Origin of the sequence: Mesorhizobium sp. M0663, assembly GCF_040320585.1 — a bacterium.
Lineage (GTDB): Bacteria > Pseudomonadota > Alphaproteobacteria > Rhizobiales > Rhizobiaceae > Mesorhizobium.
In genome coordinates, this window is the sequence record NZ_JAMYPX010000010.1 from 1 (window position 1) to 57,325 (window position 57,325).

General features: G+C 63.4%; 53 protein-coding genes (1 of these 53 cut by a window edge). 17 read left to right on the forward strand and 36 right to left on the reverse strand.

Annotation, left to right across the window (positions count from 1 at the left end):
• From NKI54_RS18560 to NKI54_RS18600, 9 genes are all read right to left on the reverse strand, one after another.
• Positions 1-823 (reverse strand): TRAP transporter large permease subunit (locus NKI54_RS18560; protein ID WP_352692125.1); only part of this gene is annotated, 823 nt, incomplete at its 3' end.
• Between the two features lie 3 nt (positions 824-826).
• Positions 827-1,399 carry a TRAP transporter small permease gene (locus tag NKI54_RS18565; RefSeq protein WP_352692126.1) on the reverse strand — a complete coding sequence of 191 codons (573 nt, stop codon included), beginning with the start codon at positions 1,397-1,399 and terminating at the stop codon, positions 827-829.
• Positions 1,400-1,542: 143 nt separating this feature from the next.
• Complete coding sequence (locus NKI54_RS18570; RefSeq protein ID WP_473553546.1) at positions 1,543-2,517, reverse strand: sialic acid TRAP transporter substrate-binding protein SiaP; 975 nt, start codon at positions 2,515-2,517, stop codon at positions 1,543-1,545.
• 51 nt (positions 2,518-2,568) lie between these two features.
• The gene (locus NKI54_RS18575) at positions 2,569-3,288 is read right to left on the reverse strand and encodes a FadR/GntR family transcriptional regulator (RefSeq protein ID WP_352452148.1); all 720 of its coding nucleotides are present in this window, start codon (positions 3,286-3,288) and stop codon (positions 2,569-2,571) included.
• A 147-nt stretch (positions 3,289-3,435) separates the two neighbouring features.
• Positions 3,436-4,341 (reverse strand): DMT family transporter, encoded by a 906-nt coding sequence (locus NKI54_RS18580; protein ID WP_352692127.1) that lies wholly within the window; start codon positions 4,339-4,341, stop codon positions 3,436-3,438.
• Positions 4,342-4,429: 88 nt separating this feature from the next.
• Entirely contained in the window at positions 4,430-7,030 is a 2,601-nt protein-coding gene (locus NKI54_RS18585; RefSeq protein WP_352692128.1) for a TRAP transporter permease, read from the reverse strand.
• A gap of 56 nt (positions 7,031-7,086) precedes the next feature.
• A complete protein-coding gene (locus NKI54_RS18590; RefSeq protein WP_023674270.1) occupies positions 7,087-8,040 on the reverse strand; it encodes a TAXI family TRAP transporter solute-binding subunit in 954 nt (317 codons plus the stop codon).
• Between the two features lie 93 nt (positions 8,041-8,133).
• On the reverse strand, positions 8,134-9,465 hold the full coding sequence (locus NKI54_RS18595) for an aspartate aminotransferase family protein (RefSeq protein ID WP_352692129.1): 1,332 nt from the start codon (positions 9,463-9,465) through the stop codon (positions 8,134-8,136).
• Positions 9,462-10,367, reverse strand: coding sequence for a MurR/RpiR family transcriptional regulator (locus NKI54_RS18600; protein ID WP_023674268.1), 906 nt, complete (start codon positions 10,365-10,367; stop codon positions 9,462-9,464). Before NKI54_RS18600 ends, NKI54_RS18595 begins: the two co-directional genes overlap by 4 nt.
• Before the next feature lie 96 nt (positions 10,368-10,463).
• Here NKI54_RS18600 and NKI54_RS18605 point away from each other — a divergent pair, with 96 nt between their 5' ends.
• Both NKI54_RS18605 and NKI54_RS18610 read left to right on the forward strand, forming a co-directional pair.
• Positions 10,464-11,312, forward strand: coding sequence for a beta-keto acid cleavage family enzyme (locus tag NKI54_RS18605; RefSeq protein ID WP_023674267.1), 849 nt, complete (start codon positions 10,464-10,466; stop codon positions 11,310-11,312).
• Positions 11,313-11,479: 167 nt separating this feature from the next.
• Positions 11,480-11,872 carry a GFA family protein gene (locus NKI54_RS18610; protein ID WP_352692130.1) on the forward strand — a complete coding sequence of 131 codons (393 nt, stop codon included), beginning with the start codon at positions 11,480-11,482 and terminating at the stop codon, positions 11,870-11,872.
• A 384-nt stretch (positions 11,873-12,256) separates the two neighbouring features.
• On the opposite strand, the gene NKI54_RS18615 is transcribed toward NKI54_RS18610, so the two are convergent.
• Complete coding sequence (locus NKI54_RS18615) at positions 12,257-12,622, reverse strand: DoxX family protein (RefSeq protein WP_352576589.1); 366 nt, start codon at positions 12,620-12,622, stop codon at positions 12,257-12,259.
• Positions 12,619-12,981: a VOC family protein gene (locus NKI54_RS18620; protein ID WP_031211108.1), complete on the reverse strand. Its 363-nt coding sequence runs from the start codon at positions 12,979-12,981 to the stop codon at positions 12,619-12,621. Before NKI54_RS18620 ends, NKI54_RS18615 begins: the two co-directional genes overlap by 4 nt.
• Before the next feature lie 290 nt (positions 12,982-13,271).
• Here NKI54_RS18620 and NKI54_RS18625 point away from each other — a divergent pair, with 290 nt between their 5' ends.
• Both NKI54_RS18625 and NKI54_RS18630 read left to right on the forward strand, forming a co-directional pair.
• Positions 13,272-14,042, forward strand: coding sequence for a helix-turn-helix domain-containing protein (locus NKI54_RS18625; protein ID WP_352692196.1), 771 nt, complete (start codon positions 13,272-13,274; stop codon positions 14,040-14,042).
• A 108-nt stretch (positions 14,043-14,150) separates the two neighbouring features.
• Complete coding sequence (locus NKI54_RS18630; RefSeq protein ID WP_352692131.1) at positions 14,151-14,567, forward strand: VOC family protein; 417 nt, start codon at positions 14,151-14,153, stop codon at positions 14,565-14,567.
• 155 nt (positions 14,568-14,722) lie between these two features.
• Here NKI54_RS18630 and NKI54_RS18635 read toward each other — a convergent pair whose 3' ends face one another.
• The 5 genes from NKI54_RS18635 to ehuB are packed head-to-tail and all read right to left on the reverse strand — an operon-like array spanning position 14,723 to position 18,535.
• Positions 14,723-15,454 carry a GntR family transcriptional regulator gene (locus NKI54_RS18635; protein WP_023674261.1) on the reverse strand — a complete coding sequence of 244 codons (732 nt, stop codon included), beginning with the start codon at positions 15,452-15,454 and terminating at the stop codon, positions 14,723-14,725.
• Positions 15,451-16,230: an ectoine/hydroxyectoine ABC transporter ATP-binding protein EhuA gene (gene ehuA / locus NKI54_RS18640; protein ID WP_023717024.1), complete on the reverse strand. Its 780-nt coding sequence runs from the start codon at positions 16,228-16,230 to the stop codon at positions 15,451-15,453. Before ehuA ends, NKI54_RS18635 begins: the two co-directional genes overlap by 4 nt.
• A complete protein-coding gene (gene ehuD / locus NKI54_RS18645) occupies positions 16,227-16,886 on the reverse strand; it encodes an ectoine/hydroxyectoine ABC transporter permease subunit EhuD (protein WP_023674259.1) in 660 nt (219 codons plus the stop codon). The genes ehuA and ehuD overlap by 4 nt, the downstream gene beginning before the upstream one ends.
• Positions 16,883-17,611, reverse strand: coding sequence for an ectoine/hydroxyectoine ABC transporter permease subunit EhuC (gene ehuC, locus NKI54_RS18650; RefSeq protein ID WP_352455831.1), 729 nt, complete (start codon positions 17,609-17,611; stop codon positions 16,883-16,885). Before ehuC ends, ehuD begins: the two co-directional genes overlap by 4 nt.
• 54 nt (positions 17,612-17,665) lie before the next feature.
• A complete protein-coding gene (gene ehuB, locus NKI54_RS18655; RefSeq protein ID WP_023717021.1) occupies positions 17,666-18,535 on the reverse strand; it encodes an ectoine/hydroxyectoine ABC transporter substrate-binding protein EhuB in 870 nt (289 codons plus the stop codon).
• Positions 18,536-18,772: 237 nt separating this feature from the next.
• Between ehuB and NKI54_RS18660 the strand changes: the two genes are divergently transcribed.
• From NKI54_RS18660 to NKI54_RS18685, 6 genes are all read left to right on the forward strand, one after another.
• Positions 18,773-19,963, forward strand: a complete 1,191-nt coding sequence (locus tag NKI54_RS18660) for a M24 family metallopeptidase (protein WP_352692132.1) — start codon at positions 18,773-18,775, stop codon at positions 19,961-19,963.
• Between the two features lie 75 nt (positions 19,964-20,038).
• The gene (locus NKI54_RS18665) at positions 20,039-21,187 is read left to right on the forward strand and encodes a M24 family metallopeptidase (protein WP_352692133.1); all 1,149 of its coding nucleotides are present in this window, start codon (positions 20,039-20,041) and stop codon (positions 21,185-21,187) included.
• Between the two features lie 10 nt (positions 21,188-21,197).
• Positions 21,198-22,454: a sarcosine oxidase subunit beta family protein gene (locus tag NKI54_RS18670; protein ID WP_352692134.1), complete on the forward strand. Its 1,257-nt coding sequence runs from the start codon at positions 21,198-21,200 to the stop codon at positions 22,452-22,454.
• A 13-nt stretch (positions 22,455-22,467) separates the two neighbouring features.
• Positions 22,468-22,749, forward strand: a complete 282-nt coding sequence (locus NKI54_RS18675) for a sarcosine oxidase subunit delta (RefSeq protein WP_352692135.1) — start codon at positions 22,468-22,470, stop codon at positions 22,747-22,749.
• Positions 22,746-25,700, forward strand: coding sequence for a sarcosine oxidase subunit alpha family protein (locus NKI54_RS18680; RefSeq protein WP_352692136.1), 2,955 nt, complete (start codon positions 22,746-22,748; stop codon positions 25,698-25,700). The genes NKI54_RS18675 and NKI54_RS18680 overlap by 4 nt, the downstream gene beginning before the upstream one ends.
• Complete coding sequence (locus NKI54_RS18685; protein WP_352692137.1) at positions 25,693-26,196, forward strand: sarcosine oxidase subunit gamma family protein; 504 nt, start codon at positions 25,693-25,695, stop codon at positions 26,194-26,196. Before NKI54_RS18680 ends, NKI54_RS18685 begins: the two co-directional genes overlap by 8 nt.
• 65 nt (positions 26,197-26,261) lie before the next feature.
• Here NKI54_RS18685 and NKI54_RS18690 read toward each other — a convergent pair whose 3' ends face one another.
• From NKI54_RS18690 to NKI54_RS18785, 20 genes are all read right to left on the reverse strand, one after another.
• Entirely contained in the window at positions 26,262-26,726 is a 465-nt protein-coding gene (locus tag NKI54_RS18690; protein ID WP_352692138.1) for a cupin domain-containing protein, read from the reverse strand.
• A gap of 203 nt (positions 26,727-26,929) precedes the next feature.
• A complete protein-coding gene (locus NKI54_RS18695; protein ID WP_352692139.1) occupies positions 26,930-27,805 on the reverse strand; it encodes an aldose 1-epimerase in 876 nt (291 codons plus the stop codon).
• Positions 27,806-27,810: 5 nt separating this feature from the next.
• Positions 27,811-28,611 carry a FadR/GntR family transcriptional regulator gene (locus NKI54_RS18700; protein ID WP_352576564.1) on the reverse strand — a complete coding sequence of 267 codons (801 nt, stop codon included), beginning with the start codon at positions 28,609-28,611 and terminating at the stop codon, positions 27,811-27,813.
• 2 nt (positions 28,612-28,613) lie between these two features.
• Complete coding sequence (locus tag NKI54_RS18705) at positions 28,614-29,558, reverse strand: ABC transporter permease (RefSeq protein WP_352592539.1); 945 nt, start codon at positions 29,556-29,558, stop codon at positions 28,614-28,616.
• Positions 29,559-29,611: 53 nt separating this feature from the next.
• Entirely contained in the window at positions 29,612-31,132 is a 1,521-nt protein-coding gene (locus tag NKI54_RS18710) for a sugar ABC transporter ATP-binding protein (RefSeq protein WP_023674246.1), read from the reverse strand.
• A 97-nt stretch (positions 31,133-31,229) separates the two neighbouring features.
• Complete coding sequence (locus NKI54_RS18715) at positions 31,230-32,213, reverse strand: substrate-binding domain-containing protein (RefSeq protein WP_352571183.1); 984 nt, start codon at positions 32,211-32,213, stop codon at positions 31,230-31,232.
• Between the two features lie 32 nt (positions 32,214-32,245).
• Positions 32,246-33,022: an SDR family oxidoreductase gene (locus NKI54_RS18720; RefSeq protein WP_352692140.1), complete on the reverse strand. Its 777-nt coding sequence runs from the start codon at positions 33,020-33,022 to the stop codon at positions 32,246-32,248.
• A gap of 5 nt (positions 33,023-33,027) precedes the next feature.
• Positions 33,028-34,200, reverse strand: a complete 1,173-nt coding sequence (dgoD, locus tag NKI54_RS18725) for a galactonate dehydratase (protein ID WP_352692141.1) — start codon at positions 34,198-34,200, stop codon at positions 33,028-33,030.
• Between the two features lie 219 nt (positions 34,201-34,419).
• A complete protein-coding gene (locus tag NKI54_RS18730) occupies positions 34,420-35,925 on the reverse strand; it encodes an aldehyde dehydrogenase family protein (RefSeq protein ID WP_352692142.1) in 1,506 nt (501 codons plus the stop codon).
• Positions 35,922-36,410: a (2Fe-2S)-binding protein gene (locus NKI54_RS18735; RefSeq protein WP_352692143.1), complete on the reverse strand. Its 489-nt coding sequence runs from the start codon at positions 36,408-36,410 to the stop codon at positions 35,922-35,924. The genes NKI54_RS18730 and NKI54_RS18735 overlap by 4 nt, the downstream gene beginning before the upstream one ends.
• The gene (locus tag NKI54_RS18740; RefSeq protein ID WP_352692144.1) at positions 36,407-39,556 is read right to left on the reverse strand and encodes a molybdopterin cofactor-binding domain-containing protein; all 3,150 of its coding nucleotides are present in this window, start codon (positions 39,554-39,556) and stop codon (positions 36,407-36,409) included. The genes NKI54_RS18735 and NKI54_RS18740 overlap by 4 nt, the downstream gene beginning before the upstream one ends.
• Positions 39,553-40,419 carry an aromatic ring-hydroxylating dioxygenase subunit alpha gene (locus NKI54_RS18745; RefSeq protein WP_352692145.1) on the reverse strand — a complete coding sequence of 289 codons (867 nt, stop codon included), beginning with the start codon at positions 40,417-40,419 and terminating at the stop codon, positions 39,553-39,555. The genes NKI54_RS18740 and NKI54_RS18745 overlap by 4 nt, the downstream gene beginning before the upstream one ends.
• A gap of 14 nt (positions 40,420-40,433) precedes the next feature.
• Positions 40,434-41,807 carry an amidohydrolase family protein gene (locus tag NKI54_RS18750; protein WP_352692146.1) on the reverse strand — a complete coding sequence of 458 codons (1,374 nt, stop codon included), beginning with the start codon at positions 41,805-41,807 and terminating at the stop codon, positions 40,434-40,436.
• 39 nt (positions 41,808-41,846) lie between these two features.
• Entirely contained in the window at positions 41,847-43,412 is a 1,566-nt protein-coding gene (locus tag NKI54_RS18755; protein ID WP_352635258.1) for a GMC family oxidoreductase, read from the reverse strand.
• A 7-nt stretch (positions 43,413-43,419) separates the two neighbouring features.
• Complete coding sequence (locus NKI54_RS18760; RefSeq protein WP_352635260.1) at positions 43,420-44,028, reverse strand: thiamine pyrophosphate-dependent enzyme; 609 nt, start codon at positions 44,026-44,028, stop codon at positions 43,420-43,422.
• Entirely contained in the window at positions 44,025-44,525 is a 501-nt protein-coding gene (locus tag NKI54_RS18765) for a thiamine pyrophosphate-binding protein (protein ID WP_352692148.1), read from the reverse strand. Before NKI54_RS18765 ends, NKI54_RS18760 begins: the two co-directional genes overlap by 4 nt.
• 90 nt (positions 44,526-44,615) lie before the next feature.
• Positions 44,616-45,536 (reverse strand): LysR family transcriptional regulator, encoded by a 921-nt coding sequence (locus NKI54_RS18770; protein WP_352692149.1) that lies wholly within the window; start codon positions 45,534-45,536, stop codon positions 44,616-44,618.
• On the reverse strand, positions 45,537-47,339 hold the full coding sequence (locus NKI54_RS18775; protein ID WP_352692150.1) for an adenine deaminase: 1,803 nt from the start codon (positions 47,337-47,339) through the stop codon (positions 45,537-45,539).
• Positions 47,340-47,375: 36 nt separating this feature from the next.
• Positions 47,376-48,008: a glutathione S-transferase family protein gene (locus NKI54_RS18780; RefSeq protein WP_352692151.1), complete on the reverse strand. Its 633-nt coding sequence runs from the start codon at positions 48,006-48,008 to the stop codon at positions 47,376-47,378.
• Positions 48,008-48,733 carry a Rieske 2Fe-2S domain-containing protein gene (locus NKI54_RS18785; RefSeq protein WP_352692152.1) on the reverse strand — a complete coding sequence of 242 codons (726 nt, stop codon included), beginning with the start codon at positions 48,731-48,733 and terminating at the stop codon, positions 48,008-48,010. Before NKI54_RS18785 ends, NKI54_RS18780 begins: the two co-directional genes overlap by 1 nt.
• 524 nt (positions 48,734-49,257) lie before the next feature.
• Between NKI54_RS18785 and add the strand changes: the two genes are divergently transcribed.
• From add to NKI54_RS18820, 7 genes are all read left to right on the forward strand, one after another.
• Positions 49,258-50,298 (forward strand): adenosine deaminase, encoded by a 1,041-nt coding sequence (add, locus tag NKI54_RS18790; protein WP_352692153.1) that lies wholly within the window; start codon positions 49,258-49,260, stop codon positions 50,296-50,298.
• Between the two features lie 25 nt (positions 50,299-50,323).
• On the forward strand, positions 50,324-51,445 hold the full coding sequence (locus NKI54_RS18795) for a BMP family ABC transporter substrate-binding protein (RefSeq protein WP_352692154.1): 1,122 nt from the start codon (positions 50,324-50,326) through the stop codon (positions 51,443-51,445).
• 121 nt (positions 51,446-51,566) lie between these two features.
• Complete coding sequence (locus tag NKI54_RS18800) at positions 51,567-53,162, forward strand: ABC transporter ATP-binding protein (RefSeq protein ID WP_352692197.1); 1,596 nt, start codon at positions 51,567-51,569, stop codon at positions 53,160-53,162.
• A gap of 2 nt (positions 53,163-53,164) precedes the next feature.
• Entirely contained in the window at positions 53,165-54,217 is a 1,053-nt protein-coding gene (locus NKI54_RS18805) for an ABC transporter permease (protein WP_352692155.1), read from the forward strand.
• A 10-nt stretch (positions 54,218-54,227) separates the two neighbouring features.
• Positions 54,228-55,163, forward strand: coding sequence for an ABC transporter permease (locus NKI54_RS18810; RefSeq protein ID WP_352692156.1), 936 nt, complete (start codon positions 54,228-54,230; stop codon positions 55,161-55,163).
• 7 nt (positions 55,164-55,170) lie between these two features.
• Positions 55,171-56,571: an 8-oxoguanine deaminase gene (locus NKI54_RS18815; protein WP_352692157.1), complete on the forward strand. Its 1,401-nt coding sequence runs from the start codon at positions 55,171-55,173 to the stop codon at positions 56,569-56,571.
• Positions 56,572-56,594: 23 nt separating this feature from the next.
• On the forward strand, positions 56,595-57,325 hold the 5' portion of the coding sequence (locus NKI54_RS18820) for an aromatic ring-hydroxylating dioxygenase subunit alpha (protein ID WP_352692158.1). It continues 133 nt past the right edge of the window; only the first 731 of its 864 coding nucleotides appear in the window; its start codon is at positions 56,595-56,597; its stop codon lies beyond the right edge, outside the window.

A 57,325-nucleotide genomic window follows, 5' to 3' on the forward strand; every position in this document is an offset into this window, starting at 1 on the left:
CGGTCCTCGCGACCTTCATGCCGAAAACGACCGCCGTAATATGGATGCCAGCGGTAATGAAACTCCACCATCTGCCCGACATGGGCAGAATGACCCTGCGATGTATGCCGACCGCGATATTGATCGACAGGCCAAGCTGCACCAGCACATAGCAGCCAATCGGAAAGGCAGCCACCACCAGCACCTCGCCCGCCGCTTCGGCCAGCCGCCGAAGCTCGAAGGATGTGTCGGAGCCCCAGCCGCGCCTGTAGGCGAAGATGGCGACCGTGATCATCATCAGCACGGTCATGACCACGCCGGGCAGGATGCCGGCCATGAACAGCGCGCCAATAGAGACATTGGCCATCATGCCGTAGATGACGAAGGGCAGCGAAGGCGGGAAGATCGGTCCGAGCGTGGCTGAAGCGGCGGTAACCCCGACCGCGGCGTCGATAGGATAGCCGTGATCCTTCATCGCCTTGATCTCGATTGTGCCGATGCCAGCGGCGTCGGCGAGCGCGGTGCCCGACATGCCGGAAAAGATCACCGATCCGATGATGTTGACCTGCGCCAGGCCGCCTTTCATCCAGCCGACCAGGGCAAGGGCGAAGGAATAGATGCGCCCGGTGACGCCGGCGATGTTCATGAGGTTGCCGGCCAGGATGAAGAAGGGCACGGCGAGCAGCGGAAAGCTCTCCACCCCGGCGATCATGCGCTGGGCTGCGATGATATCGGGCGCGACGCCGTAGATGACGAGGTAAAGGATCGAGGCGGCCGCCATCGAAACAGCGACCGGCACGCCGATGAGCATCAGGACAAGAAAGCCCCCGACCAGAAGCAGCATCGCTCAGACCCCCGCTGTCTCGAACGCACCGGGACGCTCGAGTACCGAATAGCCGCGCCGGTAATTGCCGATGAAGACCTGGATCGAGCGCAGAAGCATCAGCACGAAGCCCGCCAGTACGGCGTAGAAGAACCAGCGCCGCGGCAGGTTGACGGTGACCATGCGCTCATGCGCCACGATCGTGACGTAGCGCCACATCAGCCAGGATCCGTAGGCGAAGAATGCGATGCGGATGATATCGACGGCGAGCGCCAGCCAGCGGCCGACACGCTCCGGCAGATAGTGGTAAAGCACGTCGACGTGGATATGGCGCGAAAGGCGCACGCACATGGCGGCGCCGAGAAAGACAACGACGACGAGCGCGTTGATGGCGATCTCCTCGGTCCACGCAAAGCTGTTGTTCAGCGCATAACGGGTGAAGAACTGCAGGAAGACACAGGCGACCATGCCCCAGAACACGGCAAGCGTAATCCAGTCCTCGATGCCGTGGTCCGACAGGTCGACGCGTATCGGCACCTCCTCGAAGGCGTGCGCAATCTCTTCGACGGTGATCTCGGTGTGGTGTTCCTCGGCCATCGGCGCGGGCTCCCGAAGCTGGTGGATCGTTAAGGATTGGCAAGGCCGTCCGGCGCAATTTGAAGCCGGACGGATAGGCAGGTTAAAGCGGCGAATCCGATTGCCGCCCTATCCTCTTGATTGAGCATCCGGTTTCCGATGCTCTACTTGATAGCGCGGATCGCTTCCCAATCGGCCTTGTTGTAGCCGAACTCCTCGAAGGTGACCTTCTCCAGCACATTCTTCTCGAAGTCGGCACGGTCGACATCCGTTACGGTGATGCCGCGGTCCTTGAATACCTGCACCAGTTCCTTTTCGCGGGCGACGATCTTTGCCGTGGCGCGGGCGGCAGCCTCCTGCATCACCTCGGTGAAGATCTTCTTGTCCTCGTCGGAAAGCGAGGCCCAGCGCGACGCCGATATGATGGTGTTGAGATGATCGACGATATGGCCAGTGAGCACGATGTTCTTCTGCACCTCATAGAATTTCTTCGCCTCGATGGTGGTCAGCGGGTTCTCCTGGGCCTCCACCGTGCCGTTCTGCAGGGCCAGGTAGACCTCAGCGAAGGCAATCGGCGCGGTGTTGGCGCCGCAGGCACGCGGCATGGCCAGATAGGCCGGCACGTCGGGAACGCGCATCTTCAAGCCCTGCATGTCGGAGCATTTGGCGATCGGACGGTTCGAGGTGGTCTGCCGCGTCCCGTAATAGGTGGTGGCGGCGATATGATTGCCGGTCTTGTCCTCATAGCCCTTGGTCAGGGCCTTGTAGACGTCGCTCTTGGTGTATTTCAGCAGATGGTCGGCATCACGGAAAGTATATGGGAAATAGGTGACGCCGATCGGCGGATATTCGCGCGCCGCGAAGCTCGATCCGGAAATGATGATATCGACGGTGCCGAGCATCAGGCCCTGGTTGATGTCTGCTTCCTTGCCGAGCTGCGAGGCCGGATAGACGTCGATGGCGTAGCGGCCCTGGGTGCGCTTCTTGATCTCGTCGGCCGCCCACACGGATTCGGTGTGGAAGGGCTCCGTCGTCTCGTAGACATGCGCCCATTTCAGGACCGTTTCCGCCGAGGCCGACGCCATGGGTATGGCAATTGCGGCGATCGCACCGAGCAGAACTGCGTATTTTCTCAGCATCTAATTCCTCCCTGGTTGAACTTGACGGCCGGATCTCCCCCCGGCCAACTGCTATTCCGCAACCTCCTTGGCTGCGGCTCTCTCATCGAAATTGCGTGAGAATCTGATTTGCGACTGGCGCAGATGCTGCTGCATGGCGGCCTTGGCCCGCTCGGGGTCGCGCGCGGCAATTGCATCGCGCACGGCACGATGTTCCTTTGCCGCGACCTGCCAGGAATCGCTGGTCTCGAAATAGATCGACAGGCGTTCGAAGTACGGGTTCATGCGCTGGTCGAAAAGCTCGCCGATGAAGCGCACCAGCACCGCGTTCTCGAGAATGCCGGCGACAGCGGTGTGGAATTCCCGGTCGAGCGCAATGGTCATCTTGTTGGGGTGACGCATGGCCTCCATCCGGCGCAGCACGTCGTCGAGCCGTTCGATATCTGCAGGCCGGACATGGAGGGCCGCTTCGGCGGCGATCGCGCCTTCGACGAATTCGCGCGCGCGCAACAGCTCGAACGGGCCTTCCTCGACTTCGGGTTCGGAGGCGGCGGCGCTCGGCGGATCGGTGACGTAGATACCCGAGCCGACGCGGATACGTATGCGGCCTTCGACCTCCAGCGCTATCAGCGCTTCACGGACTGTCGGGCGGGAAATTCCGAGCTGGTCGGCCAGATCCCGCTCGGTCGGCAGGCGGTCGCCGACGGAAAACTCGCCGGCATCGATCAGCTGCCTGAGCTGATCGGCGACCTGTCGGTAAAGCCGGCGTGGTTCAACGGCCTGGATCGGCATGCGCGTTTAGTTCCCTCCCGGGCCAACCCTGGTACATTGGTCTGACCCATTGACCGCAGCTTAGACAGAGGATGCGGAGAGTCAAGCTCGATAGAACCGCGGCCCGCACAACCGGAACGCGGCGGCATTGCGCAAGCATTCCATGCGTCAGCGCCGTCCCCCGCGAATGACCAGGACGTTCCCGGCGGCGACGAGGACGAGCCCGGCGATCGCGTAAGCGGTCCAGGCATAGCCTTCCAGCGCCGTAGAGATCAAAAGCGCAAAGACGGGAAATATGACGGTCGCATAGCCGGCGCGGGCGCCGCCAATGCGTCCGAGCAGCGTCAGGTAGGCGGCGAAAGCCACGACGGTCGATATGACGGCGAGGAAGACCAGCGAGCCGATATAAGAGGCGGTCGTCGCGAACACGAACGGCTCACCAAGCAGGAAGGCCAGGAACGCCGACCACAAAGTGCCATAAAGCATGCCCCAGGCGCTCGTTGAAACGAGCGGCAGGCCGCGGCGCTGGTTTGCGACGGAGACGAGATTGCCGGCGCAGAAGCTCAGCGTGCCGCAGAGGCACAGAAGAAGGCCCACCAACGTGCCGCCGGAAAGCCCGTTGGCGGCGATTTCGGGAAAGAACATCAGCGCTATTCCGGCGAAGCCGATGGTGCCGCCGGCGAGAATGCGCGGCGCCGGGCGCTCGCCGACGACCAAGGCACTGAGCAGCATGTTGATGACCGAGGCGAGCGAGAAGACGACCGAGAGCAAGCCGCTGACGAGATAGCCGGCGCCGTAATAGAAAAACAGGAAGTTCGACGAGAAGATGAGGATGCCGAGCACAGCAAAGCGCAAATGATCGGTGATCGGAAAGCGGAGCCGCCGACCGGAAAAGCCCGCCCAGGCAAACATCAGCAGCGTGGCGATGGCGAAGCGCCAGACCAGATTGACCTCGTTCGACACACCGCTGCCGACCTGAAGTTCGATCGCGAACCACGATGCGCTCCAGGTAATGACCGTCAGCGCGTAAAGCCCGTAGTCGACGGGTTCGAAGGGGCGGTCGCGCGTCGTCATGCGCATTTCCACGTTAGCCGGCTCCGGGGCGCCGTTTGGTTCTCTTGTTACCGACATGCTGGCCAAGACCCTTCCGCTCACAAGACGCTTACAGACCGATTGTCCTCCTTCGCCGCTTCTGAACCCAGAAGACGAGACCGAGCAACAACAGGGCCGGGATGGCAAACCAATAGCGCGATGGCCGTTCCGCAGGGACTAGCACCTGGTTGATTTCGTCGCCGGGCTGCAGGCCGAATTTGGCCGCCTGGCTGCCCAGTCGCACGACGCCGACCGTCACGCTATCGCCAAGCGCACTGACGTCCAGGCCCGCCGCCTTCAGGCGTTCGGCCGATGAATTTGCAGGCCCGAGCTGCAGTCGAACCAGCTTCGATATCTCATCGCCGTTGAGGTTCAGTGTCGTCAGGCGCAAGCGAACCGCGCCTCCCTCGGCGGTCTCGTCGACGATACGGCTGAGTTCGGTGGCGGGTACTGCCCGATACGGTTCACTCACCTGATCGAGCAACAATCCCGGCCTGAACAAGATGAAACAGGCCGCAAGCAACGCAATCGTCTCGTACCAGCGGTTGCGCACGAGCATCCAATTCTGCGTCGCTGCTACAAACGAGACCATGGCCAGCGTCGATGTCACCACCATCGCGACGAAATCGAACGGACCTTCGAGATCGATCATCAGCAGTCCGGTGTTGAAGATGAAGATGAACGGCAGCAGGCCGGTACGGATCTCGTACTTGAAGCCCTGAATGCCGGTCTTCACCGGATCGGCGCCGGAAATTGCCGCAGCAGCATAAGCCGCCAGGCCCACTGGCGGCGTCACGTCCGCCATCAGCCCGAAATAGAAAACGAACATGTGGACGGCGACCAGCGGCACGGCAAGATCGTTCTGCGCCGCCAAATCGACGATGACCGGCGCCATCAAGGTGGCGACCACGACATAGCTTGCAGTGGTCGGCATGCCCATGCCGAGAATGATGCAGATCACCGCGGTGAACAAAAGCATGACGATGAAGCTGCCGCCCGAGATGAATTCGACCAGCTCGGTCATTACCAGCCCGATGCCCGTGAGCAGAACCGTGCCGACGATGATGCCGGCCGTCGCAGTGGCAATGCCGACCGTCGTCATGTTGCGTGCGGCGGCGGACAGCCCACCGACCAGATCGTCGAAACCGTGAAGCCAATGCTGCGCCAGCGCGCGGTCCTTGCGGAAAAAGGCGGTGAGCGGCCGCTGCGTGACGATCAGCGCCATAAGGGCGACAGCGCCCCAGAATGCCGACAGGCCGGGCGACAACTCCTCCACCATTAGGCACCAGATCAGCAGGATCACAGGCAGCAGAAAATGTAGGCCGGTGCGCGCCGTCTCGCCGAAGTGGGGAATCCTGACGATCTCGCCCTCCAGATCCTCCAGCGGCAGGTCGGGATAACGCGCCCGGTAGGCGACAAGGCCGATGTAAACGGCGATCAGCGCGGCAGTGATCATCCAGGTCGCGGCCGCGCCGAAAACGATCTTCGTCCAGCCAATGCCGTAATAGACAAGCCCTGCGAGGATGATGAAACCGCATATGCCCATCAGCCCGCGCAGCGCACCCTGAAATGCGGAGTGCGTGCTGCGTGACGGCAGGCCCTTCATCCCCGTCTTCATCGCTTCGATATCGACGATGTAGAACAACGAGCCGTAGGTCAGCAGCGCCGGATAGAAGGCGTGCTTGACCACCTCGGCATAGGAGATGCCGACATATTCCGCGATCAGGAACGCGGCCGCGCCCATCACCGGGGGCATCAACTGACCATTGACGCCGGCCGCGCATTCGATGGCGCCGGCTTTCACCGCAGAATATCCGACGCGACGCATCAGCGGGATGGTGAAGGTTCCGGTGGTCACGACATTGGCGATCGACGAGCCGGAAATCATGCCGGTCAGGCCGGAGGCGACGACACCGGCCTTGGCCGGACCGCCGCGGTATTTGCCGAGCAGCGAGAAGGCAAGCTGGATGAAAAAGCCGCCGGCACCGGCGCGCTCCAGCAATGTTCCGAACAGAACGAACATGAAGACGACATTGGTGGACACACCGAGGGCAACACCGAAGACCCCCTCCGACGTCAGCCACATCTGCGAGGCTGCGCGCGATAACGTCGCGCCCTTGTGGCCGAGCAGGCCAGGAAGGTGAGGCCCGGCGAAGATATAGATCAGCATGATCGCCGCGATGACGGTGATGGCAGGCCCGACGGCGCGACGGGCGGCCTCGAGCAGGATGAGGACGCCGGCGATCGAGACGACCAGGTCAGCCGTAGTAGGAAGGCCCGGCCGATGGGCGATATCGCTGTAAAAGACCAACAGATACAGGGCGGACGCCGCCCCGGCGATGCCTAGCACCCAGTCGGGCAGCGGCACCCGGCTGCGCGACGAGGTCTTGAAGGCCGGAAACGTCAGCATCGCCAGAAACAGGGCGAAGGCCAGATGGATGGAGCGGGCGATGCCGTCGCTGACGACACCAAAATTGAGCATGAACGGAAGGGGCGAGGCATACCAGAGCTGGAACAGCGACCATGCCAGCGATACGCCGAGGATCAGCTTCGCGGTGCGGCCGGTCGGCTTGCGCCCACCGGTGTCGGCCTCGGCGACGATCTCGCTAAGCTTGTCAATGTCGATAACGGGTTGGTCAGGCCCTGCCGCCCGCTGGCTTTGATCTGTCATCGTTCCCCACAATTATTTGCGATGCGAGGCGCCTGTGGCGCCTCGCATTGAAGGCCTCAGAGCCAGCCCTTCTCCTTGTAATAGCGCTCCGCGCCCGGATGCATTGGCGCCGACAGACCGGTCTTGATCATCTCCTTGGGATCGAGATTGGCGAAAGCCGGATGCAGTTTCTTGAAGTCATCGAAATTTTCGAAGACCGACTTCACCAGTTCGTAGACCACCTCATCGGGTGTGCTGGCATTCGTCACCACTGTCGCGCGGACGCCGAATGTCGTCACGTCGTCCGGATTGTTGGCGTACATGCCGCCCTTGATGGTGGCGACTGAATAGTACGGATGAGCTGCCAACAGCGCGTCCACTGCCGGACCGGTCAGCGGGATGAGTTTGGCGCCACAGGCCGTGGTCGGATCCTGGATCGCGGCGGAAGGATGACCGACGCCGTAGAAGAAACCGTCGATCTTGTTGTCGCACAGCGCGCTGCCCTGCTCGTCCGCCTTCAGCTCCGCGGCAAGCGAGAAATCGCCGAGCGTCCAGCCCATCTGCTTCAGCAACTCCTCCATGGACGAGCGGGTGCCTGACCCGGGATTGCCGACGTTGAAGCGTTTGCCTTTGAAATCCTCGAATTTGGTGACGCCGGCGTCCGGCCGCGCCAGCACGGTGAACGGCTCGGGATGGACGGAGAACACGGCCCGCAGATCCTTGAACGGCTTGCCGTCGAAATTTCCGGTCCCCTCATAGGCCTGGTATTGCACGTCCGATTGGGTCAGGCCGAAATCGAGGTCGCCGGTCTGGATGGAGTTGACGTTGAAGACCGAACCGCCGGTCGACTCCGTCGAGCATCGGATGCCGGTTTTCTGCCGGTCCTTGTTCATCAGCCGGCAAATGGCGCCGCCGACGGCGTAGTAGACGCCGGTGACCCCGCCGGTGCCGACCGTGACGAAGCGCTGCTCGGCTCCGACGGATGGCAGCGCCAGCAGCATGCAGGCCGCCGCGCCGATCAGGGTTTTCATTGAACTGTACATGGTCGCTACCTCTCTGGTGGGTGTCCCGGCCCGTCGCCGATGACGCGTTGGAACTAGTTGAGGCGGTCCGCGTCGTGCGGGTCAGGCCGCTGAAGCGATCGCAGCGTCGATCGCCTCACCGAGCCGTTCGACGATCCGATCGATATTCTGTTTGGAAATGATGAATGGCGGCGCCACAAGCACATGAACGCCCCGCACACCATCAATCGTCCCGGCCATCGGATAAATCATCAGGCCGCGGGCCATTGCTTCGCGCTTGATGCGGGCGTTGAGTTCAAGCCTCTGGTCGAATGGTTCCTTGCTGGCGCGATCAACCACCAGCTCGATTCCCCTAAATAGACCCCGCCCGCGAATGTCGCCGACGTGATCGTGGTTATCGAAGCGTTGGTGCAGGCGTTCGTCCAGCTGCGCGCCCATTGCGCTGACGTTGTCGAGCAGACCGTCACGCCGGATGACCTCCTGCACGGCAAGGCCGGCCGCCGCTGCCATTGGATGGCCCATATAGGTATGCCCATGCTGGAAGAAGCCCGAGCCTTGGGCAAAGGCATCGAAGATATGCCGGCCGAGCAGCACCGCGCCAATCGGCTGGTAGCCACCGCCGAGTCCCTTGGCGATGGTCAGCAGGTCGGGAGCGATGCCGTCCTGCTCGCACGCATGCAGCGTGCCGGTACGGCCCATGCCGCACATCACCTCGTCGAGAATGAGCAGCACGCCGTAGCGGTCGCAAATCGCGCGAATGTGCTTGAAGTAATCCGCGACCGGCGGCACCGCGCCGAGCGTGGCACCCACCACCGGCTCGGCGACAAAGGCGATGACCTCGTCCGGGCCGAGTTCAAGGATCTTGTCTTCGAGCTGCTGGGCGGCGCGCGCCGCATAGGCTTCGTCGCTTTCGCCATGCTTTTGATAGCGATAGGCGTAACAGGGGTCGATATGGTGGGTCTCGATCAGCAACGGCCTGAACTGGGCGCGCCGCCATTCGTTGCCGCCGGTGGCGAGAGCGCCGAGCGTATTGCCGTGATAGCTCTGCCGGCGTGCGATGAGATGGCGCCGTTGCGGCTCGCCTTTCTCGACAAAATATTGCCTGGCCATCTTGAGCGCGGCCTCGACCGCCTCCGAGCCGCCGCTGACTAGATAGACGTGGTCCAAGCCTTTCGGCGCGTCCTCGACCAGCCGATCCGCCAAGCGCTCCGCCACCTCGGTGGTGAAGAAGCTGGTGTGGGCGTAGGCGATGCGGTCAAGCTGGGTGTGCAGTGCAGCGATCACGTCGGGATGGCCGTGGCCGAGACAGGACACGGCCGCGCCGCCCGACGCGTCGATATAGGACTTGCCCTCGGCATCGAACAGTTCGATGCCTTGGCCGCGAATGGCGACCGGCAGCGTCGAGTGGATGGTTCGATGAAGAATGTGTGTCATCGACGGTCCCTCATGGGCATTTTCTTCGGCGGACGTTGGTTCAGATGGGTCTTGAGAGCGGCGCCCTGCTCATCGAAACGTCGCAGCGACTCAACAGCGCCCTCGCCTGCCTGCCCTGCGACAAGAGCACCGAGGACCTCGGCAACGATGAAAGCTGGCGTCATGGTGTGGAAAAAGGACGGGCTGCCGGTCGGCACGACGACTAGGTGATCGGCAAGCAGCGCCAAGGGCGCTACCCCGCTGTCGGTGATCGCAATGACCGGTACGCCGCGGCCGGCAGCGTACTCGACAAGCTCGATGGTGAAGCGCGTGTAGGGCAGGACGCTGGCGGCGATCAGCACGTCGTCCTTGGTCGCATGGGCCAGAGCGTCGCCATCGGTTCCGCCGATGCCGTGCAGCAGCACCGACTTCTCGCCGATCAGTGACAGGATGTAATGCAGATGCCAGGCGACTGCGTGGCTCGAGCGCAGGCCGAGGCAATAGACGCGCCTTGCCGCACTCAGCGCCCTGGCCGTCTCGACCAGACGGTCGATCGACCTGCCTTCGGCGAGATGGGAAAGCTGGCTGGAAATCGAATCCAGAATATCGGCCGCCAGCGCGTGGTCGCCCTTGAGCTTTTGGCTGGCCACCTGAAGGCCCGCCTTGCCGGCGAAACCGATTTCGCCGTCCCGGATCGCGGCGGCGTAGATATCGCGTACCGCCTCGTAGCCATCAAGGCCGAGATGCTGGGCCAGCCGCGTCATCGTCGCCGGCTGCACTCCTGCGTGCCTGGCCTGCTCGCGCATAGACAACAGCGCGACATCATACGGCTTATCAAGGACATAGCGCGCAGCGGACCGAAGCTGCGCCGACATACCGTCGAAGGCAGTGACGATCTGTCCAGCAAGCTCTTCCTGGTCCATGGATATTGCTAGCTCGCCAGACCAGCGATTGCAACGTCTGTTTCAGTGTGATCAAAGACTGATTCATATGCATCTTGTCACTTACAGAACGTTCCCATGAAGCCGCCCCATGGTCTCGACCGCATCGCCATAGCCGTCGCCCCGAACGGGGGACGTCGCAGCAAGGCCGACCATCCGGCGATTCCGCTGACACCAGCCGAACTTGCGAGGACGGCCGCGGAATGCGCCGATGCCGGTGCGGCTATGATCCACGTTCATGTCCGTGACAGAAGCGACAATCATCTGCTCGACGCCGACGCCTACCGCCAGGCGATCGCCGCCATCCGCGGTGCTGCCGGCGACCGCTTGGTAATCCAGATCACCTCCGAAGCGCTCGGTATCTATTCGCCGGCCCAACAGATGGCCGTCGTACAAGATGTAAAGCCGCAAGCTGTCTCCCTGGCGCTTCGCGAAATCGTTCCTGATGCCGGATCGGAACTCGCCTTCGTGCGCTTCATGGCCTGGCTGCACACCGAGGGGGTTGCGCCGCAGATCATCCTCTATTCGCCCGAGGAGGCCGTCAGGCTTTCGGACATGCAGCAGCGCGGACTGATCCCCTGGGCAAGCATACCGGTTCTCTACGTGCTGGGCCGCTACACGCCGGGACAGACGTCCGTTCCTGCCGATCTCTTGCCATTCCTTGCGGCGAACATGCCGCGCTTCGACCATTGGAGCGTCTGCGCCTTCGGCCGCAACGAAGCGGCGTGCGTGACCGCCGCCGCGTTGCTTGGCGGCCATGTCCGGGTCGGCTTCGAAAACAATCTTTTCCTTCCGGACGGCAGCATAGCCTCGTCCAACGCCGAACTGGTAGCGACCGTCGCACGCATACTCGCCGACTGCGGCGTCAAGATCGCCTCGGCCGCCGAGTTGGCGGCTCAATGGAACGCGCCGTTTCGTTCCATATGACAAACCAAAGCCTATTTTCGGCGGCAAGCTCGCGCAAGGCATAGAGAGGCGGCTGCAATGTCATCGCCACGGAAGAACGACGTGTCCCCGCCCGCGGCGCGGCGATTGCAACAACAGTGCCGGTCGTTGTAACCATTCCGGCCGCTTGATTTTGGAGGAGACGCAGCATGGACCGATTCACCGGCGGTTGCCTGTGCGGCAACGTCCGAATTATCGCGTCGGGGCGCCCATACCGGGTCGGCCTTTGTCACTGTCTTGACTGCCGCAAGCATCATGGCGCCCTTTTTCACGCTTCCGCGATTTTTCCTGAGGATGCGGTGACGATCGACGGCGAAACACGCGACTACGCCGGGCGGTTTTTCTGTCCCCGCTGCGGCTCCTCCATTTTCGGACGCACCGCAGACGAAATCGAAGTAAACCTAGGGTCGCTTGATGCGCCTGACCAACTGATGCCAACCTACGAAAGCTGGATCATCCGACGCGAGTCCTGGTTGCCGCCGTTTCCGCTCACCAGACGATACGAGCGCAATCGTGACGCCACGGGTCGCTTTGAGGAATAGGTCGCACGAACGGTGCCGAGGAGGCAACGACATCAGAACACGGATTTTCAGGGACCGCCTGCTCACGCCGCTAAAAATGTGAACTTGCATGTTTACGAGGTGCGCTGCCTTCATCCACATTGCCCAAGGCATTCGTGAGCGCCTAAGGCGACCCGTGACAGCCAAGGCGCCGTTACCTTAGAGGAGGACCGCAGGGGATGGGATTCATCGTCGCCGCGATCTTGAAGTAGGCTTTGTACAGAGCGCCGCGTTCAATGCTGGCCGTTTGGGAGGTCACGCCGGAAGACCGGCCTTGCGGAAGCCATCAATGAACTGCTCAAGCAGCGCAGCGTCATGGAATGGCTCTGACGTGGTGTCCAGTGGCCCGCCGCCTCGAAACGATGATCACAGGCTAGTGGTCGCGGCGACAATCAACCCGCCCAAGACGGCAACATTGATGGTGAAGCCGGTACGAAGCGCTTCGCATTCATCACCGCTGTAGCGCCAGAAGTTGAGCGCCATGAAAGACGCCGCAATGGTGAATACGGCCAAGGCCGCGCCGGGAAAGGGTCCACCAAGGCCCGTTGCTAGGCAAAAGCCGCCTGCAATCTCCAGCACCGATCCGGCCGCGAGAAGAGGCCTGGGAGCAGGAAAGCCCCGCTCGGCCAGGGACGCTGCAACCGCCCGGAACCTGAGGAAATGCTCGGCGCCCGCCCAGATAAAGACGCCGCCGAGCAAAACCAATCCGAGGTGGTGGAAGAACGCGATCATTCCTTGCTGCCGTCCTCGGTGTAAACCGCAAGCTCGTAACCATCCGGGTCCGCGAAATGGAAGCGCCTGCCGCCCGGGAATCCATAGATCGGCCTGACGATCTTGCCTCCCGCCTGCTCGACCCGCTTGACCGTTCCCGGCAAATCATCTGCATAGAGGATGACGAGCGGGCCTCCTCCGGACCTCGCTGGGCCAGCGGCAAAGCCACCTGACAAGCGCCCGTCGTTGAACTCGCAATATTGCGGGCCGTAGTCGGTGAAGGTCCAGCCGAAGGCCTTTCCGTAGAAGTCGCGTGACCGCTGAATGTCTTTCACGTTGAATTCGACGTAGTCGATCCGTTGATCGTTGTTGTTGCTCATGACGCATACCTCTCGTGTGATGTACGACGCCGAAAGATAAGCACGCATCTCGCTTGCCGGATTGAACGAAACGGCCATCGACGTATGAGCCGCACACGGCGCTGCCGATGGCGATGCACGTAGCATCACCCCTCACCTGCCCTCTTCCTTCCGGCCGGAAGAAAACAACCGATTCTTGCAACCGTTCTCGATTGGCAGACGTTGTCGGTCGTGCAGATTCTTGTCTCGAGCGACGGCGGGCGCAGCCACTGCGTCGTAGGTTCACCGCCGGTAGTCCGAAGAGGAGCGAGATGAGCGATCCCGTCCCAGCGCAGGCAACGGGTTCATTTCAGCAACGTCCAGCGTCGGCGCGGCTTCGCGGGAGCTTTGCTTCGGTGTGGGTGCATCGAATGGACCCGGCGGGCTCACCGCCGATCGTCATCATGCCCGACGCAACGATCGATTTGCAATGGATCGGAGGCAGCTTCCGAATTGCTGGCCCTGACAAGGAGCCGCAGACCGCGGTTCTGGCGGCAGACGAGCTCGTGAGCGGCGTGCGCTTTCATCCTGCCACGGCGGCGGCATGGCTCGGCGTGCCGCAAATCGAGCTTGTCGGCCAGAGGCTGTCGCTCGACGATTTATGGGGAGCGCGAGCCCGGCGCCTCGCCAGCCGCGTGCGCGCTGGTGACAATCTCGAGGATCTGGCCTGCTCGCTCCAACAGGTCGTCGCCGAGGAGGCGGCCTCCCACGCGACAGACGTTCCCATGCAGGCGGCATATCGCTTGATTGAGCGCGGGCCGCCACCCGACGCGCCTCTCATCCCTTGGTTGATGCGCGCGCTCGAGATGAGCGAAAGGACGTTGCGCCGGCGCTTCGACACGAGCTTCGGCTATGGCCCCAAGACGCTTGACCGTATCCTCCGCTATCAGCGCTTTCTGCGGCTTTCGAGCCGCTCCAGCAGCTCCACCGCCATGCTGGCGGCCGAGGCGGGCTATTCCGACCGGGCGCATCTTGTCCGCGAGAGCCGCCGCCTGACGGGAAGCACCCCGCGACAGATTCATCATCTGCTGCACAGCGAGTGAAACCTCGGCGCGTTCTTCGACTTGGCGGCACCCTTTTGGCCGTTTTGTTCAAGTCTTCACTTTCGCCCGACTTTATCCTGGTGTTTCCCACAACCAGAGGAGACGGCCATGAAACCGCGCATTTCGGTTTTGACCATCGCTGTCGCCGACCTCGAGAGTTCTCTCGCGTTCTATCGCGAGGGTCTCGGCTTGCCGACGGAAGGGATCATCGGCCGCGAGTTCGAGCATGGCGCCGTCGCGTTCTTCACGCTGTCCGGCGGGTTGAAGCTCGCGATCTGGGCTCAGGATGACCTCGCCTACGACACCGGCCTGCCCAAGGCGCCGATTACCTCGACCTCGTTCACGATCGGCCACAACGTTGTGCGCCGCGAAGAAGTAGATCAGGTGATGGATGAGGCCGCCCGCGCCGGCGCCGAGATCATCAAGCCTGCCCGGGACACGTTCTTTGGCGGATATGCGGGATACTTCCGCGACCCGAACGAACATCTATGGGAGGTCTGGAACGCTGCCAACATACCGAGTTAGGATCCTTTTTAAGGGCGGCGCGGGCCTGCAGTCTCGAACCGCGTTAGTCATCGCCGGTGCCGGCAAATTCTGTCGGCATCGGGTTGGCGGCCATGCTTTCCTTGGCAACGAGGCCAGTTCGACGGCAGGCCACCGGGCACAATCTTAAGCGCTGACTATGTTGCTCTATCCAGATTCGCCTCGCCTGCATGGCGCATCATGCGGCGGAAGCTCATTGAGATATGCGCCCGCCTTATGTGCCCGATGGACTCCCAGTCGCCGATTTCGGCCGCGGCAAGGACCTCTTCCATTTCGCGGCGGAATGCGGTGAATTCCTCGACGAGGCCCAATTGCGGCATCAGCTTCAGGACGACGCGCGCGACCTGAAAATACAGGCGCTCGCTGATCTCGCGCAGTGGCTGGTTGCCGGTCATCGCCGTGAGCTCGTAGAAAAAATCCATGTTGAGGCGCAGGAAAGCGCGCTGGTCGGGATTGAGTATATCGGAATCGCAGCGCGCGATGAGCGCCCGTATCCGGTCAAGATCGTCCGCCGTGCGCGGAATCGGCGAAAGCTTGCCGACGAGGAGCGCCAGTTCCAGGCGCAGATGATAGACCTGCTGCAATTCCTCGATGTCGACGTCGGTGACGATCGTGCCGACGCCGTGGACGGATTGAACCAGACCCTCGGATTCAAGGCGCGCCAGGACGCGCCGGACCGGCGTGCGGCTGATCTCGAATTCTTGGGCAAGTTCTTCCTCGGACAGGTGGCTTCCCGGCGCATAATCGAGCAGGCAGATGCGGTCGCGCAATATCCGGTAGATGCGCTCGAACCGCTCCCGCGCGGAGAGCGGACGCGGCGGCGCGGCGGTCACCGTCGTGGGCGGCTTGGCCTCTGTCTCGATCGTCACCCAGCCTCCAGGACAGCGTGCAGGAATTGCCGTGTCCGCTCGTTCTTGGGAGCACCAAACAGTTCGCTTGGCGGTCCCTGCTCGCAGATCTTGCCTTGATAGAAGAAACAAACGCGGTCGGAAAACTCCTTGGCGAAGCCCATCTGGTGGGTGACCATCAGCATGGTGAGATCATGCTCGCGCCCGATCTGCCTTATCACCTGCAGCACTTCGCCGACAAGCTCCGGGTCGAGCGCCGAGGTCACCTCGTCGAACAGCATGATCTTGGGCCGCATTGCCAGCGCCCTGGCGATGGCGACGCGCTGCTGCTGGCCGCCGGAAAGCTGTGACGGATAGTGGTCCTTCTTCTGGGCCAGACCGACCAGCTCCAGGAGCTCGGCCGCCCTTGCCTCGGCGTCCGCCCGCTTCATGCCGAGCACCGTTATCGGCGCCTCGATGCAGTTCTGCATCGCCGTCATATGCGGAAACAGGTTGAACGACTGGAACACCATGCCGATCTTGGCGCGGATCTTGCGGATGTGGGCGAGATCGGCGGGAACAAGCTTGCCGTTCCTCTCCATATGGGTCAGCGGCTCGCCTTCGACCCAGATGACGCCGTCATTGATTGTCTCCAGCGTCATCAGCATGCGCAGCACAGTCGTCTTGCCCGAACCCGACGGACCGATGACCGAGACTTTTTCGCCGCGCGCTATTTCGAGATTGAGCCCATCGAGAACGGTTAACGTGCCGTAGCGTTTCGATACATTGTCGAAGCGGACCATCGGTTGTTCCGTCATCGCGTGGTCCTCCGGTTGAGCAGCCCTTCGAGGGAGCGGATGAGCGCCGCCGAAACCAGGCTCATGGCAAGGAAAAACAGGCCGACCAGCGTGATCGGCTCGGTGTAGCGGAACGTTTCGGAGCCGATGATCTTGGCGGTCTGCATCAGTTCCATCACGGCGATTGCGGAAAGCAACGGCGTCTCCTTGAACAAGGCCACCAGATAATTGCCGAGCGCCGGAACGATCGGCGGGATCGCCTGCGGAATGATGATGTCGCGGAACGTCGTCCAGGACGAGAGATTGAGCGCGATCGAAGCTTCCCACTGGCCGCGATGGATGTTGTCGAAACCGGCGCGATAGACCTCGGAGCAATAGGCGGCGTAGTGGATGCCGATGGCCAGCACCCCGGCGGTGAAAGCGTCGAGCACGACACCGAATTTCGGAAAGACGAAATAGAGAAAGAATATCTGGATGAGCAGCGGGGTCGAGCGGATCAGCTCGACCAGCACCGAAATCGTCCAGCTGGTCCATGGCACGGCGATGCGGACAACGGCCAGCACCAGGCCGAGCGAGGCGGCAAGCGCAAAGCCGATCAGCGTCGCTTCGATGGAAATGACGGCGGCGCGGGCAAGCACCGGCAGGATTTCCAGGGCAAATCCCCAATCCCAGATCATGCCGCCTTCCCCCGCGCCAGTCCGAGCGACGCCCGCCTTTCGAGAAGCCGCATGCCGATGGTCACAACCAGCGACATTGCCAGGTACATCAGAAGGACGAGGGTGAAGATCGGAATGGTCTTGAACGTGTTCTGGTTCATTTGCTGCGCCTTGAAGGCGAGATCCGAAAGCGTGATCAGCGAGACCAGCGCCGTCGATTTCAGAAGCTCGATGAACAGATTGCCCCAGGGCGGGATCATCGCGACAAAGGCCTGCGGCAGAATGATCCGGCGCAACATCTGCGGGCGGCTCATGTTCAATGCCGTACACGCTTCCCACTGCCCGCGGGCGACGGACAGGATCGCGCCGCGCACGCACTCCGATCCGTAGGCGCCGACATTCAGGCCGAGCGCGAGCACCGCCACAACGAATGCGTTGATCGTGACGCCGAATTGCGGGAGCACGAAAAACAGCCAGAACAATTGCACCAGTGCCGACGTTCCGCGGAAGATCTCGACGTAAACCGTGGCCAGCCATCTGAGCGGCGTCGGGCCATACATCCTTGCAAGTGCTGCAAGCACGCCCATGATAATTGCGAGCAGGCTGCCGAGGACGGCGATCTCGACCGTCAGGACCGCGCCTTGCAGCAGCCCCGGCATAAACACTTGATATGATTCCTGTGTTGCCAAGGCACCGATCACGACAAGCGCGATGACCAGCATGGCAACGAGCGTACGGATACCCATGCGATTCCCCCAAGGAAAAAGGGCGGCGCTTTCGCGCCGCCAGCAGTTGGGAACCTATTTGCCAGCGCAGAGCTCTGCGGTGGTCTTGTTGGGCAGATAATCCTTGCCGAAGCCGAGTGGCTCGACCAGCGCGATATGCTCCGGCGAACCGAGGAACTTCTTCAGCTCGGCGTTGAAAGCCTCCTGCAGGTCGGTGTCTTCCTTGCGGAAGCCGAAGCCGCCATGACCTTTTACCGATTTGCCGGCGACCTCGCCGAAGGGCTTGGTCGATTCGACGCCGTCGGCTTTCTTGGCCATGTCGGCGATCGAAAGAGCGGTCAGCGCGGCTGCATCGGCGCGGCCCGACTGGACGGCGGCGACCAGGCTTGACTGGTCGGGCAAGGAGACGATCTGCCCACCGGCAACGCCCGCTTCCTTGGCGAAGCCGCCTTCGACGGCGCCGGCCATCACGGCAAGCTTGAGATCCGGATTGTCCTTGATGCTGGAAAAATCCTTGATGCCTTTCGGATTGCCTTTTGCCACCAGCATAGCCTCGCCGATGCCGTAGGACGGCTCGGAGTAGTTGATCTCGGCGCAGCGCTTCGGAGTGATGAACATGCCGGCGGCGATGATGTCGAAGCGGCCGGCCTTGAGACCCGGAATGAGCGAGCCGAATTCGGTCAAAACACCGTCGACCTGCGGTATGCCCATCTTGGCGAGCACCGCCTTGGCGACTTCAGGGGCCTCGCCGGTCAGCTTGCCGTCTGGCGTGGCGTAACCGAACGGCGCCTCGTTGGCGAAACCGACGCGGATGTAGCCGTCCTTCTTAGCCCGTTCGAGGGTGGTTTCCGCGTGAGCGGACAACGACGTCAATGACGTCGCGGCGAGCGCGATGCAGGCAGCCGCCTTCACGACCATACGGCGCGATATCGATGATTTGAGCATGCTTTTCTCCCATTGGACAACTGTGGATGGTTCCCAGGGCGCGGCCTTCTTCGAGGTCGACGCCTGCTAGATCAGACGTATACAACTGCCCTAGACATTTCGCAAGCAGAGATATAGAAACCATGAAAATTCGGCGATAATTCGCAGTTAGCCAGCAAATTGACGTCGAGTTGTGCACAATTTGGCCTAGTTGCCATTTACAAAAGGCAAACGGCGTACCTGGAAGGCAGGATTTCGGTGGCGACCGCGAACGGCTTCGGGACATTCACGCAAGCGGAGTATGGGCAGCGCCTCGCCGGCGTGAAGACACGCATGCAAAAAGCCGGCTTCGATCTCATCGTTTGTCAGGATCCCGCCAACATGTGCTGGCTGACCGGCTATGATGGATGGTCGTTCTACGTTCCGCAGTGCGTGCTCGTCCATCTGGAGGAAGACCGGCCGATCTGGTTCGGCAGGGCACAGGATGCCAAGAGCGCACGCCTGACCACCGGCCTGCCCGAGAAAAACATCGTGCCGTTCTCGGAAGGGTTGGTGCAACAGCCCGTCGAACACCCTTATGACGAACTCGCCCAACTGATCCGGTCGCGTGGTTGGGGAAAAGCCCGCATCGGCGTCGAGATGGACGCGCATTATTATACGGCGCGCTGCCACGCCCATCTGATCCAAGGGCTGCCCGACGCGCACTTCGCCAACAACCACGATCTCGTCAACTGGGCGCGGCTGGTCAAATCCGAGGCCGAGCTGGTGCTGATCCGCGAGGCGGGTGCGATCTGCACGCATGCCATGAACCGCGCCATCGAGAAAATGCGGCCCGGTGTGCCTCAGAACCATGTCATTGCCGAAATCTATCACGCGCAGATCATGGGGGTGCCCGGAGCGGGCGGCGACTATGCCGCGATCTGTCCGCTGATGCCCGTTGGCGAGGGCACCAGCACGCCGCATCTGACGTGGTCCGACGCGCCGCTGCCGGACAGCGGCCTCGCCATTCTGGAGATCGCCGGCGTGCGCCGCCGCTATCATGCGGCGCTGACCCGGACGGTACATTTCGGCAAGCCGCCGCAAGCCATCCTCGACATGGCCAAGGTGATCGTCGAGGGCGTCGACGCTGGCCTCGAGAAGGCGCGCCCCGGCTACACCGCCGAGGAGGTGGAAGCCGCCTGGCAGGCAGTGTTGAGGAAGAACGGGCTGAAGAAGGAAAGCCGCGTCGGCTATCCGGTCGGGCTCGCATACCCGCCCGATTGGGGTGAACGCACCGCAAGCCTTCGTCCCGGCGATACTACCGAGATGCAGCCTGGGATGTGCTTCCATTTCATGGCCGGCGTCTGGCTCGATGATTTCGGCATCGCCATCTCGGAATCGTTCGTCGTCACGGAACGCGGCGGCGAACGCCTCTGCGATGTGGCGCGCGAACTCATCGTCATCGACTGACATGGCGGCCGGGAAAGCGGCTGCCGAAAAGAACCATGCCCGCCACCAAGCCGGCAACAAGCACGAGGACGCCCGATGGACCGCAATCCGTTTTCCGAAGCCGAAATCGCCGGCCGCCTTGCCAAGATCCGTACTGCACTGGCCGAGCGCGAGCTCGACGCGGCGGTCTTCGCCTCGCCGGAGAACGTCTTCTATCTCACCGGGCTCGATCACTGGGGGTATTTTGCCCCTCACCTGTTGATCGTTCCGCTCCAGGAAAGACCCGTCCTGGTCACCCGCGCGATGGAAAAGGTAACGATCGAGAAGCAGGTGAAGGCCGCGGAATTCCGTGGCCACTCCGACAGCGAAACGGCGGCCGATCTTGCCGCGCGGGTGCTTGCGGAGCTCGGCCTGTCGGGCAAGCGGATCGGCCTCGAATACTGGACGGCTGGCCTTAGCCATGGGCTTGCCGTGGCACTCCAGATGCAAGCCGATGCCAAGTGGAGCGACGTGTCCGGTCTGATCGACAAGATGCGACGGGTGAAGAGCGCCGAGGAACAGGTGCTGATGCGGCGCGCCGCAAAGGTGACGGACGCCGCCGCCGGTGCCGCGATCGCCGTGATCTCGGATGGCGCTTCCGAACAGGAGGTCGCCGCCCAATGTGTTGCGGCAATGATCCGCGCCGGCGGTCATGCGCCGGGCTTTGGACCGTTCATCCGCCCGGCCGCGCGCTTGGGTGAAGAGCACACGACCTGGGGCGACGGGATCTACCGCAAGGGCGAGCCGGTCTTTGTCGAACTGTCCGGCTGCATCTCGCGCTACCACGCCCCGCTCGGCCGGCTCGTTCGCATCGGCCGCATCAGCGATGAAGACGCCAAAATGGCGGAGGTGACCGCCAAGGCCTTCAACGCCGTCGTCGAGGCGCTGCGGCCGGGCGCCAAGGCGCGCGATGTCTACGCCGCCTGGCAGGCCGTCGCCGACGCGGCCGGTCTTTCCCACTATCGCCGCCATCACTGCGGTTACCTTGTCGGCGCCGGCCAGCCGCCGTCATGGACCGGCGGCAATTCGGTGACCGGCTTGCGACACGATTCCGACCTCGAGATCGAAACGGGGATGAGCTTCCACATCCTGTCATGGCTGATGGGAACGGGTCGTGGCAATGACTTCGTCTCCAACACGGTGCTTTTGACCGACGCGGGCGCCGAAGTGCTCACCCGCACGCCGGCCGGCACGATCGTTCGATAGGCCCGCACGCATGGCGCGCTACTCGGCACTCTCGATTTTCCGCAACGCGCTCGCCGGCCAGAAGAATTGGCAGCGCGCCTGGCGTGCGGCGGAGCCAAAAGCGTCTTATGATGTGATCGTCATCGGCGGCGGCGGACACGGCCTCGCCACCGCCTTCTACCTCGCCGAGAACCACGGCATCCGTAACGTCGCCGTACTCGAAAAGGGCTATGTCGGCGGCGGCAATGTCGGCCGCAACACCACCGTCATCCGCTCCAACTACCTGCTCGACGGCAACACCCAGTTCTACGAATTCTCGATGAAGCTCTGGGAGGGCATGTCGCGGGCGCTGAACTTCAACGTCATGTTCTCGCAGCGCGGCCAGCTCGTCACGGCGCATTCGGCCGATCAGCTCGACGGCTTCAGCCACCGCGCCAATGTCATGCGGCTGAACGGCATCGATGCCGATATCCTCGACCGGGAAGACGTGCGCCGGCTGGTGCCTTATCTCGACTTTTCCGACACCGCCCGCTTCCCGATCCATGGCGCCATCTTCCAGGGCCGGGCGGGCACGGCGCGCCACGACGCCGTCGCCTGGGGCTATGCGCGCGCCGCCGACGGCCATGGCGTCGACATCATCCAGAACTGCGAAGTGACAGGCTTCGTCCGCGACGGCGACAGGATCGTCGGCGTCGAAACGACGAAAGGCCGGATCGGCGCCGGCAAGGTCGGCCTCGCGGTCGCTGGCCACACGTCCGTGCTCGGCGCCAAGGCCGGGCTTGAACTGCCGATCGAAAGCCATGTGCTGCAAGCTTTCGTCACCGAGCCGCTGAAGCCGCTGGTAGATCACGTCGTCGCTTACGGCGCCGACCATTTCTACGTCAGCCAGTCCGACAAGGGCGGGTTGGTCTTCGGCGGCAATCTCGACAGCTACAATTCATACGCCCAGCGCGGCAATCTCGGCGTCGTTCGCGAGGTGGCGGAGGCGGCGATTGCATTGATGCCGTGCATTTCGCGCGTCCGCCTGCTGCGCCACTGGGGCGGCGTCATGGACATGACTCCCGATGCCAGCCCGATCATCTGCCCGACGCCGATCGACGGCCTCTATCTCAACGGCGGCTGGTGCTATGGGGGCTTCAAGGCGACGCCGGCTTCCGGCTGGTGCTTCGCCCACACGATCGCCACCGGCAAGCCGCATCCCTTGATCGCGGCCTACGGGCTCGATCGTTTCCGCACCGGCCACACGCTCGATGAGGCCGGCGTCGGCCCCTCCGCCTGGCTGCAATAGGAGGCGGGACAAAGTGCTGCGCATCGAATGCCCCTGCTGCGGCCCGCGCAACCATGACGAGTTCCGCTATGGCGGCGATGCCTCGGTCACGCGTCCGGCCCATGACGACCCCGATCCGGAGGCCTGGTACCGTTATGTCTACGTCAGGAAAAACCCGGCCGGCCAGCATCGCGAATTCTGGCAGCACGTGACCGGTTGCCGGCAATGGCTGGTGGTCGAACGCGACACCCGCAACCACGCGATCGCATCCGTCGACTTCGCCAGGAAATCGACTGTCAGGAAACAACCGGCATGAGTTCGAACCGCAAACGCCTGCCAGTGGGTGGCCGTATCAGTCGCGAGGTGCCGGTCAATTTCACCTTCGATGGCCGCAAGCTGATTGGGTATCGCGGCGACACCCTCGCCTCGGCGCTGCTCGCCAATGGCGTCACCCTGGTCGGGCGCAGCTTCAAATATCATCGCCCGCGCGGCATTTTTTCCGCCGGGCCCGAAGAGCCGAATGCGCTGGTTACGCTCGGGAGCGCCGGCAGGCGCGAGCCGAACCTGCCGGCGACGACGCTGGAACTCGCCGACGGCATGGTCGTGGAGAGTCAGAACCGCTGGCCATCGCTTGCCTTCGACGTGCAAAGCGTCAATGGGCTGTGGGCGCCGTTTCTGTCCGCCGGCTTCTACTACAAGACCTTCATGGGCCCGACGCGCCGCGCCTGGATGTTTTACGAGCACTTTATCCGCAAGGCCGCCGGCCTGGGTAGAGCCGGCACCGGCCCGGATCCCGACCGCTATGAGGTTCGTCATGCCTTCGCCGATGTCGCCATTGTCGGCGGCGGCCCGGCGGGATTGTCGGCGGCGCGGGCAGCGGCCGCGGCCGGCGCGCGGGTCGGGCTGATCGAGCAGGATTTTCTGCTTGGCGGCCAGCTTTTGGCGGAACCGTCCGACAGCGCAGCGGCCGCATGGCTGAGGCAGGCCGAGGCCGAGTTGGAGGACCTCGAAACCGTCGCGCTGATGAAGCGGACGACCGCTTTCGGCAGCTATGACGGCAATGTCCTTGGACTGGTCGAACAGCGCGATCCAACCAATCCGCAGCCGAATGGCGAGGCCCGGCAAACGGTCACTATGCTGCGCGCCCGCTCGATTGTTTTCGCCACCGGCGCCATCGAGCGGCCGATGGTGTTCTTGAACAACGACCGGCCCGGCGTCATGCTTGCCTCGGCCGCCCGGACCTATCTCAATCGCTTCGCCGTCCTGCCTGGCAAGAAAATCGTCGTCGCCACCACCAATGACGGTGCCTGGCGCACCGCCTTTGACTATGCCGCAGCCGGCGCGGAGGTGACGGTTGCAGATCTGCGCGCCGTCCCGCCCGCAGCACTTGCCGCGCAAGCCGCACGGCTCGGCGTGGTGGTGCGGGCCGCAACGCGCATCGTCGACCTGCACGGCGGCCATGCCGTCAGGCGCGTAACGCTCAATGGACCGGAGGGACAATCCTCGGCCGCCTGTGACCTGGTCTGCATCTCCGGCGGCTGGTCGCCAACCGTGCATCTCACCTCACACCTCGGTGTCAGACCTGTGTATCGCGACGACATTGACGGCTTCGTGCCGGGCGCCTTTTCAGCCAGCCAGTTCGGCGCCGGCGCAATGATAGGAGCCTATGCGACCGCCGCCGCCGCCGAGGACGGCCATCGCGCCGGCATCGAAGCGGCAGCCTCCTGCGGCAAGTCGGCGCCGGTGCCCGCTCCGTCCAAACTCGATCTCGGCGAGACCGCTACGACGCTACTTCGCCAAGCCCCTTCGGTCGGACGTGGAAAAGCCTTCGTCGATTTCCAGATGGACGTGACGACCGGGGATATCGAGCTCGCCCATCGTGAGGGCTATGAATCGGTCGAGCACCTGAAGCGCTACACCACGCTCGGCATGGGCACCGATCAGGGCAAGACCAGCAATTTTCCCGCACTTGCCGCCATGGCAGCGCTGCGCAACGCAACGATTCCCGAGACCGGCACCACGACCTTCCGCCCGCCCTATACGCCGGTGGCGATCGGCGCGCTTGCCGGACGCGCCGTCGGCCATCATTTCAAGCCGATCCGCCGCACGCCGATGCACGACGGGCACATGGCGAACGGCGCCGAGATGCTCGAGGTCGGGCTCTGGATGCGGCCCTATTTCTACCGGCAGTCGGGGCGTAACGTGAACGAGGCCTATGTTGCCGAAATGCGTACCGTGCGTCAGGCCGCGGGGCTGATGGACATCTCCACGCTCGGCAAGATCGATGTCCAGGGCCCGGATGCGGCAATCTTCCTCGACCGCGTCTATGCCAACGGCTTTGCCAAACTGGCGATAGGCCGCGCCCGCTACGGCGTCATGCTGCGCGACGACGGCATCGTCTTCGACGACGGCACCACGACGCGGCTAGCGGAAAACCGGTTCTTCATGACCACTTCGACCGCCAAGGCCGCCGATGTGCTGTCGCGTCTCGAATTCCTGCTCGACACGGCCTGGCCGGATTTGCGCGTGGCCGTTACCTCGGTCAGCGACGAGTGGGCGGCGATGTCGGTTGCCGGGCCTAACAGCCGCGCGATTCTGAATGCAGCGTTTCCCGCTCTCGACGTTTCCGAGGAGGCGCTTTCGCATATGGGACTACTCGAAAGCGAATGGGAGGGCCGTGCGCTCCGCATCCTGCGTCTCAGTTATTCCGGCGAGCGCGCGTACGAAGTCTATGTCGGCGCCACCGCCGGTGAACAGCTCTGGAGCCGCTTGCTCGAAGCCGGCAGACCCTTCGACCTGAAGCCTTACGGTGTCGAGGCGCTTGGCGCGCTGCGGGTCGAAAAGGGCCATGTCGCCGGACCGGAGATCGATGGGCGCACGACGCTCGACGATCTCGGCCTCGGCCGCATGGCCGGCAAGCGCAGCGGCTTCGTCGGCGACGTCCAGCGACGGCGCCCTGCCCTCCGGGCGCCCAACCGGCAGCGTCTGGTCGGGCTGGAATGCATCGAAGAGGGAAAACGCCTGCGCGGCGGCGCCATCCTGTTCCTGCCGGATGAGAAACCCCATGGCCATGGGCGCGGTCGTGTCACCTCCGTCACTTTCAGCCCCGAACGCGGCCATTATGTCGGGTTGGCCCTGCTTGCCGGTGATGTCGCGGCAGAAGGAAGCGAGGTCGTGGCGGTCTATCCGATGAAGGCCGAAACGGTTCGCGCCCGCGTTGTCTCGCCGGTATTCATCGATCCGCAGGGAGAACGGCTGCATGGCTAGCTTGACCTCTTCTCGGGATTTCAGCCTGTCCGTGGCGGATTGTCCGCTTATTCAGATCGAGGGCTGGGACGCGACACTGAGACAATTCGAAAAGAGCGTCTCGGCGTCGCTCAACACGAAACTTCCCGCTTCGGTCGGAGAGACGGTTCGCCACAAGGGCCTTTTAACCATCCGCGTTGCACCTCGCCGCCTTTGGCTGGCTCTCGACGAAGGCACAGAAGCGCCAGCCCTTGTCGTCGACCCCGATCTCGGCTGTTCCGTGCCCCTCGGGGAAGGTCGTGTTCGTTTGAAAATGGCCGGCCCTGGTATCGCAAGGCTTCTGTCCGGCTGCATTGCAGTCGACTGGCACGCGCCGACCGCCGCTCCGGGCCGCGCCGTGCAAACATCCTTCCATCACGTGCCCGCGCTCTTCCTGCGCACCGGCGAGACCGCGTGCGAACTCATCGTGCCGCGAAGTTTTGCCCGCAGCCTCTCGGATTGGATTGCCGGCGGCTAGCCAATACCGGTTCCTCGGGCAAGGGCCGGCTTTAGCGGCGATCCAAGCCGCCATCACGAAGCCATCTACTCTCTTGCCGGCCAGTCCTGCAGAAGCGTAATCCCAAACTTCGGCGCGGCTACTTTGAGCCGCTCGATATCGGCAGGCGTCGGCGGCCCGACCACCTCTCCCTTGCTGCGTTCATGGCCACCTTCGGCGAGAAACTGCTCGAACACACTTGGCGTGTCTATCAGGATGTAGCGAACGGGCTGGTTGCCGGGATTCATGAGCTGGTGCGGGATCCCGCGCTTCAAAAACATGCTCTCGCCGGGCGAGAGCGTTCGGACCTCGCCGGCCACAACCGCGGTCAACTGCCCTTCGATGACGTAGACCGTCTCGTCGTCATTCGCATGAACATGGATTGGCGTTTTCGTGTGCCCGTCGCTTCTGTTTTCGAAGAGACTCAACAAGCCTCCCGTCTGTTCGCCGGAGACCAGTCGCTTCATGACGATGCCTGCGAGCACGAATTCTTTTGGTTCAACATCCGTCATTGATCCAATCCTGCCAGGCACATTTGGTGGGCCGTCAAGCAGACGAGCTGCGCAGCGACATCCGGCAAACGTCGACCTGGCTCACGGGTTGCCTGTCGCCGGAGTTCCCTCTTCCCAAGCTCCGTTTGGACGAAAAGCCGGCTTCGTTCTCACCGGACATGCTGGCCGACATCCGCCAATTCGAGGGCGCCGCAGAGGTCCGCCTAACTGACGGCAAAGCTGCAACGGGCTGCCAGGCTCTCGCCAGGCCCAAGCACCGACAGTCCATTCCATTTGTCGATCGAACCACGATTGTGAGCATCGACAGCATGACTGACCGGTTCAAAACAGAAGAAGTCGCTCTCGTCCGATGGCGAATAGACCAGGTAGAAATTCAAGGGTGATGAAGCTTCAATCCGCAGGCTGCAACTGTGCTCCGGCCACGATATGGTGGCGACGCCGTTCCAACCGGCAAACAGATTGTTTATCCATCCACTCGGCAATACGACTGGGGCGCCGAAATCCCAGTCGGGACGGGTTTTGACATCCACAAACCGTTCAGGGAGGTGGTTGGGCAGTTCGAGACAAACTTGCGAGGCCGGCGCATGAAGCGCGGTTCGTGCCGTTCTCGGGAACCATGGATGGATGCCAAGCCCGAACGGGAGCCTGACCGGCGCCTGATTGACGATGCGAAGCTTCAGCTCGAGCCCCTGCCCGGCCAGCGCGTAGCTCACCTCGGCGCGATATCGATATGGGCCGGGTCCGTTGCTGATGAGCGATAGCTTCGCTTTGTCCTGCGTCAGACTGTCGACGTTCCACGCGCTCGAAAATCCATTGCCGTGAACTGGAAATGGTTCGCCTGCGACGTTGGCAGGCAGTTCGCGGAATTTGGACTCGAATATGAAGCCGTCGCCGGAGATGCGATTTGACCAGGGCAAAAGCAGGTTGCAGGCAAGGTCGAACGGGTTGCTGCTCCCGCCGGTTGGCCATGGCCTGAAGAGCGGCACGCGCCCATAATCGAACCTCGCAAGGCCTGCCCCAAGCGACGGGACGATTTCAGCAGACAGGTCTCCGCTTCTGATCTTGATCGTCCCGACCATCCGCTTCAGACGGTATCGGCCTTGGCAGCGGCGATCGGCTGTTGATGGCGGCCTTTGCGAGCCACTGCAAGAAGGTCGTTCGACGCGATCCCGATGAGCGCCTTCATCTGATCGTGTGCATCGTCCTCCCTCCGCATCCTGATTGCCTCCAGCACGTCGCCATGCGCGCTCAGCGTCTGCTGGTAATTAGCGGTGGCCGATGTGGTCAAGCGGAAGGAGAAGCTGAGGGCGGCCGCAAGCATATTGCCGAGATTGGCGAACACCGGGTTGCGGCTGGCACGAAGGATGGCGGTATGAAACCTGACGTCGGCATCGAGACACGCAGCGAGATCGTCCTGCGGAGCAATGCGCATGGCTTCATAGGCCGCTTCGATGACTGCGAGATCGCCTGACGTCGCCATCTTGGCCGCAAGTTGGGCGGCAGCGGGTTCAATGACCAGCCGCGCCTCGATCAATCCGCGGACGAAATCGAGATCGGGCTCGATATCGCGCATCCATTCCAGAACCTGTGCATCCAGCCTGTTCCATTCGCTCGACACGCGCACACGCGTCCCGGCCCGCTTGCGCGCCTCGATCAATCCTTTCGCCGAAAGCGTCAGAAGAGCATCGCGAAGCGCGGTGCGGCTCGCCCCGTAGATGACGCAAAGCTCGGCTTCCGTCGGCAGGACGGAGTGCTGGGCGTAGGAGCCGGCGAGGATGCGCTGTCCGAGATCGCGTGCGATGCGATCCTTGAGCGATGACGTGGTGCCATCTGCGGCAGGAATGTCCTGCTTGCCTTGGCCAGTCGAAGCGATCGCCGCGTCCATCGTCATGTCCTGTTCAAGTGGTACTCGGCAATTACCACAGCAAGTATCAGCAGCGAGCCCTTGGCAAGCAACTGATAGAAGGTTGGCACGGACGTCAGTATCATTCCGTTGTTGAGGACGCCAATGATGGCGACGCCCAGCAGTGCGCCGACGATCGTGCCCTTGCCGCCCTGCAAGGCGCAGCCACCAAGAACGGCCGCTGTGATGGCCTCGAGTTCCAGGCCTTGGGATCCGGATACGGGCTGCCCGGAGCCGGTACGGGCAGCCAACAGAATCCCGGCCAATCCGGCCGCCACTCCACTCATGATGTAGATGCCGACGCGGTATCGGTTGATGTTGATGCCGGAGAAGCGTGCGACAACGGGATTGCCGCCCAAGGCATAGATGTTGCGGCCAACGATCGAGCGGGCAAGGAAGAGATGGAACACGATCGCGGTCAGCAAGAGAATCCAGATCAGCAAAGGCAGGCCGAGGATTCGTCCGATCCCGATGAAGCGGAAAGTGTCGCTGAAAATCGCGATCGATTGTCCATCGGACATGATGAACGCGATGCCGCGGAAGATCGCCATCGTACCGAGAGTCGCGATGACAGCGTTGACCCGCCCATAGGTGATGATGATGCCGTTCACGAGGCCGGCAAGACCGCCCAGGACCAGGCCGGCAAGAATACCCGCGGCGGGTGATCCGGTGGCCTGGATGGCCATTGCCGTCGATACTGTGGTCAGACCGACAATTGCGCCGACGGCAATATCGAGCCCTCCGGCGACAATAACCACGGTCTGGCTCATCGCCAGAACGCCCAGGATGGTAATGCCTAGACCGATGTTCAGCAGGTTTCGGCTGGAGAAGAACACGTCGCCTCTCAGGGTGCCGAAAATGAGCACGAGAATGGCGAGAGCAACAAGAAGGCTTATGTTGTGAATGCCGATGCGCTCTGCGATGCGCAAGGAAGCGCGCCTTTTGCCGGTTTGCGTTGTTGCTGTCCTGAGCTCAAGGCTGTTCACTGAATTTGTCCTCCAAGCGATGCTGCAGATTGAGGCATGGCATGTCTCAGGATCGTGGCCTCGTCGATGTCAGGGCGGGAAAGTTCGGCCGTGATCCGGCCTCCAGCCATAACAAGCACCCTGTCGGCCAGCCCGATCAGTTCCGGCATTTCCGAGGAAATCAGGATTATGCCGATGCCGCTGGCGGCGAGTTCGTCGATCAGGCGATAGATTTCCGCCTTGGCGCCGATGTCGATGCCGCGGGTCGGCTCGTCGAGGATGAGAAGCATCGGCTGCCGCGCAAGCCAGCGCGCGAGAACGACCTTCTGTTGGTTGCCACCCGACAGTTTCGAAACCTGTTCGTCGAGGTTGGGCGCCTTGATCGACATCTTTGCTGCAAGCGGTGAGACGATCTCCAGTGCCTTGCGCCGGTTGAAGAAGCCGAAGGTCGACGTTCTGTCGGGCACGCAAAGCGAGGCGTTATCAAGAATGCTTCGGAACAACAGCAGCGCCTCGTGCTTACGGTCTTCCGGGGCAAAGCCGATGCCCGCCACGATCGCTGCATGCGGGCTGTTAGGGCCAACGGGCACACCATTCATCGTTATGGTTCCGTCGACGCGTCTATCATAGCCGACAATCGCCTTTGCCAGTTCGGATCGACCCGCACCCATAAGGCCGGCAATGCCGAGCACCTCGCCACGGCGGACCTTGAGGCTCACATCGGTGACGTGGTCGGTGGTCAGGCCCGTCACCTCCAGCAACGGTTGCCCCGATTGCCACGTCTCGCGCGTAAACAGATCGGCTATGTCGCGGCCCACCATGAGCTTGGCTATGGTCTGCTCGCTGGCACCGGCAGCGGGGGAATCATCGACCAGCCGGCCGTCCCGCAAGACGACAATGCGATCCGCAAGGTCGATGACCTCGTTCAGCCTGTGAGAGATGTAGACGATCGAAGTGCCCTCGCCGCGCAGCCGGCGAATTACTGAAAACAGACGGCGCGCTTCGTCGTCGGTCAGTGACGAGGTCGGCTCATCGAATGCGATCAGCCGGCCGCCGGCACGTATGGCGCGCATGATTTCGATCATCTGGCGCTGTGCCGGACCGAGTGTGCTGCAGAGTTGACGCGGCAGCATATCCTGCTGCATGCCGAAGGTCGCAAGCACCTTATCAGTCTGGTCCTCGAGCCTGTGCCAGTCGAGCAGGACGCCTGCCAGCCGCGGCAGTTCGCCGACGAAAATGTTCTCGGCCACGGTCAGGTTCGGAACGATCTCCGGCTCCTGATGGATGACGCGTATTCCGGCTCTGTGGCTGTCGCGCGGTTCGCTGAAAACGATCGGCGCGGAGCCATGCAGCACGGTGCCGGTGTCCGGTGCGAACACGCCCTCGAGAATTCGCATCATTGTCGACTTGCCGGCGCCATTCTCGCCAACCAGGGCAAGCACCTCTCCTGGCCGAAAGGCAATCGAGACATTGTCGAGCGCCTGCACGACGCCGAAGCGCTTCGATATCCTGTCGAGCGAGAAGAAATCCGATTGCATCAAAAGCTCACTCCCGAGGATCGATCCCGTGTGCCCGCCGACGAACTGCCGGCCCAAAGAGCGTCATGCGCACTGCGGCGCATGACGCATATCTGGTTCAGTGGCAGAGCTTGGCTTTGTAGTCCGACGCAAAATTGTCGGCGGTGATGTATTCCGGGTCCGTGAAGGACTGAACGGGAAGCTTCGTTCCGTCCTTGATGGAGGCCAAGAGAATCTTCACCGCCAGCGCGCCATGATTTTCCGAATTGAGCCACATCGTACCACGGAACGCCGAGGGCTTTCCGGATCCGAAGGCATCGCAGGCGCGGCTCCCGTCGATGCCGATCCCCATGCCCTGGTCTGCGGAATAGCCGGCATTCTCCAGTGCTCGCGCACCACCCAGCACGCCGTCATCGTTGCATGAATAGAATATCCAGTTCGTGACGCTGGGATTGGCCGTCAATGTGGTGGTCATCACATCGATGGCGTTGACCATCGTATTGTCGTAGGGGACGCGAACGATGCTGCCCGGCTTGAAATCGGGCACCGCCTTCAGGAACGCTTCTTCCGCGCCCTTGTTGCGCTGCATGCAGGTATCGGCCTTGCGGTCCTCGATCGAGGCGATGCGCACCTCTTTGCCCGCCCAGCCTTCAGCCTTGTAGAGCTTGGCAAGCTCTTCGCCCACCCGCGCACCGATATTGTAAGCATTCATGCCGACATAGGGGACCTGGGTGCCATCCTGGTAGTAGATATCGTCGTCCACCGCCACCAAGGGAATTTTTGCGGCCTTTGCTTTCTCCGCGATGACCGGTCCCAGCGCCTTGTCGGGGACAACGATGGCGATGCCTTTCACGCCATCGCCGACCATCGTATCGAAGGTCGTGATCGTCAAATTGGCGTCGAACTGAACGTCCTGCGACACGAACGCGGCCCCTGCCGCCTCAGCCGCTTTCTTGGCGCCGCCGACTTCGGCTACGAACCATGGGTGGTCTCCCATCTTGTTGATGTAGCCGATCTTGATGTCGTCTGCGCTTGCTGTGCCACTCATCAGTCCGGCAGCCAATACCGCAAATGTCGCCAAAGCCTTTGTTGTGGTTTTCATGAATATCCTCCCTGAGAGCTCTATGGTGGTTGCTAGTCGTGGTAGAGAACCGAGCGCCCACCATCGATGGTGATCGTCTCGGCATTTATGAACGGCGCTTCGTCCGAAGCGAGGAAAACCGCCGTCATTGCAACCTCGTCCGGCCGGCCAATTCGCTTGGGCGGATGGAGGTCGTAGGCTCGCCGCTTCTCCTCGGCGGGGTTCGGGAATGTGTTCCAGTAGGCTTCCGCGATTGGCGTCTCGATATAGCCGGGGGCGATCGCGTTCACCCGGATACCGCGTGCGGCATATTCGATCGCCAGCGAACGGGTCAGGCCCAAAAGTGCATGCTTGGCGACCGGATACGGAAACGTATGGGGAATGATCTGGAAGGCGTGACAGCTCGCTATGTTGACGATGGACCCCGAGCCCTTCGCCAGCATCGTCGGCAAAACCGCCTTGGCGCAGAACCACGCGGCCTGGAGGTCGAGCTTGAGGCAGCGCTCCCATTCCTCATCCGGCATCATCAATGGTTCGTAGAAGACGTTGGCACCGGCATTGTTGACCAGAATGTCGACGCCGCCATAGGCCGTGATCGTCCGCGCGATCATGTCCGCGACTGCGGATGCGTCGGTGACGTCCGTCTCGACGAACAATACCTCGGCGCCTCCGGCACGCAGTTCGTCGGCGATCGCTTTGCCGCTTGCCGCATTCAGTTCGGCAATGACGGTCTTTGCCCCATGCATCGCAAAAGCCCGGGCGGTGGCGGCACCTATGCCTTGGCCGGCGCCCGTGACGATTGCGATCTTTCCTTGCAGCCGGCCTGCCATTGCATTCACCAGTCAACCACGGTGCCGTCCGGCATGACGGCATTGCGGGCATGCAGCACTTCCTGCTTAAAGGGGTGACGCGCGATGACGTCCTCATTGACGGTGACGCCAAGGCCCGGCAGTTCGGGCAGGTCCCAGCGGCCTGGTTTACGCTGAATTGGCCAGGTGACGACGTCGTCGTACCAGGCGACGGCACCGGACATCTCCTCCTGAATGACGACGTTTGGCGTCGATATGCCGAAATGAAGAGCAGCCACACCGGCGATCGGACCAAGCGGGTTGTGCGGCGCAAGGCCGATACCTGCGGTTTCCGCCATGGCCGCGATCTTCTTTGTCTCGAGCAGACCGCCAGTGTGACAAATATCAGGCTGGGCAATGTTGAAGGCGCGGGCTGCGATCGAGTGCGTAAATTCGCGGCGCCCAATCAGCCGTTCGCCGGACGCGATCGGCACGGCCGATCGCGCCGCAATATGCGCCAGTCCGGCAATATCTTCGGGTGGAACGGGCTCTTCCGCGAACATGATGCGGGCCGGCTCGATTGCCTTGAGGTAATCCATCGCTGCGTTAACCGATGCAGGGCGTCCGTGGAAATCGACCATGATGTCGATATCCGGGCCTACCGCCTCGCGAAGTGAGCCAACCATATTGGCAACGGAGTCGACTGCCTTGGCGGGCGATACGTAGTGGGTGTAGGGAATGCAGACGACCTTGACCGCATCGTAGCCTGCTTGCGTCACGATGCGTCCGCGTTCCACGATGGCATCCGCGGATCCGGTCTCATAGACCGCTTTCATGTCCCCGAGGCCGAGATGCGTATAGGTGCGCAGATAGTCGCGGACCTGACCGCCCAAAAGGCGCCAGACGGGGACGCCCAATGACTTGCCCAGGATGTCCCAGAGCGCGATCTCGATGCCGCTGACGGCGGACATTCCCTCGACGCCGAGACGCCAAAATCCGTGGCGCGTAAGTATCTGGTAGCACTGCTCCACGTTGCGCGGATCTTGCCCGATGAGCAGGGCCTCAAGGTCCTGAAGCGCCCCAACGACGGCTCTGGTCTTCCATTCCAGCGTTGCCTCACCCCAGCCAAACAGGCCTGGCTCGTCGGTTTCGACGCGAACGAAGACCCAGTTGCGCATTTCCGCATTGCAGACGCGCGCCTTGATGGCCGTGATTTTCATTGGTCCTCCCAGACCTGCCGTCTTTTTTCATGGCAATATGTATGATTTATTATAGGAAATGTTGACAAGTCAAGCGCAACGTCAATGTGGACCAGCGCCGTCAGCGGAACTGGCCCCTTGGAGCGTCGCGCCGATCCCGGGGCATTTTTCGACCAATCCTTGCCAACCAAAGGAAGGGTTCTCAGCCGCCGATCCGCCAACATCGAGACAAACGCGCGACTAAATCACCGCGCAGACCGTTTTCGTCTCGAGATAGTTCTCTAGGCCCGGTGCGCCGTTCTCATAGCCCCAGCCGGATTGCTTGTGGCCGCCTTTGGGCAATTCCGGCGAGAAGTAGGAATGGCAGTTGATCCAGACGGTGCCCGATCGGACATGTGCAGCAAGGCGGTGCGCAGCGGAAAGGTCGCGGGTCCAGACGCTTGCGGCGAGGCCGTAGGGCGAGTCGTTCGCATGGCTAATCGCCTCCTCAACATCGTCGAACGGCATCACAGCAACGACGGGGCCGAAGATTTCCTCGCGCATCATGCGCATGTCCGGACGCACGCCGGTGACGACGGTCGGCTCGAAGAAATTGTCGAAGCGCCGGCCGCCGGCGACGATCTCGGCGCCACCAGAAGCGCCATCGTCGACATAGAAGGCGACGCGCGCGGCCTGGGTCCCGTTGACCAGCGGACCAAGGTCGGTATCCGGGTCAAGCCCGTGTCCGAGACGCAGCTTTCGCGCCTCCGCTGCCAGGCCCTCCACCAGACGGTCGTAGATCGAGCGATGCGCATAGACACGCGAGCCGGCGACGCAGACCTGGCCTGCATTGGCGAATATCCCCCGCGCCACTCCGGGGATTGCGAGCTCCATTTCCGCATCCGGCATGACGATGGCCGGCGACTTGCCGCCCAGTTCGAGCGTCAGTTTCTTCAGATTGCCGCGCGCTGCGGAGACGATCATCTTTCCGACTTCCGTCGAACCGGTGAAGGCGACTTTATCGACATCGGGGTGTGCGGTTAGCGCCGCGCCCACAGTTTCACCGAGACCGGTGACGATGTTGACGACGCCGTCCGGCAAGCCGGCTTCGATCATCAGTTCACCAAGCCGCAGCGCGCTGAGCGACGTTTCCTCAGCCGGCTTGAGCACGATCGCACAGCCGGCCGCAAGCGCCGGGGCGAGCTTCATCGAGGCCATGAGCAGCGGCGAATTCCATGGCGTTATGGCCGCCACAACACCGATCGGCTCGCGCACCGTATAGGCGAAAATCTTCCTGCCTGCCGGCTGATGGCCGATCGAGGTGGGAATTGTCGTGCCGAGGATTTTCGTGGCAAAACCGGCAAAATAGCGGAACTGCTCAGCCGAAGCCGGAACCTCCGCGAAGCGCGAAGTCTTCAGCGACTTTCCCTGGTCGAGCGTCTCGATCTCCGCAAGCTCATCGGCATGGCGCTCGATCAGGTCGGCGATGCGCCAGAGCAGCTTGCCGCGCGCCGACGGCGTCATGTCGCGCCAGCTCTCGCCCTCGAAAGCAGCACGCGCCGCAGCAACGGCGCGCCCGGCGTCATCGGCTGTGCCTTGCGCCAGCAGCGCGAGCGTGCCGCCGCTCGCAGGATCGGTCGCGGGCAAGGTTGCGCCATCGCTGGCGTCGCACCAGCCGCCGCCGATCAGGTGCTGCATTCTAGGTTTGGCCAGGAACGCCTTGACGCCTTCGTGCCTGGGTTCGCCGTTTCGAATGGTGATCGTCATGTCCGCATCCCGCGACCGAGTGCCTCGACCGCGGCGAGAGCACCGCGGATGATGGAATGATAGCCGGTACAGCGGCAGATATTGCCTTCGAGCGCAGTGCGGATCTGAGACTCGTCTGGAGCCGGATTCTCCAGCAGCAGAGCGGTCAGCGCAACAGTGATGCCGGGTGCGCAGTAGCCGCACTGGAAGGCGTTTTCGGCCGCCAGGGCCTGGCGCAGGACAATAGCTTCGGGAAGGTCGTCGAAACCCTCCGGCGTGATGATGGTGGCCCGGTCGAGTTGCCACGACATGAGCAGACAGCCGTTGACCGCGCGATCGTCCATCAGCACGGAACAGGCGCCGCAGCGACCGATGCCGCAAGCCTTCTTGGCGGCGGTCATGCCGAGATGATCGCTCAGCAGGTCGATCAGGCGCAACTCGGCGGGCGCGGCCAGCGCCTGGCGGCAGCCGTTGAGGTCAAAGGCGATCTCGATGTCGGCGCTCACGCCGCACTCCTCCGCAAGGCGTCGAGCACCCATTCTGGATCGACCGGGATGCGCTCGGGCCAATCCCCTATGGCGTCCGCAATCGCGTTGACGATGGCTGGGGTCACGGCGCCAATGCCAAGCTCACCGGCTCCGCGCGGGCCGAACGGGTCGTCCTCGTCCAAATCCTCCAATGCGAAGGTCGCGAGGCTTTCCGGCGTATCGGCAATGCCTGGCAGCATGTAGAAGTCGAGGTTGCCGGCAAGATACCGGCCATCCCGCATCGCCGCGTCCTCGGTGAGGGTGAAGCCCAGCCCCTGGACGCCGCCGCCTTCGATCTGGCCGAGATAGGCGGCGGGATCGAGCATCGGTCCGGCCGCGGTGTGCTGATGGAGGTCGAGCACACGTACCTGTCCGGTGATGCGGCTGACGGCAACGCGCGCCAGTGTCGCGCCGAAAGCGAAGATCAGGCGTGCATTGCCTTTCAGGTAGTCCGATTTCGGAAACTCGAAGCTGACGGCAGCAGCTGGCAGCCCGTCCGGAGGCAACGCCTTGGCAAGCTCGGTGAAACTCATGAGCAGTGAGCCGCTGTTGGAATGTCGCTCGACGATGCCGCCGGGCCCCAGCGCCAGCGTCCCGGCTTCACGGCAAAGCAGTTGGCCCGCTGCGGCCAGCAGGTCGCGCGCAAAATGTGGTGCGGCGACTGCCGCGACCCGCCAGACCACGTGAGTGCCGCGCGAGGCGGTAGAGGAACCGGATTCGGGCGTCGCCGCCGTATCGCCGGTGACCGGCCGGACATCGTCGCGACCGCAGCCGAGCGCTCCGGCTACGGCGGCCTTGACCGAGGTGAGCAGGCCCTGTCCCATCTCGTCCAGGCCGTAGAGAGCTTCGATCATTCCATCCGCAGCCAAGCGCAACGCACCCCCGGCCGGGTCCGGCGGCAGCGTGCCTAGTCCGTTGCCTTGATAGTTCATCGCCATGCCGACGCCGATCGTCTCATAGCCGTCGAACGACGGACCACGCGGCTTGGCCCAGATCGGGTCAGCAGCGGCGGCTTGCAGCATCTCGGCCAAACGTTCGGACGGCGCGACCTGCTGGCCGAGGTGACCGCGCGCGCCAGGCTGACGCAGATTGCGGCGCCGTATCTCGAGAATGTCGATGCCGGCGGCTTCGGCCAGCCGGTCGAGCTGGCACTCTACCGCGAAGGCCATCTGGTTGGCACCGAAGCCGCGAAACGCGCCGCAGACGCCGTTATTGGTGTAGGCGAGCCTGCCCGAGCTGAGGACGTTGGGAACGACATATGGCCCGCAGGCATGTTCGAGCGCCGTCTCAAGCACGCCCGGACCGAGCGACGCGTAGGCGCCGGCATCCGCGATCACATCCACCTGCTGGGCGAGCAGACGACCCTCGGCGTCGCAGGCGGTGCGCATGTGGATGCGCATGGCATTGCGCTTGGTGCCCGCGATGACGGATTCCGCCCGGTCGAGATGCAGCCGCACGGCGCGTCCGGCCTTCAGCGCCAGCAGGGCCAGGGCCGGCTGCACGGTCAGCTCGTCCTTGCCGCCGAATGCGCCGCCAGTCGGGCTGGTGACCACCCGTATCCGCTCTTGCGGCATACCGAGGATGCGCGAGAGCTGCATGCGGTCGCGGCGGCCATGCTGCCCACCGGCAAAGACGTTCAGGGTACCATCCGTACCGACGAAAGCGTAGCCGCCCTCGGTCTCCATAAAGCCGTGCATCTGGCGTGGCGTTTCGTAGACAGCCTCGACGATATGAGCTGCCTTGGCAAAAGTCGCGGCGGCATCGCCACGCGTGAACTCGAAGCTGCACTGCAGATTGCCTGAGGCGTGGACCGGCTCGGCTCCAGCGGCGAGTGCCTGTTGGGGATCGCTCACAATTGGCAGCGGCTCGTATTCGACGCTGACGAGAGCAAGCGCGCGTTCGGCCGTCTTCGTGTCAACAGCGGCAACGGCAGCAACAGCGTCGCCGAAATAGCGGACCTTGTCGAAGCACAGTGCAGGCTGATCCTGCACAACGATGCCGAAGGCATTGCTGCCGGCGATGTCGCGGTGCGTGACAACCGCTGCGACTCCTGGCAGCGCCTCGGCCGCGCTCGTATCGATGGAAACGATCCTTGCATGGGGAATGCCGGCACGCCGAATGCGCCCGACCAGCATGGCGGGCTCGCGATGGTCGGTCAGGTATTCGAGCCTGCCGGCGATTTTCGGCGCAACGTCCGGCCGCTGGTGCCAGCGTGCGCCGGTTTGCGACCGGGACACAAGAACCTCGGCAGGCGGCTTTCCGGACGGCACGGTCCGCCGGCGCGGCGAATGTGCTCCTTGGGACAACTTGCCGCCGAGCCCGAAGACCAGCGCATTCGCCGCGACACTGCGCCGATAGCGGCCGGACCGCCACAGATCGTCGATCGCCGGCGCCTCTTCGAGAATTGCAGCGTGCAGCTCGGCCCAATCGATCTCCTGGAGGCGGCGGCCGATAAGCAGCGCTTCAGCGTGGCCAAGGCGGGCCGCTTGCCCGCCGCCGCTGGCCGCGAGCCGCGCGATCGTAACACGATCGTCCGCCGTTTCGATCACCCCGGCGACACCGGCCATGCTTGGGGTGAAGGCGGCGCGCAGGCCGACTTTGCGATGGGTCCAGCGAGCGGCGGTTGGCTGCGGTGGAACGATGACCGTCTCAATGAGGCCCGCTGACGGTGCGTCGGCCAGCCATTGCGCGAGCGGCACGACGGCGTGTCCGGCCGGTGAGGCGATCTCCAGCTTCGCGTCGATCGCGAGCAGCGCCGGCAGAAGGCAACCCGTGCGCCCGGCGACGTTGCCGCCCAGTGTCGCGAGATTGCGGACGGCCGGTCCCGCCGTGGCGCAGACGGCGGCTGCGAGCAGAGGCAAAGTCTCGCCTATCGCCCGGTCGCGCTCCAAGGCACCCAGGGACGTCAGTGCGCCGATGCGCAAGCCGTCGCCGGCCGGTTGGATGCCCTTCAGGCCAGCGATACGGCTGATGCTGATAAGGCGCCGCGGCTTTGGCAGGCCCGTCGCCCAGCCGAGCTGCAGCGCCGTGCCCCCGGCGACCAGTTGCGACGCGCCCTCGCCTGCCCATGACAGCGCCTCGGCAACCGAGGTCGGGCGAAGCACCTGGAGACCCAGCTCGGTCATGTGGCTCCGGCGGCCGTGCCGAAACGGATGCCCCTTTCCTTCAGCCAGCGGCGGTAGGCGATGGAGGAACTGTCGGCGCGGGTCGGGATTTCCATCCGTGGCTCGAGTGGAAGGCGCAGCGGTCGCTGGTTCTCCACGATGATCCGGTCCTGCAGAAAGATGACCTGTTCGAAGTTGAGCAACGCCGTCTGCGTCGAAGCGGAATCGACCAGATACATGACCGGCTGGGCGCGGCAGAGGTCTTCCTCGATGGGCTGAATGAACAGCGCGATCGCGTCGAGCCGGTCCGGCGCCACGGGGCACACGCGATAGAGCATCACCACGAATGGGCTCGGCACGCGATAGGTCAGATGCACAAACGCGCCGGAGCTTTCCGTGGCGGCGATGCGTGGCTGGAAGAACGTGCAATTGGTCGCCCAGACCTCGTCCACTTCGCGACGTATCTCGCTCAGATAGGCCGGCACCTCCGTGTGCGGCTCCGAGCCGAGAATGTCGGTATGCACGAAGGGGAAGTGCGCCATGTCGAGGAAGTTCTCCACGACACGCAAACCCGAAGCCCGCATCGTCACCCAGCCGCAGGGCACGTAGCGCCGGTCGGCTTCCAGCGCCTCGGCGATCTCGAAGATCTCCTTCCCGGGCTCGCCCAGCGTCGTCCAGACGCAGCCATAGCGCTGCCGGACGGGCAGCGCGGGACCGCGGCCGCCGTCGTCCAGGACCTCCCGGACGGTGATTGCGCCCGCGGCGTCACGGACCAGTTCGATGTCCTGTCCAAGCAGCCGCGTGCGGCTTGGCGCGCCGCCTAGATCGGCCGCCGTCTCCACCGCGTACCAGTCGTCCAGTGCCGCCTTGTCCGTCGTCTTCATGACCGGGGCTCGCCTTATTGGGTCCACTGCAGGCTGCCGCCGGAATTCGCGGCGAGGAAGGCGGCGCGCCGGGCGAACAGGCCAGGTGCGACGCGATGGATTTCGGCAATGATCTCGCGCAGGTCGCCGGTGCGCAGCACGCCGTGCTCGACGAGGATCTCGCCATCGACCATCGTCAGGGACACGTCGCTGCCGCGCACGGCGTGGACGAGATTGTGGTGGAGATTGAAATAGGGTCCGTCGCGGAAGACCGGCGTCATGCGCGGCGTATCGGTGCGGACCGCGATGATGTCGGCACGCTTGCCGACCTCGATCGAGCCGATCTCATGATCGAGGCCGATCGCCTTTGCACCAAGGATCGTGGCCATGCGCAGCACCTGCCAGCTATCCATTGCGGCGGCGTCGAGGTCCTTCAGCTTGCCTAGCAACGAAGCCACCTTCATCTCTTCGAACATGTCGAAATTGTTGTTCTCCTTCTCGCCGTCCGTGCCGATGCCAACCGACACGCCGGCCTTCAGCATCTCGGCCACCAGCGCGATGCCGCTCGCCAGCTTCATGTTGGAAACGGGGTTGTGGGCGACCGAGACGCGGCGCTTCGAAATAAGCTCGATCTCGTCCCGGTCGAGCCAGACGGCGTGGGCGATCATGGCGCGCGGGGTTTCGAAGAAGCCAAGGTCATCCAGCGCGAACATCGGGCGTTTGCCGTAACGCCGCTCAAATTCCGCGATCTCGATCTCAGCCTCGCTGCAATGGGTGTGGAAGCCGGTCTCGTATTTCCTTGCGAGGTCGATCGCCCGGCGCTGGCCGGCCTCGTCCGCATAGAACAGATGCTCCAGCCCGACCCACACATTGATGCGCCCGCCCGCCTTGCGGTGCCAGCCTTCGATCATCGCCTCGTTCATGTCGAGCGTGTCAAAGTAGTCGTAGTCCGGATGCTCGCCGACATAAGGCACGGCGATGAGGCGGTTGCCGATCGCCTCGGCCGCCCTGGCGCTGCCCTCCATGAAACGCCACATGTCGACGACGGTCGTCGTGCCCCCGAGCACGGATTCCGCATAGCAGAGCCGTGACGCCGCCTCGGCCTCGTGCGGCTGCAGCACGCGATGCATCGGATTGATGTGGAGCGTCAGCCAGTCCCACACCGGCAGATGCTCCGCCGTGCCGCGCAGGAAACCGGAATGTGCATGCGCATTGACCAGCCCGGGCATGAGCACGGCATCGTCGAGCTTCTTCACGGCCACGGCCGGATGCGCCGCACGCAGTGCAGCGAGCGCACTGACCGCGGCGATACGGCCATCCTCGACCAGCACGGCGCCGTCAGGCAACACATGGTTATTTTCATCCATAGTGAGCAGCGTGTCGGCCGCAAGGATGAGGCTTCGTGTCATCGCCAGTGCTCCGTGTGCGTTCTGTCGTTCATGACATCCTCAAGCTGCCGCGAGCAGGAAATCGGCGGCGCGCTCGCCGATCATAGTGGCGGGCGCGTGGGTGTTGCAGGTCGGGATCGTCGGGATCACCGAGGCGTCGGCGATATGCAGCCCATCCAGCCCGTGCACGGCGAGGCGGCTGTCGACGACAGCCATCGCGTCGTCGCCCATCTTGGCGGTTCCGCAGACGTGGAAGAAGGTCGAGCACGCGTCGCGGATAAAGGCAATGGTCTCGGTGCGGGTCAGTCGGCGGTCGGGTGCGGCAAAGTTGCGGAAGACACCGGCGTTCGCCTTTGCAGCCGCCATCTCCATCACCATCTCGACCGCCGTGACCATGGCGTCGAGGTCTTCCGGTTCCGCCAGAAAGTTCGGTTGGATTTCGAGCGGCCCGCCGGGCTTGCCGTCGAGCAACTTCAAGTGCCCGACGCTCTTCGAGCGCATGAGACCCGTACCGAAGGAAAAGACATCGCCGGATAGATCGTAGCGCGCGCGGATCGCCGGTTCGGCGCTGTTGCCCTGGACCGGAAAGGCGTGCAGGTCGGGCTGCGGCAGGTCCGGCCGCGACTTCCAGTTCACCATCGAGCCGCCGCCATTGCCCATTATTGGGCCGATCGGGCGCTTCGCGCGGAAAACGCAGGCCTGCGCCAGCGGATGATCCTGAAGATTCCGGCCGACGCCCGGCAGGGCGCAAACGAGCGCAATGCCAAGGCGCTTCAGTTCGAGCGGATCGCCGATGCCTGACAACATCAGCATGCGCGGCGTGTCGATGGCACCGGCCGCGAGCACGATGCTCTCGCGCGCGCGTGTTTCGCGGATTTCGCCACCGACTAGGTGCTGGACCGCGACGCATCGGCTGCCTTCGACCGTCAGGCCGATGGCCGCGGAACCGGTCAGCACCGTCAGCATCGGATGATCGAGTATAGGCACGAGATAGCCCGTCGCCGAACTCCAGCGCTTGCCGTCGCAGATGTTGAAATTCGCGGCGGTCGCCCCCTCGTTGCTGGGGCCGTTGGGATCGTCGATTACGGGGATGCCGATCTCGGCCGCGCCATCGATCAGCGCCTGCGCGACCGGGTGCAGTGCCGCCGGCCGCTCGACACGGAGCGGACCACCCGCACCCCGAAACTCGCTTGCACCATCGCGCCAGTCCTCGCAGCGCCGGAAATAGGGCAGCACGTCGGCGAAGCTCCAGCCCTTGGCGCCGCCAGCCTCCCAGGCATCGTAATCATGTGGGTGGCCGCGATACCACATCATCGCGTTGATGGCGCTTGAGCCGCCCAGCAGGCGGCCACGCGGGATGCCGATGGTACGGCCGTTCACGCGCGGTGTCGGAGCATAGTCATAGCCCCAGTCATAGGTGCCGCGGCCAAGCGGCACCCATTGGCCGGGGTCGTCGGCCTCCACGATCCCAAGACTCGTCGGGCCGGCCTCGATCAGGAGGACGTCGGCACCGGCATCGACCAGCCGCCGCGTCACCGCACAGCCACCGGAACCCGAGCCGACCACGACGTAGTCGTAGCTGGGTTTCAGCGCGCGTCGGGGGACGACAGGTCCGAGGGTGCCCATGATCTCGTCAGTTGTGCTCGCTCGGGCCCATGATGACGATGCCTTCGCTCGCCTCGACGTGGCGGACGAAGATATACTTGTCCTCGCGGCCGTCGCTGTGTTTGCGCTTGATGTCCGGCTGAACCGTTCCCGAGACCTTGGCGACCACCACATAGGGAGCGTCCAAGGCGAGCCCCCTCGCGCAATGCGCGTCGAACTCCTCCACGGTGCGCGCCGTATGGGCGTTCTCGACGCCGGCGCCGCGCGCGATCGCGGCAAGGTCGACGCGGCCCAGCGCCGTATGCGTCGGCGGGCCGCCGATCGACTGGTAGCACTCATTGTCCCAGACCACGATGAAGAGGTTCTTCGGTTGTTCGTTGCCGAGCGTGGCCAGGATGCCCAGATTGAAGAGCAGGCCGCCATCCGTATCGAGCGAAACGACGCGGCGGTGCGGCAGGCCGGCGGCGAGCCCGAAGGCCTGCGGCGTGACGCAGCCGAGTTGCTGCTGGAACAGGCTCGCTTCGCGCATATGCGGCGCGGCGTTGTACCACTCGTCGACGCTGCCGCCGAGCGAAAGGATCACCAACTCATCCTTCAACCGCGCGGCAAGCGCCTTCATGCAGTCGAAGCGTTTCATCGCACCACCTCGCCGCCAAGCGCCACGGCCGAATGGTAGTAGGACGCATAGGACCAGGAATAGGCGTCAAGGATGGCGCGCTCGATCTTCGCCTCCTCTGTGACGATTCGGTACGGCACGCGCAGCGCGTTCAGCACCGGCTCCATGGTGATGCCGTGCGGGATTGCCCACCAATTGTTCTCGCCGAGCTCGCCGCGGTAGCTCATCAGCATCACGACCGGGATGCCTGCCCCGAGGCCCATTCGGGCCAGCGGCTCGACCGAAGCGCGCAAGCCGGAGTTTTCCATGACCAGCGCCGCGCGCTTGCCCGACAGGAAGACCCCGCCGCAGATCGCCGCGCCCTCACCCTCGTTGGTGACGCGGATCGTGCGGATATCCGGATCGGTATCAAGGGCCGGGTAGAGCTCCTTGAACAGCGAATCGGGCAGGTAGCAGACGATGCTCACTCCCGCCCGCTTGAGCCCCCGAATGACCGCGTCGACCGCACTCTGCTTCATGACATCCCCTTAGGTCGGGAAGTCTCGCAAAGCACAGTTGTTCGAGATAGAGACAAATTTCTCGCTTTATCGATGCGCAAAGTGCAACAACTAATCATGCAGTGCCTCGACCATGTGGGCCAGTAGCGCCGCGAATGCGGAGGCCGCATCCGACATTTCGCGTTCAAGTCGGGCGAGCAGCATCAGTCGGTGCGGGTTCATGCGCGAATCGCGCAACGGCACGAAAACGAGCGATCCGTCAGCCACTTCCGGTTCGATGCCGAGCTTGGTGCAAAGCACCACGCCGAGGTTGAGGCGCACCATCTCGGTCATCAGTCCGATCGAGTTGGTCCGCGACCGTCGCGTGATGTCGATCATGGAGCGCCCGATCGCATCGTCGATCGAAATGCCCAAAGCAAGGCTGTTGTCCGAGACGATGACCTGTTCGCCGGCAAGATCGAACAGCTTCACTTCCTTGCGGCCGGCAAGGCGGCTGTCCGGATGAGCGACGACGCCCAGCGGCAGAGGCGTGCTCGCGATCTTGCGCACGTTGCGCGGCACGCGCACGTCGAAAGCAAGCGCCAGATCGCATTCGCCGTCGGCAACCGCATCGCAGGCCCGCTGCGACCCGGCGACATGCACATCGACCGATATCCGCGGATGGCGCTTCCAGAATTCCTTCAGCGCGTTCGGCACCAGCCCGCGCGCCGCGCTCTCCACGATTGCCACGGACAACGAGCCGCGGTTGAGGCCACTGAGATCGTTGATCTCGGACGAGGCGCGGGCCAACTCGGTGATGCTCTGACGCGCGTGGTAGAGCAGAAGCTCGCCTGCGCTGGTCAGTTTCAGTCGCTGGCGCACGCGTTCGAAGAGCGGCGTGCCCAGTTCGTCCTCCAGGCTCTTGATGACGCGGCTGATAGAGGATGGCGCCACGTTGAGCGCCTGCGCGGTCTGGCGCACCGAGCCCAGCCGCGCGACCATTTGGAAATAATGGATGCGCGGTGAGACCAGGCCAAGCCGGAAGGGATCCACTCAGGCGGCCTCGAAGGCGGGGACGATCTCCATTTCCGGCACCAGCACGAGACCTTTGTCGGTGATACGGATTTCGGGGATGACCGAGAGCGGGATGAGGTTGAAGCCCATATAGGGGATGCAACAGCCGGCCGCCTCCCATTCCCGCTTGAGGATCTTCACCTCCTCCGCGACCTCGGTGACGCGCTTGTCGGACAAAAGGCCGGCGATCGGCAGTTCAACCATGGCGGTCACTTTGCCGTCGACGACGACACAGACGCCGCCTTGCGTTTCCTCGATCGCCCGCAGCGCCACCTGCATGTCGGCCTCGTTGAGGCCGGCGATGATGATGTTGTGGCTGTCGTGGCCGACAGACGATGCGACGGCGCCGCGTCGCAGCGTGAAATTGCTGAGCAGCCCGTAAGCGACGTTGCCGTCCGACTTGCCATGGCGCTCGACCACAGTGACGAAGCACAGGCCGTGGCGGTCGAAATGGTTCTGCCAGTCGTTGGCCGGATCGAGCGTGATCTTCTGGTGGCCGAGCGTGATCCCCGGCAGTTCGGTGCGGATGGTATGCGCCACCACCTTGCCGGTTGGCAGGTCCGGCGTCAGCTTGATCTGCTTCGGCAGCTTCACTGTGTGGTAGGCCGTGTCCGGATAGCGGTAGCGGGTCGAGAGGGCCTGGTCGAGCAGCGGCGTGATCTTGCCGTCATCGACGACGAGTTCGCCGCCATACCACGTGCTGACGGGATCGAAGCCGTCGTCGAGCAGCACCAGGTCGGCACGGCGCCCACCACCGAGGCCTCCGATTTCGCCTTCCATGCCGAAGCGCGTCGCGCCATGCAGCGAGCCCATCGACCAGGCCTGCTCCGGCGTCATGCCGGCCTTCATCGCCTCGCGCGTCACCCAGTCCAAGCCGAAGAGCATCAGGTCGTCGGCATCGCGGTCGTCGGTGCAGACCGCGATGCGCTTGTGCGAGGCTCCGAGCTCCGTGATCGTCTTGATCGCTTGCGGCAGGCTGTGCCACGGTGTCGTTGGCGGGCCGCCGCGCAGGAACAGCCAGATGCCGGCCTCGAGCATGTCGTCGGCGATCTCGCGGTCGATCGCCTCATGCGTGTCGGTGACGCCGGACGCGGCATAGGCTGATACAAATTCGCGTCCATAGACGTGGCCCGACACCGGGCGGCCGCGTTTCAGCGCCGCAGCAAGAATGGCATGGCTGCGTTCGTCGCCCATGGTCACTGGCACGAAGTCCATCTTCTCCCCGAGCGCCACTGCTTCCGGCCATTTGTCAAACAATGCGCCGATCTTCTCGGCCGTCAGGTCGCCACCGGCCGTTTCCAGCAACGGCGATGTCGCCGGGACGGTGCTCGGCACGGTCAGGAAAATGGACAATGGCGCCAGGCGCGCGTCCTCCAGCATCGCCTCGACGCCTGCAACGTCCATGACGTTGCCGATCTCATGGCTGTCGCAGAAGATGGTCGTGGTGCCGTTGAGCAGCGCCGCTTCGGCATAGGCGCAGGCCGTCACCATCGAGGATTCGATGTGGATATGCGGATCGACCAGGCCTGGCGCGACGATGCCGCCCCTGACGTCGTATATCCGGGCGCTGCCGCCCGTATACGTGCCGGCCGGCTTCACAGCGGCGATCCGCCCTCCCGACAGCCAAATCTCGCGACCTGGAAGAATGCGCTCCGAATAGGTCGACAACACGCGCGCGCCGGCAATGACAAGATCGGGATCGGTCCGCCCGGAAGCGACATCGGCCAGTCGTCGGGTCATGGACGAGAGCGGCTGGACGGAAAAGCGCGTGAGAGAGGTCATTCTGTTCCTAGCCTCGTCCTCGTTGAATGTTGGACGTCAATGATAGTCGGGAATGCCCGGCATCGTCATGAAGCCGGGCAGCGCGCGGAAGCGACGCGTCCAGCGCCGCAGGGCGGGGTATTCGTCGTGGTCGACGCCAAAATCGCGGCTCAGCGCAAAGGCGGGAAAAAGCGCGATGTCGGCGATCGTCGGCCCGTCGGCAGCGAACCACTCCTTTTTCTCGAAGCCGCGCGCGGTCATGTGGTCGTCCATGGCGCGGAGCGCGTGCATGGCGCCGGCACGCAGAGCCGCCTCATCGCCGCCGGCGCCGAACATGGCGCCGCGGCGCGCGGCGCTGGCGACGCTCAGGTCGCCTGCCGCGAAGAAGAGCCACTGCATCACCCTGGCGAAGTTCGCACCATCCGCCGGCAGCCACGCCGCCGTGGCGTCGTGGCCGCGCGCCAGATGGACGATGATCGACTCGGCGCCGAACATCGTCATCTCGCCATCGCGCAGTATAGGCAGGCTGCCCGCGGGGCTCATGGCCAGGAACGGCGGGGTTTTGTGCTCCGCCCCCGGAAATGCATCGACGGCGACGGTCTCCCATTCCAGGCCAAGCATGGAAAGTGCCAGCCGCACCTTGTAGCAGCTTTCGTCCAGCTCGTAGTTGTAGAGCGTGATCCCGGCCATCATGCGGCCTGCGTCATTGAGGTCGCGCCGGCGGCACGTTCGAGCTCGAAATGGTAACGCAGTTCGGCCGTCCAGGCGAGGAAGTGCGCCTGCCCCCTGCCCGCATATCTGGCTGCCGGCCCGTCGATCACCACATGCAAGGCAGACCGTCCGCCGGACAGGTCCTGCAGGCCGAGAAGCAGCGTGTCCTCGCCGACCGTCAGGCTGAATAGTGTTTCGCCCAACGCCGCCAGATTGGCGACAACGGGACCTCCGGAGAAAGGCGTGGGCGGCATGGTCTTCACCACCTCCATCACCGCTCCCGCCGAACTGTCGAGATACAGGCTGCGGACCGGCACCTCCTCTTGCGGCAAGGCAGGTAGTTCGGGCAAGGCGGCCGACTGGTCCAGCGCCGTCCAGATCATGCCGGCTGCCTCGACCGTGCTGTAGACAGACGCGGTGATGGACTGCGGCACCCTGAGATCCGGGTGTGCCGGAATGTAGCGGCATTGGCCGGCGGTATCGTACTGCCAGCCATGATAGAGGCACGCAATGTGGTCGCCGCGCACGAAACCGAAGCTCAGCTTCATGCCGCGATGCGGGCAGCGGTCCTCCCACACATGCGCCGCGCCATTATTGTCCCGCCACACCACCAGTTCGTTTCCGGCAAGGCGGGTTCCTGCTGAAGTTCCCGGCTCGACCGATACTGAAAGCGCCACTGGGTGCCATCCGGCCTGCATCGTCATCCTGCGTCTTTCCCTCTGGAGTATCCTGATATTTCGGCTCGTTCGCAGTCCGTCACCAGACAGTCGATCGGGCCGAGACTGCACGCCATCTCGAAGGCATCGATGAGATCGGGCTGACCCGAAACATGGACGACAAAACGATCGTCCGCGGCCTCCTGCACCAGCAGCTCGAGGCTGAGCCGCGCGGCGCGCCTGTCAGCGAACTCGCCAAAGCTCGACGACACGAGTTGCCCAACGAAGCACAAGCGTGTGGTTTGCGTCGGAGGTGCCGGGCGTTGCGCTTCCCATAGCCCCTCCATGCCTACAATTCTCCCGATATGCACAATAAATGGGCAGTTTTAGAATGTGTCTAGTTAGGCATCATTTTGGGGCTTGTGCAAGTCCCGCTTCCCTGACATCTGTTGCATATATGGCGATGGGACGGTCGCAAAAAGCCGCGATTATCGAACAACTCAGCGGATAGCCCCGTCGCTTATGAAAACAGGTCGCGGCACAAGATCGCCGTGTCCGGCGGGTGAGCGTCGATGTCGTTGTCAAGTTTCATTCAGTCCATGCCGAAGGCCGAGCTGCACCTGCATCTCGAAGGCGCGGTGTCCGCCGCGACATTTGCCGAACTGGCTGCGCTGCACTCCGTGCCGCTGCCGGACGGCAAGCCGACGTCGGAACTCTACAGCTACGGCAACCTGCTGGACTTCCTCAAGGTCTACGATCTCGTCTGCGCCTCGATCAAAACCGTGGACGATTTCTCGCGTGTCACTTTCGAGGCGCTGGAGCGCTGCGCCAAGGCGGGCGCGCGTTATGTCGAGCTGTTCTTCAGCCCGCATGCGCATCTTGCCCATGGCGTGGCCTATTCGACCATGCTCGAAGGCATACTCGACGGCTTTCGCCGTGCGAAGGAGCGCTACGGCCTCGTTGCGAAACTGATACCGGCCCATGCGAAGCCGCTCGGCGCGGAAGGTGGCGAGCGCTTCCTGGACATGGTTCTGGCAGAGCGCCCGGCAGAGGTGATCGGCATCGGCTTCGATTACGACGAACGCCCGAACCCGCCGCCCATGTTCGCGGGCATCGTCGAGCGGGCGCGAGCGGCGGGGCTCAATGTCACCAACCACGCGGGCGAGGACGGCCCGGCGGAATATGTCCGCGACACCATCGACATTCTCGGCTTGAGGCGGGTCGACCACGGTTACCACGTCGTCGACGACCCGGCTCTGATGGAGCGGTGCAGGGAGATGGGCATCGTCTTCACCTGCTGCCCCAGCACCACGCTGACGACCACGGTATGGCGCGATCTCGCGGCACCCGACCATGCCATCCGCCGCATGATGGAGGCGGGGCTGAACGTCACCATCCACACCGACGACCCGCCAATGTTCGGCACGACGCTCGACCGCGAATACGCGCTGATCGCCGAGCATTTCAATCTGTCGCCAGCCAAGCTGAAGCAGATCGCGCTGGCGGGGCTGTCCGCCGCGTGGCTCGATGACAGCGTCAAGCAGGCGTGGCTGGCCGATTGGTCGACCGAAATCGACCGCCTCATCGAGACAGAATTGCCTCTTCCAAGCTGAACAACACGGAACAAAGGACCGAAGCATGATCGATCTGCACAATCTCTCCCGCCGAGGCTTCCTTAACATGAGTGCCGCAGCAGGCGCCTCGCTGCTTCTGCCGAAATCCGGCCTGATCACGCCCGCGCGGGCGCAAACGCCGCTTGCGGCCGTCGCCGAGGAAAACGCCGTCATCGCCTTCGGCCACACCGGTCCGGTGACCGACGAAGGCTGGACCTGGAGCCACGACCAGGGCATGAAGGCCGTGCAGGAAGCGTTCCCGAAGCTGAAGACGCTGTTCGTCGAAAGCATCCCCTATTCGGCCGACGCGACCCGCACCTTCCGCCAGTTCGTGTCGGAAGGCGCCAACATGGTGTTCGCCACCTCCAACTATGGCGACTTCCTCTACGACGTCGCCAAGCGCGCGCCGGACGTCGCCTTCTATGAATGCGACGGCCGCAACCCGCTCGAAAACCTCTCGACCTATTACCTCGCCCACTGGTATCCGACGTATGTCACTGGTGTCGCCGCAGGCCTGATGAGCAAAAGCGGCAAGCTCGGCTACGTCGCCTCCTTCCCGGTTCCATCGGTCTTTTCCGGCACGAACGCCTTCCTGATGGGCGCCCGTTCGGTCAACCCGAACGCCACGATGCAGACGATCGTCATCAACTCCTGGTTCGACCCGCAGGCGGCCACCCAGGCCGGCACCGCGCTCCTCGACAATGGCGCCGACCTTTTGTTCGGCATCATGGACGAAGCCGGCTATCTGCAGGTGGCCGAGCAGCGCGGCGCAAAGGCCGTCATGTGGAATACCGACATTCGCCGCTACGGGCCGAAAGCTTATGTCTCCTCGATCGTCATCGACTTCAAGAAATACTATGTCGACCAGGTGCGCCTGCGCCTCGAAGGCAAGTGGACACCCTCGGAGACCATCCTGCCGATGGGCGGCGGCATCGACCGCGATCCCTGGGGCGATACGGTGCCCCCCGAGGTCACAAAGCAGGCCGATGCCGTGCGCGACAAGATTCTCGGAGGCTGGAGCCCGTTCGAGGGAGAGATCAAGGACACCAAGGGAAACGTCAAGGTGGCCGCCGGCCATCGCATGACCGAAGCGGAGCTCTACAACTGGGATTGGTCGATCGAAGGCGTCAGCGGCCTCCAGGCGTGATCCCGAAAGTTGCAGACATTTCGGATAGGATCATGCGAAGACTAAGAGCTGGAGCATGATGAATGACTTTGTTCCAATTCATCGTGCTCCAAGCGAGCACCGTTACCGCGACATGAACGTGATGTCCTCCCCCTCAGCGCGCTACGAGCCGGAACCCGGCGCGCCGCCGATCGTGCTCCTGAAGGGCATCAGCAAATATTTCCCCGGCGTCGTCGCCAACCAGGATGTCGACCTGGACGTTATGCCGGGGGAGATCCACGCCTTGCTCGGCGAGAATGGCGCCGGCAAGTCGACCCTGATGAACATCCTCACCGGCATCTATCAGCCGGATGCCGGTGAGATTGTTATCGACGGCTATGTCAAACGTTTCGCTTCTCCGATCGATGCGATCTCGGCCGGTATTGGCATGGTCCACCAGCATTTCAAGCTGGTGACGGCATTCACGGTCGCCGAGAACATTCATCTCGGCTGGTCCCAAACGCCCAAACGCATCCGTTCGTCCGTGCTCGAGGCGCGGACTGCCGCGCTGGCCGAGAACCTGAACCTTGCGGTGCGGCCGTCCGCGCGCGTCGCCGATCTTTCGACTGGCGAGCAGCAGCGCGTGGAAATCCTGCGCGTGCTCGCGCGCAACGCGCGTGTCCTGATCCTTGACGAGCCGACTGCGGTCCTGACGCCGGCCGAAGCGCGCGAACTCTTCAAGGCACTCAAGCAGTTCGTGTCCCGGGGCAATGCGGTGATCTTCATCAGCCACAAGCTCGACGAGGTCCTGGAGATATCCGACCGCATCACCGTGCTGCGCGGCGGCCGCAAGGTGGCCACCGAAAAGACCTCGGACTGCAGCGAGAAGACGCTCGCGCGACTGATGGTTGGCCGCGAGATCGTGCTCAGCAACCTGCGCGCCCGGCAGCCGGGTGCGGCCGGCATCTCCTCCGAACCGGTGCTCAGCCTCAAATCCGTCGCCGCGCGCGACGATTTGGGCGGCTCCCTCCTCGACGATTTGTCGCTCGACATCCATGCCGGCGAGATCCTCGGCATCGCCGGTGTAGCCGGCAATGGGCAGAAGGAGCTGACGCAGGTCGTCACCGGCATCCGGCCGATCCACTCGGGCCAGATATTTCTCGGCGGCAAGGACGTCACGACAGCGGGCGCGGTCGATTTCGCAAGGTTCGGCGTCGGCCATATTCCCGAGGACCGGCTGCATAGCGGCCTGGCGCCGGCGCTTTCCGTTACCGACAACGCCGTGATCCGCGAGTATGCATCCGCGCCCGTTTCGAAAGGATTGGTGTTCCGCCCGCGGCAAGCGACCGCTCTCGCGCGCACCATCGCCGAAGCGGCGTCCGTTGCGGTGCCCGATTTCGGCATGCCTGTGCGCAACCTTTCCGGCGGCAACCAGCAACGCCTCGTCGCACGGCGCGAGATGCGCATCGCAAGCAAGGTTCTGATCGCCGCCTATCCGAGCCGCGGCCTCGATGTCGGCGCGATCAACACCATGATGCGCTACCTTGTCGAGCTGCGCGATGCCGGCGTCGGCGTGCTGTTCATCTCCGAGGAACTCGAAGAGCTGTTCAACCTGTCGGATCGCATCGCTGTGATGTTCCACGGCAGGATCATGGGTGTAGTGGAGACTGCCTCCACGGACATCGAGGAAATCGGCTTGATGATGGGCGGGCAGGTGCGGTCGAACGCCGCCGCCCAGGCCCCCGCCGGAATGCGCTGACCTTGGCGATCAAGCTCCAGCGCGTGCCCTCCGCGCGGCCCTCTGTAGCGCTTGCGGCGCGGGTCCTGGCGATCGTATCGGCGCTGGTCGTCGCCGGACTGGTGCTCGCCGCCCGCGGCGCCGATCCGATCGAGCTCGCCTCGCAGGTCCTCGACTCCACCTTCGGCTCCAGCTTCGGGCTGGAAGACGTGGGCCTCTTGGTGACTCCACTGATCCTGACCGGCCTGTCGGTCTGGGTGGCGCTCAGGATCGGCGCCTGGAACATCGGCGCCGAGGGCCAGTTCTACGCCGGGGCGTTCGGCGCCACGGCCGTCGCCCTGTTCATTCCCGGCCCGACCTGGCTGATCCTGCCCTTGATGTTCGTGGCCGGCGCGCTCGGCGGCCTCATCTGGATCCTGGTGCCGACGCTGGCGCGCGCCTACGCCGATGTCAGCGAGCTCATCACCACATTGCTTCTGAATTTCGTCGCGACGTTGATGGTCTACTACGTCGCCACCGGTCCATGGCTCGACCCTAGCGGCCATGCGCTGGCGACCACTGCGCGCCTGCCGCACGATGTCCCCGAATTCTGGGGTATCGTGCACTACGGTTTCCCGCTGGCGATCCTGCTCACCTTCATCATCGCCGGCCTGCTCAACTATACGCGCTGGGGCTATGAGGTCCGCATCGCGGGGTCGAATCCGAGCGCGGCGCGCTATGCTGGGATGCCGTTTCGACGCCGTTTGATCGTCGTCCTGTTGATATCCGGAGCAATCGCCGGCATCGCCGGCATGCTGGAAGTGGCCGGCACGGTGCATCGCCTGCAGGGCGGCATCTCCAACAATTTCGGCTATCTCGGCATCATGGTCGCGGTGCTGGCGCGCGGTTCCTCACTTGGCGTGCTCGCAGGCGCGGCTTTGATGGGCGTCATCCTGAATTCGGGCATCATCCTGCAGACGCAAGGCATCACCGTCTCGGCCGTGCTCGCCATCACCGGACTGATCCTGTTCTTCACGGCGATCGGCAACGAACTCGCTCACTACCGCATCACGCGGACCGAACCGGCCGCGAGCTGAGGAAACACCCATGGACATGATCGCCGGACTGATCCAGACCTCCATTCTCGCCGGCGGCGTGCTGGCGCTGGCGGCGCTGGGCGAGACGCTCTCCGAGCGCGCCGGCGTCGTCAATCTCGGCGTCGAAGGGCTTATGGCGCTCGGTGCAATCACTGGCATCGCGGTCGTCGTCGCCACGCCGCACCCTATGCTCGGCTTCGTCCTTGCGCTTGCCGTCGGTTTCCTCGTTGGCTGCGTCTTCGCTCTTGGCACCGTCGTCGTCAAAGCGAACCAGGTGTTGTGCGGCCTGGCGCTGACGCTGATGGGCACCGGCATGGCCGCAACGATCGGTCGTGCCTATTCCGGCATGCCGGCGCCGGCGACCTTCGCGCCGATCGCTATTCCCTATCTTAGCGACATCCCGCTGCTCGGTCGCGCGATCTTCACGCAGAACATCCTTGTCTACCTGATCTACATCGTTCTGCCGGTTGTGCTGCACTACATCATGTTCCGCACGCGCCACGGGCTGAACATGCGCGCGGTGGGCGAAAACCCCGCGGCAGCCGACGCCGCCGGCATTTCGGTGCAAAGCATCCGCTTCTGGTATGTCGCCGCGGGCTCGGCGCTGGCGGCCGGCGCCGGCGCTTACCTCACGCTTGCCTTCGTTCCCTCCTGGTCGGAAGGCGTCGTGGCCGGCCGCGGCTGGATTGCCGTCTCTCTCGTCATCTTCGCAGGCTACCGGCCCCTCAACGCCGTGCTGGCCGCTCTGCTGTTCGGTCTCATCACCTCTCTCGGCTTCGTCGGCCAAGCACGCAACTGGCCGATCGCGGCGCCGATCCTGTCGATGCTGCCCTATCTCGGCACCATCGCCCTGATCATCGTGCCGGTGCTTGCCTGGCAGCGCATGCGCCGGGCAATGGCCGCGCCGGCTGCTCTCGGCGAACCCTATTTCCGCGACATGCGTTGAGACCATCATGCCCCGCCTGCTTGTCAAGAACATCGATCTGCTCGCCACCTTCGATGGTACGCGCCGCGAGATTTCTGACGGCGCCTTGTTGATCGACGACAACGTCATCGAAGCGGTCGGTACCACCGCGGAACTCAGTGCCTCCAGTGCCGACGAGGTGCTCGACCTATCGGGCCATGTCGTCATGCCGGGCATGGTCAACACGCATCATCATATGTACCAGAACCTCACCCGTGTGATGGCTCAGGACGACGAGCTGCTTGTCTGGCTGAAAACGCTCTATCCGATCTGGGCCGAGCTCGACGACGATGCGATAGGCGTCTCGGCGCGCGTAGCGATGGCCGAGCTCATCCATTCGGGCTGCACGACCAGCTCCGATCACCTCTACATCTTGCCCAACAATTGCACGCTCGACGCGACGATCGGTGCGGCCCGCGATATCGGTCTGCGTTTCCACGCTGCGCGTGGAGCCATGTCGCGCGGCGAAAGCCAGGGCGGCTTGCCGCCGGATCGCTGCGTCGAAAAGGAAGAGGATATCCTGAAGGATGCCGAACGGCTGATCGGCAGCTATCACGACGCGTCGCGACATTCGATGAGCCGAATCATCCTGGCTCCTTGCTCGCCGTTCTCGGTGACTCCGGAGTTGATGCGCGATGCGGCATCGCTGGCGCGCAGCCACAAGGGCGTGAACCTGCATTCGCACCTTGCCGAAGAGCTTTTCGAGGAGAAGTACTGCCTCGAAATCTATGGCAAGCGGCCGGTCGAGTTCGCCGAATCCGTCGGCTGGCTCGGTGACGACGTCTGGTTCGCCCACTCGATTTTCATGACCAGCGACGAGATCGACCGCTTCGCCGAAACCGGCACCGGGGTCGCCCATTGCCCGTCGGCTAACATGCGCTGCGGCCAGGGCATCGCGAAGATCCGCGAGATGCTCAACAAGGGCGTGAAGGTCGGCCTTGGCGTCGACGGCTCGGCCTCGAACGACACGTCGAACCTGTTCATGGAAGCGCGGCTGGCGCTGATGCTTCAGCGTGTCGCGCCGCACCACTACCTCTCCGAAAAGCCCGGCGGCCGCGGCGGTTTCGGCGGCACGCCGACGGCGCTGTCCGCGCGCGAGGCCCTCGAAATGGCGACGCGCGGCGGCGCTGCCCTGCTCGGTCGCAATGACATCGGCCATCTCGCGCCCGGCATGTGCGCCGACTTCATCGCGGTCAAACGCAGCCAACTCGGCCTTTCCGGCACCGAGCGCGACCCGCTCGCCGCGCTGGTGCTTTGCGGACCCTTCAAGGTCGACTATTCCTACATCAACGGCCGGCAGATTATCGCGAGAGGCGACTTCGCCTCTTTCGATGTCGAGGCGGCGATGGCCGACCACCGGGCTGTGATGGACCGCATCTATCGGCAGTGAGATAGCACAGGAAGGACGCAACAATGACCATTAAGCGAGCTGCGGAGCAGGCGGCCCTCGATCAATGGTATTGCATTGACGCGCTGAACGAGATTCCGGTCGGCACGATGGCGAACCGGCTTCTGGGCATCGATCTGTTGGTAGCCCGCGATACGGCAGGCGCGGTCAATGTGTCGCGTGCCGGCGACGGCAGCCAAGTCCCGGCCAGGAAACGCTACGGCTATCTATGGATCACGCTCGGCATGCCGGCCGGCGATGTGCTGTCGATCCCGGAGGCCTATGAGGACGACCGCCGGCCTGTCGTTTGCGGAGCGATCGCGGTAAAGGCGTCCGGCCTGCGCATCGTCGAGAATTTCCTCGACATGGCGCATTTCCCCTTCGTCCATACCGACATATTGGGCGCCGAGCCGCACACGGAAGTGCGGCATTACACAACCGAAATCCGCCGCGACGTGGATGAGGTGTGGGCGACCAACTGCGAATTCTTCCAGCCGCAGGCAGCACTCTCGGCGACCGGCGGCATCATGACCCAATACATGTACCGGGTCGCCAATCCTTTCGCGGTGATGCTCTACAAGACCTGCCCCAACTCGGCTACCCGGTGGGACGTGATCTGTCTGTTCGTGCAGCCCCTCGATCCGGACCGCTGCCGCGCGCACCCCGTCATGTTCCTGATCGACGACGTATCGACCACGACCGAACTTGTGCAGTTCCAGCAGCTCATCTTCCTGCAGGACCGCATCATCCTGGAGAA

Bases quoted from the DNA above. Each gene is read 5' to 3' on its own strand.
- NKI54_RS18685 (WP_352692137.1), top strand. From the start codon at position 25,693: ATGGCTAGCTTGACCTCTTCTCGGGATTTCAGCCTGTCCGTGGCGGAT.
- ehuA (WP_023717024.1), bottom strand. From the start codon at position 16,230: ATGACGGAACAACCGATGGTCCGCTTCGACAATGTATCGAAACGCTAC.
- NKI54_RS18630 (WP_352692131.1), top strand. From the start codon at position 14,151: ATGAAACCGCGCATTTCGGTTTTGACCATCGCTGTCGCCGACCTCGAG.
- NKI54_RS18760 (WP_352635260.1), bottom strand. From the start codon at position 44,028: ATGAAACGCTTCGACTGCATGAAGGCGCTTGCCGCGCGGTTGAAGGAT.
- NKI54_RS18745 (WP_352692145.1), bottom strand. From the start codon at position 40,419: ATGAAGACGACGGACAAGGCGGCACTGGACGACTGGTACGCGGTGGAG.
- ehuD (WP_023674259.1), bottom strand. From the start codon at position 16,886: ATGATCTGGGATTGGGGATTTGCCCTGGAAATCCTGCCGGTGCTTGCC.
- NKI54_RS18605 (WP_023674267.1), top strand. From the start codon at position 10,464: ATGAAGCCGCCCCATGGTCTCGACCGCATCGCCATAGCCGTCGCCCCG.
- NKI54_RS18665 (WP_352692133.1), top strand. From the start codon at position 20,039: ATGGACCGCAATCCGTTTTCCGAAGCCGAAATCGCCGGCCGCCTTGCC.
- NKI54_RS18810 (WP_352692156.1), top strand. From the start codon at position 54,228: ATGGACATGATCGCCGGACTGATCCAGACCTCCATTCTCGCCGGCGGC.
- NKI54_RS18750 (WP_352692146.1), bottom strand. From the start codon at position 41,807: ATGACACGAAGCCTCATCCTTGCGGCCGACACGCTGCTCACTATGGAT.
- NKI54_RS18795 (WP_352692154.1), top strand. From the start codon at position 50,324: ATGATCGATCTGCACAATCTCTCCCGCCGAGGCTTCCTTAACATGAGT.
- NKI54_RS18610 (WP_352692130.1), top strand. From the start codon at position 11,480: ATGGACCGATTCACCGGCGGTTGCCTGTGCGGCAACGTCCGAATTATC.
- NKI54_RS18620 (WP_031211108.1), bottom strand. From the start codon at position 12,981: ATGAGCAACAACAACGATCAACGGATCGACTACGTCGAATTCAACGTG.
- NKI54_RS18700 (WP_352576564.1), bottom strand. From the start codon at position 28,611: ATGGACGCGGCGATCGCTTCGACTGGCCAAGGCAAGCAGGACATTCCT.
- NKI54_RS18730 (WP_352692142.1), bottom strand. From the start codon at position 35,925: ATGACGATCACCATTCGAAACGGCGAACCCAGGCACGAAGGCGTCAAG.
- NKI54_RS18785 (WP_352692152.1), bottom strand. From the start codon at position 48,733: ATGACGATGCAGGCCGGATGGCACCCAGTGGCGCTTTCAGTATCGGTC.
- NKI54_RS18570 (WP_473553546.1), bottom strand. From the start codon at position 2,517: ATGCTGAGAAAATACGCAGTTCTGCTCGGTGCGATCGCCGCAATTGCC.
- NKI54_RS18580 (WP_352692127.1), bottom strand. From the start codon at position 4,341: ATGACGACGCGCGACCGCCCCTTCGAACCCGTCGACTACGGGCTTTAC.
- NKI54_RS18755 (WP_352635258.1), bottom strand. From the start codon at position 43,412: ATGGGCACCCTCGGACCTGTCGTCCCCCGACGCGCGCTGAAACCCAGC.
- NKI54_RS18625 (WP_352692196.1), top strand. From the start codon at position 13,272: ATGAGCGATCCCGTCCCAGCGCAGGCAACGGGTTCATTTCAGCAACGT.
- NKI54_RS18590 (WP_023674270.1), bottom strand. From the start codon at position 8,040: ATGAAAACCCTGATCGGCGCGGCGGCCTGCATGCTGCTGGCGCTGCCA.
- NKI54_RS18695 (WP_352692139.1), bottom strand. From the start codon at position 27,805: ATGGTCGGGACGATCAAGATCAGAAGCGGAGACCTGTCTGCTGAAATC.
- add (WP_352692153.1), top strand. From the start codon at position 49,258: ATGTCGTTGTCAAGTTTCATTCAGTCCATGCCGAAGGCCGAGCTGCAC.
- NKI54_RS18740 (WP_352692144.1), bottom strand. From the start codon at position 39,556: ATGACCGAGCTGGGTCTCCAGGTGCTTCGCCCGACCTCGGTTGCCGAG.
- ehuB (WP_023717021.1), bottom strand. From the start codon at position 18,535: ATGCTCAAATCATCGATATCGCGCCGTATGGTCGTGAAGGCGGCTGCC.
- NKI54_RS18670 (WP_352692134.1), top strand. From the start codon at position 21,198: ATGGCGCGCTACTCGGCACTCTCGATTTTCCGCAACGCGCTCGCCGGC.
- NKI54_RS18710 (WP_023674246.1), bottom strand. From the start codon at position 31,132: ATGCAATCGGATTTCTTCTCGCTCGACAGGATATCGAAGCGCTTCGGC.
- NKI54_RS18720 (WP_352692140.1), bottom strand. From the start codon at position 33,022: ATGGCAGGCCGGCTGCAAGGAAAGATCGCAATCGTCACGGGCGCCGGC.
- NKI54_RS18615 (WP_352576589.1), bottom strand. From the start codon at position 12,622: ATGATCGCGTTCTTCCACCACCTCGGATTGGTTTTGCTCGGCGGCGTC.
- NKI54_RS18575 (WP_352452148.1), bottom strand. From the start codon at position 3,288: ATGCCGATCCAGGCCGTTGAACCACGCCGGCTTTACCGACAGGTCGCC.
- NKI54_RS18800 (WP_352692197.1), top strand. From the start codon at position 51,567: ATGTCCTCCCCCTCAGCGCGCTACGAGCCGGAACCCGGCGCGCCGCCG.
- NKI54_RS18715 (WP_352571183.1), bottom strand. From the start codon at position 32,213: ATGAAAACCACAACAAAGGCTTTGGCGACATTTGCGGTATTGGCTGCC.
- NKI54_RS18690 (WP_352692138.1), bottom strand. From the start codon at position 26,726: ATGACGGATGTTGAACCAAAAGAATTCGTGCTCGCAGGCATCGTCATG.
- NKI54_RS18765 (WP_352692148.1), bottom strand. From the start codon at position 44,525: ATGAAGCAGAGTGCGGTCGACGCGGTCATTCGGGGGCTCAAGCGGGCG.
- ehuC (WP_352455831.1), bottom strand. From the start codon at position 17,611: ATGGGTATCCGTACGCTCGTTGCCATGCTGGTCATCGCGCTTGTCGTG.
- NKI54_RS18585 (WP_352692128.1), bottom strand. From the start codon at position 7,030: ATGACAGATCAAAGCCAGCGGGCGGCAGGGCCTGACCAACCCGTTATC.
- NKI54_RS18595 (WP_352692129.1), bottom strand. From the start codon at position 9,465: ATGACACACATTCTTCATCGAACCATCCACTCGACGCTGCCGGTCGCC.
- NKI54_RS18565 (WP_352692126.1), bottom strand. From the start codon at position 1,399: ATGGCCGAGGAACACCACACCGAGATCACCGTCGAAGAGATTGCGCAC.
- NKI54_RS18815 (WP_352692157.1), top strand. From the start codon at position 55,171: ATGCCCCGCCTGCTTGTCAAGAACATCGATCTGCTCGCCACCTTCGAT.
- NKI54_RS18600 (WP_023674268.1), bottom strand. From the start codon at position 10,367: ATGGACCAGGAAGAGCTTGCTGGACAGATCGTCACTGCCTTCGACGGT.
- NKI54_RS18775 (WP_352692150.1), bottom strand. From the start codon at position 47,339: ATGACCTCTCTCACGCGCTTTTCCGTCCAGCCGCTCTCGTCCATGACC.
- NKI54_RS18680 (WP_352692136.1), top strand. From the start codon at position 22,746: ATGAGTTCGAACCGCAAACGCCTGCCAGTGGGTGGCCGTATCAGTCGC.
- NKI54_RS18780 (WP_352692151.1), bottom strand. From the start codon at position 48,008: ATGGCCGGGATCACGCTCTACAACTACGAGCTGGACGAAAGCTGCTAC.
- dgoD (WP_352692141.1), bottom strand. From the start codon at position 34,200: ATGAAAATCACGGCCATCAAGGCGCGCGTCTGCAATGCGGAAATGCGC.